Annotated in this window: 52 protein-coding genes and 1 riboswitch (2 of these 53 running past the window's edge); of the genes, 28 read left to right on the plus strand and 24 right to left on the minus strand. The window is 51.4% G+C overall.

What is annotated here, in order from left to right; all coding sequences use genetic code 11:
* The 10 genes from ABFZ84_RS01635 to ABFZ84_RS01680 form a co-directional block, all read left to right on the plus strand.
* Positions 1 to 66 carry the 3' portion of a VOC family protein gene (locus ABFZ84_RS01635; protein ID WP_369312117.1) on the plus strand. It extends 336 nt beyond the left edge of the window, so 66 of the gene's 402 nt are visible here — the last part of the coding sequence; the start codon falls outside the window, past its left edge; its stop codon occupies positions 64 to 66.
* Positions 67 to 83: 17 nt separating this feature from the next.
* A complete protein-coding gene (locus ABFZ84_RS01640) occupies positions 84 to 557 on the plus strand; it encodes an SRPBCC family protein (RefSeq protein WP_369312119.1) in 474 nt (157 codons plus the stop codon).
* Positions 557 to 1,033 carry an SRPBCC family protein gene (locus tag ABFZ84_RS01645; RefSeq protein WP_369312121.1) on the plus strand — a complete coding sequence of 159 codons (477 nt, stop codon included), beginning with the start codon at positions 557 to 559 and terminating at the stop codon, positions 1,031 to 1,033. Before ABFZ84_RS01640 ends, ABFZ84_RS01645 begins: the two co-directional genes overlap by 1 nt.
* A gap of 89 nt (positions 1,034 to 1,122) precedes the next feature.
* Positions 1,123 to 1,473, plus strand: coding sequence for a DUF1428 domain-containing protein (locus ABFZ84_RS01650; protein ID WP_369312123.1), 351 nt, complete (start codon positions 1,123 to 1,125; stop codon positions 1,471 to 1,473).
* Positions 1,474 to 1,802: 329 nt separating this feature from the next.
* A complete protein-coding gene (locus tag ABFZ84_RS01655; RefSeq protein WP_369312125.1) occupies positions 1,803 to 2,192 on the plus strand; it encodes an AtpZ/AtpI family protein in 390 nt (129 codons plus the stop codon).
* A gap of 24 nt (positions 2,193 to 2,216) precedes the next feature.
* Positions 2,217 to 3,008 carry a F0F1 ATP synthase subunit A gene (locus ABFZ84_RS01660; RefSeq protein ID WP_369312127.1) on the plus strand — a complete coding sequence of 264 codons (792 nt, stop codon included), beginning with the start codon at positions 2,217 to 2,219 and terminating at the stop codon, positions 3,006 to 3,008.
* Positions 3,009 to 3,089: 81 nt separating this feature from the next.
* Complete coding sequence (locus ABFZ84_RS01665) at positions 3,090 to 3,320, plus strand: F0F1 ATP synthase subunit C (RefSeq protein ID WP_369312129.1); 231 nt, start codon at positions 3,090 to 3,092, stop codon at positions 3,318 to 3,320.
* A 34-nt stretch (positions 3,321 to 3,354) separates the two neighbouring features.
* Positions 3,355 to 3,909: a F0F1 ATP synthase subunit B family protein gene (locus tag ABFZ84_RS01670; protein ID WP_369312131.1), complete on the plus strand. Its 555-nt coding sequence runs from the start codon at positions 3,355 to 3,357 to the stop codon at positions 3,907 to 3,909.
* Between the two features lie 34 nt (positions 3,910 to 3,943).
* The gene (gene atpF / locus ABFZ84_RS01675; protein WP_369312133.1) at positions 3,944 to 4,501 is read left to right on the plus strand and encodes a F0F1 ATP synthase subunit B; all 558 of its coding nucleotides are present in this window, start codon (positions 3,944 to 3,946) and stop codon (positions 4,499 to 4,501) included.
* Positions 4,501 to 5,097: a DUF924 family protein gene (locus tag ABFZ84_RS01680; RefSeq protein WP_369312135.1), complete on the plus strand. Its 597-nt coding sequence runs from the start codon at positions 4,501 to 4,503 to the stop codon at positions 5,095 to 5,097. Before atpF ends, ABFZ84_RS01680 begins: the two co-directional genes overlap by 1 nt.
* A 7-nt stretch (positions 5,098 to 5,104) precedes the next feature.
* Here the strand turns inward: ABFZ84_RS01680 and ABFZ84_RS01685 are convergent, their stop codons facing one another.
* From ABFZ84_RS01685 to ABFZ84_RS01710, 6 genes are all read right to left on the minus strand, one after another.
* Complete coding sequence (locus ABFZ84_RS01685) at positions 5,105 to 6,628, minus strand: FMN-binding glutamate synthase family protein (RefSeq protein ID WP_369312137.1); 1,524 nt, start codon at positions 6,626 to 6,628, stop codon at positions 5,105 to 5,107.
* Between the two features lie 81 nt (positions 6,629 to 6,709).
* A complete protein-coding gene (gene gcvPB / locus ABFZ84_RS01690) occupies positions 6,710 to 8,284 on the minus strand; it encodes an aminomethyl-transferring glycine dehydrogenase subunit GcvPB (protein WP_369312139.1) in 1,575 nt (524 codons plus the stop codon).
* Complete coding sequence (gcvPA, locus tag ABFZ84_RS01695) at positions 8,281 to 9,624, minus strand: aminomethyl-transferring glycine dehydrogenase subunit GcvPA (RefSeq protein ID WP_369312141.1); 1,344 nt, start codon at positions 9,622 to 9,624, stop codon at positions 8,281 to 8,283. The genes gcvPB and gcvPA overlap by 4 nt, the downstream gene beginning before the upstream one ends.
* A complete protein-coding gene (gcvH, locus tag ABFZ84_RS01700) occupies positions 9,624 to 9,995 on the minus strand; it encodes a glycine cleavage system protein GcvH (protein WP_369312143.1) in 372 nt (123 codons plus the stop codon). The genes gcvPA and gcvH overlap by 1 nt, the downstream gene beginning before the upstream one ends.
* A gap of 10 nt (positions 9,996 to 10,005) precedes the next feature.
* Positions 10,006 to 11,172 (minus strand): glycine cleavage system aminomethyltransferase GcvT, encoded by a 1,167-nt coding sequence (gene gcvT, locus ABFZ84_RS01705; RefSeq protein ID WP_369312145.1) that lies wholly within the window; start codon positions 11,170 to 11,172, stop codon positions 10,006 to 10,008.
* A 129-nt stretch (positions 11,173 to 11,301) separates the two neighbouring features.
* Positions 11,302 to 11,389, minus strand: a riboswitch (glycine riboswitch).
* 81 nt (positions 11,390 to 11,470) lie between these two features.
* On the minus strand, positions 11,471 to 11,917 hold the full coding sequence (locus ABFZ84_RS01710) for a Fur family transcriptional regulator (RefSeq protein ID WP_369312147.1): 447 nt from the start codon (positions 11,915 to 11,917) through the stop codon (positions 11,471 to 11,473).
* A gap of 129 nt (positions 11,918 to 12,046) precedes the next feature.
* On the opposite strand from ABFZ84_RS01710, the gene ABFZ84_RS01715 reads away from it, so the two are divergent.
* Positions 12,047 to 12,427, plus strand: coding sequence for a nuclear transport factor 2 family protein (locus ABFZ84_RS01715; protein WP_369312149.1), 381 nt, complete (start codon positions 12,047 to 12,049; stop codon positions 12,425 to 12,427).
* A 47-nt stretch (positions 12,428 to 12,474) separates the two neighbouring features.
* Here ABFZ84_RS01715 and ABFZ84_RS01720 read toward each other — a convergent pair whose 3' ends face one another.
* Positions 12,475 to 13,560, minus strand: coding sequence for a Fe(3+) ABC transporter substrate-binding protein (locus ABFZ84_RS01720; protein ID WP_369312152.1), 1,086 nt, complete (start codon positions 13,558 to 13,560; stop codon positions 12,475 to 12,477).
* A gap of 137 nt (positions 13,561 to 13,697) precedes the next feature.
* The gene (locus tag ABFZ84_RS01725) at positions 13,698 to 14,720 is read right to left on the minus strand and encodes an ABC transporter ATP-binding protein (protein ID WP_369312154.1); all 1,023 of its coding nucleotides are present in this window, start codon (positions 14,718 to 14,720) and stop codon (positions 13,698 to 13,700) included.
* A 160-nt stretch (positions 14,721 to 14,880) separates the two neighbouring features.
* Between ABFZ84_RS01725 and ABFZ84_RS01730 the strand changes: the two genes are divergently transcribed.
* Positions 14,881 to 16,497 (plus strand): ABC transporter permease, encoded by a 1,617-nt coding sequence (locus ABFZ84_RS01730; RefSeq protein ID WP_369312156.1) that lies wholly within the window; start codon positions 14,881 to 14,883, stop codon positions 16,495 to 16,497.
* Positions 16,498 to 16,528: 31 nt separating this feature from the next.
* On the opposite strand, the gene ABFZ84_RS01735 is transcribed toward ABFZ84_RS01730, so the two are convergent.
* A complete protein-coding gene (locus ABFZ84_RS01735; protein WP_369312158.1) occupies positions 16,529 to 17,818 on the minus strand; it encodes an amidohydrolase family protein in 1,290 nt (429 codons plus the stop codon).
* Complete coding sequence (locus tag ABFZ84_RS01740; protein WP_369312160.1) at positions 17,815 to 19,338, minus strand: amidohydrolase; 1,524 nt, start codon at positions 19,336 to 19,338, stop codon at positions 17,815 to 17,817. Before ABFZ84_RS01740 ends, ABFZ84_RS01735 begins: the two co-directional genes overlap by 4 nt.
* Positions 19,339 to 19,508: 170 nt before the next feature.
* Here ABFZ84_RS01740 and ABFZ84_RS01745 point away from each other — a divergent pair, with 170 nt between their 5' ends.
* The 3 genes from ABFZ84_RS01745 to ABFZ84_RS01755 are packed head-to-tail and all read left to right on the plus strand — an operon-like array spanning position 19,509 to position 22,800.
* Entirely contained in the window at positions 19,509 to 21,233 is a 1,725-nt protein-coding gene (locus ABFZ84_RS01745; protein ID WP_369312162.1) for an alkaline phosphatase D family protein, read from the plus strand.
* Positions 21,233 to 21,796, plus strand: coding sequence for a hypothetical protein (locus ABFZ84_RS01750; protein WP_369312164.1), 564 nt, complete (start codon positions 21,233 to 21,235; stop codon positions 21,794 to 21,796). The genes ABFZ84_RS01745 and ABFZ84_RS01750 overlap by 1 nt, the downstream gene beginning before the upstream one ends.
* Positions 21,793 to 22,800, plus strand: a complete 1,008-nt coding sequence (locus ABFZ84_RS01755; RefSeq protein ID WP_369312166.1) for an adenosine deaminase — start codon at positions 21,793 to 21,795, stop codon at positions 22,798 to 22,800. The genes ABFZ84_RS01750 and ABFZ84_RS01755 overlap by 4 nt, the downstream gene beginning before the upstream one ends.
* Before the next feature lie 9 nt (positions 22,801 to 22,809).
* On the opposite strand, the gene ABFZ84_RS01760 is transcribed toward ABFZ84_RS01755, so the two are convergent.
* Positions 22,810 to 23,355 (minus strand): lipid-binding SYLF domain-containing protein, encoded by a 546-nt coding sequence (locus ABFZ84_RS01760; protein WP_369312168.1) that lies wholly within the window; start codon positions 23,353 to 23,355, stop codon positions 22,810 to 22,812.
* 223 nt (positions 23,356 to 23,578) lie between these two features.
* On the opposite strand from ABFZ84_RS01760, the gene ABFZ84_RS01765 reads away from it, so the two are divergent.
* A complete protein-coding gene (locus ABFZ84_RS01765) occupies positions 23,579 to 23,947 on the plus strand; it encodes a DUF423 domain-containing protein (RefSeq protein ID WP_369312170.1) in 369 nt (122 codons plus the stop codon).
* A 224-nt stretch (positions 23,948 to 24,171) separates the two neighbouring features.
* Here ABFZ84_RS01765 and ABFZ84_RS01770 read toward each other — a convergent pair whose 3' ends face one another.
* From ABFZ84_RS01770 to ABFZ84_RS01780, 3 genes are all read right to left on the minus strand, one after another.
* Positions 24,172 to 24,555: a hypothetical protein gene (locus tag ABFZ84_RS01770; RefSeq protein ID WP_369312172.1), complete on the minus strand. Its 384-nt coding sequence runs from the start codon at positions 24,553 to 24,555 to the stop codon at positions 24,172 to 24,174.
* Positions 24,556 to 24,722: 167 nt separating this feature from the next.
* Positions 24,723 to 27,356, minus strand: a complete 2,634-nt coding sequence (locus ABFZ84_RS01775; protein WP_369312174.1) for a TonB-dependent receptor — start codon at positions 27,354 to 27,356, stop codon at positions 24,723 to 24,725.
* 419 nt (positions 27,357 to 27,775) lie between these two features.
* A complete protein-coding gene (locus tag ABFZ84_RS01780; protein ID WP_369312177.1) occupies positions 27,776 to 28,957 on the minus strand; it encodes an ATP-binding response regulator in 1,182 nt (393 codons plus the stop codon).
* Positions 28,958 to 29,157: 200 nt separating this feature from the next.
* Here ABFZ84_RS01780 and ABFZ84_RS01785 point away from each other — a divergent pair, with 200 nt between their 5' ends.
* Entirely contained in the window at positions 29,158 to 31,917 is a 2,760-nt protein-coding gene (locus ABFZ84_RS01785; RefSeq protein WP_369312179.1) for an ATP-binding protein, read from the plus strand.
* Positions 31,918 to 31,920: 3 nt separating this feature from the next.
* On the opposite strand, the gene ABFZ84_RS01790 is transcribed toward ABFZ84_RS01785, so the two are convergent.
* A complete protein-coding gene (locus tag ABFZ84_RS01790; protein ID WP_369312181.1) occupies positions 31,921 to 32,616 on the minus strand; it encodes a helix-turn-helix domain-containing protein in 696 nt (231 codons plus the stop codon).
* A 232-nt stretch (positions 32,617 to 32,848) separates the two neighbouring features.
* Between ABFZ84_RS01790 and ABFZ84_RS01795 the strand changes: the two genes are divergently transcribed.
* On the plus strand, positions 32,849 to 33,052 hold the full coding sequence (locus tag ABFZ84_RS01795; protein WP_369312183.1) for a phosphoglycolate phosphatase: 204 nt from the start codon (positions 32,849 to 32,851) through the stop codon (positions 33,050 to 33,052).
* On the opposite strand, the gene ABFZ84_RS01800 is transcribed toward ABFZ84_RS01795, so the two are convergent.
* Entirely contained in the window at positions 33,049 to 33,726 is a 678-nt protein-coding gene (locus tag ABFZ84_RS01800) for an HAD-IA family hydrolase (protein ID WP_369312185.1), read from the minus strand. The two genes, ABFZ84_RS01795 and ABFZ84_RS01800, sit on opposite strands and share 4 nt — an antisense overlap.
* A 146-nt stretch (positions 33,727 to 33,872) precedes the next feature.
* Here ABFZ84_RS01800 and glmU point away from each other — a divergent pair, with 146 nt between their 5' ends.
* The 5 genes from glmU to aceB all read left to right on the plus strand — a co-directional run bounded on the left by glmU (position 33,873) and on the right by aceB (position 39,727).
* Entirely contained in the window at positions 33,873 to 35,249 is a 1,377-nt protein-coding gene (glmU, locus tag ABFZ84_RS01805) for a bifunctional UDP-N-acetylglucosamine diphosphorylase/glucosamine-1-phosphate N-acetyltransferase GlmU (protein WP_369312187.1), read from the plus strand.
* Between the two features lie 9 nt (positions 35,250 to 35,258).
* The gene (gene rpiA, locus ABFZ84_RS01810) at positions 35,259 to 35,954 is read left to right on the plus strand and encodes a ribose-5-phosphate isomerase RpiA (protein WP_369312189.1); all 696 of its coding nucleotides are present in this window, start codon (positions 35,259 to 35,261) and stop codon (positions 35,952 to 35,954) included.
* Positions 35,955 to 36,075: 121 nt separating this feature from the next.
* A complete protein-coding gene (locus ABFZ84_RS01815; RefSeq protein WP_369312191.1) occupies positions 36,076 to 36,591 on the plus strand; it encodes a hypothetical protein in 516 nt (171 codons plus the stop codon).
* Between the two features lie 9 nt (positions 36,592 to 36,600).
* Positions 36,601 to 37,974 carry a glutathione-disulfide reductase gene (gene gor, locus ABFZ84_RS01820; protein WP_369312193.1) on the plus strand — a complete coding sequence of 458 codons (1,374 nt, stop codon included), beginning with the start codon at positions 36,601 to 36,603 and terminating at the stop codon, positions 37,972 to 37,974.
* A gap of 157 nt (positions 37,975 to 38,131) precedes the next feature.
* A complete protein-coding gene (aceB, locus tag ABFZ84_RS01825) occupies positions 38,132 to 39,727 on the plus strand; it encodes a malate synthase A (protein ID WP_369312195.1) in 1,596 nt (531 codons plus the stop codon).
* Between the two features lie 10 nt (positions 39,728 to 39,737).
* Here the strand turns inward: aceB and ABFZ84_RS01830 are convergent, their stop codons facing one another.
* Complete coding sequence (locus ABFZ84_RS01830; RefSeq protein ID WP_369312197.1) at positions 39,738 to 40,268, minus strand: invasion associated locus B family protein; 531 nt, start codon at positions 40,266 to 40,268, stop codon at positions 39,738 to 39,740.
* 274 nt (positions 40,269 to 40,542) lie between these two features.
* Between ABFZ84_RS01830 and acnA the strand changes: the two genes are divergently transcribed.
* From acnA to ABFZ84_RS01855, 5 genes are all read left to right on the plus strand, one after another.
* Positions 40,543 to 43,212 (plus strand): aconitate hydratase AcnA, encoded by a 2,670-nt coding sequence (acnA, locus tag ABFZ84_RS01835; protein WP_369312199.1) that lies wholly within the window; start codon positions 40,543 to 40,545, stop codon positions 43,210 to 43,212.
* A 131-nt stretch (positions 43,213 to 43,343) separates the two neighbouring features.
* Entirely contained in the window at positions 43,344 to 44,165 is an 822-nt protein-coding gene (locus tag ABFZ84_RS01840; RefSeq protein WP_369312201.1) for a hypothetical protein, read from the plus strand.
* Positions 44,162 to 45,685: a glycosyltransferase family 2 protein gene (locus ABFZ84_RS01845; RefSeq protein WP_369312203.1), complete on the plus strand. Its 1,524-nt coding sequence runs from the start codon at positions 44,162 to 44,164 to the stop codon at positions 45,683 to 45,685. The genes ABFZ84_RS01840 and ABFZ84_RS01845 overlap by 4 nt, the downstream gene beginning before the upstream one ends.
* 15 nt (positions 45,686 to 45,700) lie before the next feature.
* On the plus strand, positions 45,701 to 46,555 hold the full coding sequence (gene dapF / locus ABFZ84_RS01850) for a diaminopimelate epimerase (RefSeq protein WP_369312205.1): 855 nt from the start codon (positions 45,701 to 45,703) through the stop codon (positions 46,553 to 46,555).
* Between the two features lies 1 nt (position 46,556).
* Positions 46,557 to 47,135, plus strand: coding sequence for a thymidine kinase (locus ABFZ84_RS01855; RefSeq protein ID WP_369312207.1), 579 nt, complete (start codon positions 46,557 to 46,559; stop codon positions 47,133 to 47,135).
* 4 nt (positions 47,136 to 47,139) lie between these two features.
* Here ABFZ84_RS01855 and ABFZ84_RS01860 read toward each other — a convergent pair whose 3' ends face one another.
* The 7 genes from ABFZ84_RS01860 to ABFZ84_RS01890 form a co-directional block, all read right to left on the minus strand.
* Positions 47,140 to 49,950, minus strand: a complete 2,811-nt coding sequence (locus tag ABFZ84_RS01860; protein ID WP_369312209.1) for a phosphoenolpyruvate carboxylase — start codon at positions 49,948 to 49,950, stop codon at positions 47,140 to 47,142.
* A 229-nt stretch (positions 49,951 to 50,179) separates the two neighbouring features.
* A complete protein-coding gene (locus tag ABFZ84_RS01865; protein WP_369312210.1) occupies positions 50,180 to 50,950 on the minus strand; it encodes an IclR family transcriptional regulator domain-containing protein in 771 nt (256 codons plus the stop codon).
* Positions 50,951 to 51,277: 327 nt separating this feature from the next.
* Positions 51,278 to 52,624: a M24 family metallopeptidase gene (locus ABFZ84_RS01870; RefSeq protein WP_369312211.1), complete on the minus strand. Its 1,347-nt coding sequence runs from the start codon at positions 52,622 to 52,624 to the stop codon at positions 51,278 to 51,280.
* A gap of 63 nt (positions 52,625 to 52,687) precedes the next feature.
* A complete protein-coding gene (locus tag ABFZ84_RS01875) occupies positions 52,688 to 54,049 on the minus strand; it encodes a M24 family metallopeptidase (protein ID WP_369312212.1) in 1,362 nt (453 codons plus the stop codon).
* A gap of 20 nt (positions 54,050 to 54,069) precedes the next feature.
* Positions 54,070 to 55,344, minus strand: a complete 1,275-nt coding sequence (locus ABFZ84_RS01880) for a M24 family metallopeptidase (protein WP_369312213.1) — start codon at positions 55,342 to 55,344, stop codon at positions 54,070 to 54,072.
* Positions 55,344 to 56,783 carry a M20/M25/M40 family metallo-hydrolase gene (locus ABFZ84_RS01885; RefSeq protein WP_369312214.1) on the minus strand — a complete coding sequence of 480 codons (1,440 nt, stop codon included), beginning with the start codon at positions 56,781 to 56,783 and terminating at the stop codon, positions 55,344 to 55,346. The genes ABFZ84_RS01880 and ABFZ84_RS01885 overlap by 1 nt, the downstream gene beginning before the upstream one ends.
* An 89-nt stretch (positions 56,784 to 56,872) precedes the next feature.
* A protein-coding gene (locus ABFZ84_RS01890) for a TonB-dependent receptor domain-containing protein (protein WP_369312215.1) crosses the window boundary here: on the minus strand, positions 56,873 to 57,671 show its final stretch. Its footprint extends 2,234 nt past the window's final position; 799 of the gene's 3,033 nt are visible here — the last part of the coding sequence; the start codon falls outside the window, past its right edge; the stop codon is at positions 56,873 to 56,875.

Raw genomic sequence — 57,671 nt, forward strand, 5'->3', positions numbered from 1 at the left:
TTCGCCAAAGCATTCGCATCCTTCCACGACCGCTTTGGCGTTTTGTGGATGATTCACAGCATGTAAGTTGCAGGACACCTCTCATGAACGAACAAAACCATACAATCATCATTGAACGGACTTTTTCGCACCCTAAAGCTGCATTGTGGCGCGCCATCACCCAAGCGAACGCTATAAGCGCTTGGTTTGGACCAGCCGGGTTCTCGACCCGCATAGAAGAACATGACTTTAGGGCTGGCGGTGCCTATCACTATGTGATGATCGGCCCCGACGGAAAAGAATACCCATCGGTAGGGCGGTTTATAGAAATCATCGAAAACGAGAAACTGGTTGCTACCGACGAATTCGGCGAAGGCTTTGAGTATGACAAACCGCTGCCCAGCCAAATGGTGACCACCTATACTTTCAGTGACCACCCCAACGGTTCAACGCTCACGATTTCGGTTAGCCACCCAACCGAAGCCGACCGTCAAAAACATATAGATATGGGCGTTATCGACGGATGGAATTCGTCCCTTGATTGCCTGGAAGATCATCTCTCAAGAAAGGATGCGTGATGCCGCCTTTACCCAAGGAATTGATACTTTCACGAAAATATTCCGCCCCTCGCTCGCTGGTTTGGAAAATCTGGTCTGAGCCAGAACACGTAAAACAATGGTGGGGCCCGTGTGGCCCTGAGAACACCACATGCAAGATTGATTTTCGCGTAGGCGGTACCTTCGACATCGAGATGAAAACACCCGAAGGCGATATCATGCGGGCGATTGGTAAATATCTCGAAATTATATCGCCAGAGCGCATCGTATATCTTGGGCCATCGGATGCCGCGACCGCATGTGGTTGTGGCGCACCACCAAAAGCCCGGGTCACGGTGAGCTTTGATGAAATCGCCACAAACCAAACCCATTTAACCGTGCACACCCTATTTGACCGACCAGAAGATCTGATCGCCGCGAATGAACATGGCTACACGTCTGGCTGGACGAATACGCTTATCGCGTTGGATGACATTCTTCAAAAATCTGGGGGCTAAATGCCGACACCCAGCGCAAAAGTTCGAACGTGTCCTTGGTTTAAGGGTAGTGTTCGAAAATCAGCATTTAATCAGCAACAGGAGTATATATGACATACATTGATGGATTTGTTGTCGCAGTCGAAACCAAAAACCGCGAAGCCTATAAAACAGTCGCCACGACCGCCGCCGCAATTTTCAAGGATAATGGCGCGTTGAGCGTGGTTGAGGGATGGGGCGATGATGTGCCCGACGGCGAAGTCACCTCATTTCCAATGGCCGTCAAAGCCAAGGAAGGCGAGAGCGTGGTTTTTTCTTGGATCATCTGGCCGAATAAACAAGTGCGCGACATCGGCATGAAAAAAGCGATGGAGGACCCACGGTTAGGCAAACCAGAAGATATGCCCTTTGACGGGAAGAGAATGATCTTCGGCGGGTTCGAGACCATCGTCGAAGCCTGAACTAGACGACCGCGTTACAGAGCACCAAATTGCGGAGCACCGAGGTCTAGGCCTGAAGGTGCTCCGCGATGAAACGTTTCCGTGATTCTGCTCCTGCACATCCACTCACGGGGCAACCGATTCGCCCAGCCCTTCCGAAATACGCTCAAAACCGCCCAATACCACGGCGAATCCCACTGATTTTCATCATTCTACGCACTTGTTTTTTTCCATTCCGCAGTGATGGCGTCAGGTTCTTAGCGCGGCAGGACGCCGCGGTACATTTTCCCCAATAAAATCAGACATTTAGCATTTTTTTCCATCGCTTGACGCTGCGTTGCAGCGCCTATATGGTCCGCCGCGATTTCCAAAGGTACGAGCGTCCGTTCGTACCTGTTTTTTCGGGCAAGCTCATGGGCGATGACACCGGCAGAGAAGAGGCCAAAGGCGACCGGCCACCCTCGCTGGATGAATTTTCCGAGCGGTTGGACCGGATGCGCGGTTCGGGCAATGTGCCCGAAACTGATGCAGCGGCACCGGCCTGGGGGCGAGCCTTGCGGGTTTCCTCTGACCTTTTAGCGGGTCTGATCGTTGGGGGCTTGTTGGGTTGGGGTCTGGATTTCTGGTTAGGGACAAGCCCTTGGCTTCTCTTACTGGGGTTGGGACTAGGTTTTGCGGCGGGTTTGCGCAATATGATGCGCACCCTACAAAATGATACGGAGCAATCGTCAGGCGACTGATGAGACGCTGGGAAGAATAACGAGATGATAGACTTTCACGCTGCCGGACCAATGGAACAATTCGAGATATTGCCGATTGTTCCGGTGCATCTAGGCTCGATTGATATTTCGCTGACAAACTCAGCGCTTTGGATGATCATCGCAACGGCTGCGATTTGCGCATTCTTCTTTTTCGCAACGCGCCGCGCCAGCCTGATCCCCAGCCGCATTCAATCCACAGCAGAGGTTCTTTATGAATTTGTCGCCGATCTCGTGCGTGACACCATCGGCAGCGAAGGCCGCAAATTCTTCCCTTATGTTTTTACACTGTTCACCTTCATTCTGATCGTCAATCTTTTCGGCCTACTCCCCTCAATTCCAGGCACACCGGCCGAAATGCACACATTCACGCCGACCAGCCACCTCATCGTGACGCTGGCGCTGGCAATGGTCACGATCACCATCGTGGTTGTTTACGGTTTCATGAAGAACGGCCTTGGTTTCTTGCGCCTGTTCGCCCCGTCGGGGCAGCCTTTGCCGATGTATCTAATCCTTGTGCCGGTTGAAGTGATTTCATTCCTTTCTCGCCCGCTTTCGCTGGCCATTCGACTATTTGCGAATATGTTTGCGGGCCACATCATCCTCAAAGTGTTTGCGGGCTTTATCGTATCGCTCGTGGGCGCAGGCAGCGGTTGGTTCTTGCTTGGCCTTGCGCCATTCTTTGGGATCATTGCTGTGACCATGCTCGAAGTGCTGGTTGCAGGGCTTCAAGCCTATGTGTTTGCGATTCTGACTTGTATATATCTCAGCGATGCGGCACACGCGGCAGACCACTAACAACAAATTCCCGCGCGGCGCGAAGAGCCAGCCGCGATTATGGGATCACCGGCTCAACGATAACCTCACTAGGAGTAAAAAATGGACGCTGAAGCAGCAAAACTGATCGGGGCGGGCATTGCATCAATTCCGCTCGCTGGCGCAGCCATCGGCCTTGGCCTTATCTTTTCTAGCTTTCTTTCGGGCGCATTCCGCAACCCGTCAGCATCAGCACAAAACCAGCCAACAATGCTTCTCGCATTCGCGCTGACAGAATTCACGGGTCTTCTTGGCTTCGTTATCGCGATCCTGATTCTTTTGAACGTTCTTTAAGTCTTAACGCCATCAAAGCAGAAAGAGGCATACTTTGTCTTTTACTTCGATAATGGTAGCCGCTGCCGCAGGCGCTGTGGAATCCCACGGGGAATCCGCCGGCCTGCCGCAGTTGGATCCCACATGGTGGCCCAGTCAGCTAGTTTGGCTTGCCATCACTTTTGGTATTCTTTTTGCGCTGATGTCGAGCCGGTTTTTGCCGGCGCTAGGCGGTGCGATTGAGGAACGTCGCGATCGCATTGCGGATGACCTCGACCAAGCGGCTGAGTTCAAACGTCAAGCCGAAGACGCTGAGGATGCGTATAACCAGTCCCTCGCCGATGCACGTGCGAAAGCGCAAGGCATTGCAGGGGACACACGCGCCGAAGTTGATACGGAAATTGCAAAAGAGCAGGCAGAAACAGACGCCGCGCTCGAAAAGCAATTAGAAGCTGCCGAGGCACGCATCACCGAGATGAAAGTCAATGCAGCCGCCAAAGTTCGTGAAGCCGCAGCCGAGACGACCCGCGCTGTTGTCGAAACCTTAATCGACGAGGCCCCCACGGATGAAGCCGTTTCCAAAGCCATCGACGGCCTCTCTCGCGCCTAATCTCGCTCGCGCAGAAATTTGAAAGACTATGACGATGATCGCATATGCAACCCTTGCCGCCGCCGCTGCCGCTGAAGTCGCCGACGCGGGACATGCAGCTCCGGGCCTGTTTCAGGACACATCGCTTTATGTGTTGTTGGCATTCATCGTTGTCGTCGCGATCTTTGCCCGTGCGGGTGTCCACAAAACAATGCTTGGCGGTCTCGACAAGCGCGCCCAAAAGATCTCTGACGAGATCAATGAAGCGCGTAAAATGCGCGAAGAAGCACAAGAGTTGCTAGCCAGCTACCAGCGTCGGCAACGCGAAGCCGAAGAAGAAGCAGCCGCTATTATCGAGCAAGCCAAAAAAGATGCTCAACGTCTCGCTACTGAAGCGCGTGAAAAGATCGCCGAACAAACTGAACGCCGCACAAAAGCCGCCGAAGAAAAAATTGCGCGCGCCGAAGCCCAGGCCGTTTCAGAAGTTCGTGGACAAACTGCGGACCTCGCGATCGAGGCGGCACGCACCATTATCCGTGATCGGATGGACGGTGGCGCACAAGGGCCGTTCATCGACAAAGCAATCTCTGGCCTTCGCGACAAGCTAAATTAATGGGCGAGCCTTCTAGGCTCCCCTCGTCTCGCCGGTCTATCCGGCCCACGGCGGCTGCCGCCGAATCAATCCTGACATTCTGGTTCAAAGAGACGAAGCCCTATTTATGGTTTCGTCGCAATGATGCATTTGATGCGCAGATCAATGACCGTTTCGCGGATCACGTCGCCGCGGCCAAAGCCGGTCATCTCGATGTTTGGCGCGCACATCCGCGTTATTCATTAGCATTGATTATTTTGCTCGATCAGTTCTCGCGCAACCTTTTCCGCGATACGCCCCGCGCCTTTGCCCAAGACGAACAAGCCTTAGATATTGCACGCGACGCAATTACTCGGCACCATGGCAAAATCGCTGACGACAAGGCCAAGTCTTTCTATTATATGCCGTTCATGCACGCCGAAGACCTAAGCGTGCAAATCGAATCAGTAAACCTATTCAAAGCGCAACTGCCTGGCACCATGAACCTGCCATTTGCGATTGAACATTATGAGATCGTTCGTGATTTCGGCCGTTTCCCGCATCGGAATAAAATTCTCGGCCGCGAATCGACGCCCGCAGAAATCGCTTTCCTTAAGGCCGGTGGCTTTAACCCGTAAGCCAACCTCAATCTTGTTTGGTGTATTCATGCGGTGCCAGTGGCCTGGCTCGCGCCAAAAGCTGATCCAAGGGCACGGATGTTCCGTCAGCTTGTTGAATGCGCACATGCATCCGTCGCAATCCTCGCGCATGGGGCGCACCACAAGAATGGGCAATCATCGCTACATCCTTGCGCATTTTATTAACATAGTTCGCGACCCGCGGGCCTTTCGCTTTGGGGTCCAAGCCGCCCTGTAGGTGTTTTTTGTGAGTCGTTACACCCGTTGGGCAATTATTGGTGTGACATTTCATGGCTTGGATACAGCCAATCGAAAACATAAAGCCGCGTGCGGTATTGACCATATCGGCCCCGGCGCAATAAGCCCACGCGACCTCAGCCGGTGTGACAAGCTTTCCTGATGCAATCACTTTGATCCGGTCACGCAACCCGCGACGTTCGAGGATGTCAATCAGCATAGGAAGCGATTGCTTCAATGGAAGCCCGACATTATCCATAAGCGACATAGGGGCGGCCCCTGTTCCGCCATCGCCGCCATCAAGCGTGATAAAATCGGGTGCGGATTCCATACCACGCCGTTCTATTTCGTCACACAAATCATCAATCCAGCCATAAGCGCCGATTACTGTTTTAACCCCGGTTGGAAGCCGCGAGACATCCCGCACATGGCCGACAAAATCGAGAAGCTCAGCAATATTATCGACCTCTGGGTGGCGGTTCGGCGAGATTGAGGCAGTATGAACGGGAATATGCCGGATCGAAGCGATCTCTGGCGTCACCTTTGCCGCCGGTAAAATACCGCCCTTACCGGGTTTGGCCCCTTGGGCGAGTTTCACCTCGATCATTTTCACTTGCTGATGCATCGCGATGTTCCGCAGCTTTTCATCATCAAGCCCGCCATCATCATCGCGACAACCATATTTCGCTGTGCCCATCTGAAAGACGACATCACAGCCCCCTTCAAGATGATAAGGCGCGAGACCGCCCTCTCCGGTGTTGAGGTAACAACCCGCGAGCTTTGCACCATGTGAAAGCGCCTGAACAGCCGGTTTTGACAACGCGCCATAACTCATTGCCGACACATTGATGATCGACGACAAGCGGTAAGGGTTAGGCGTATAGGGGCCAAACTCTACGGGTGGCGGGTCTGACGCTTCTTCGTCAAGGCGCGGGAAAGCCACGTTCACGAAAATTGGTGTACCGACCAAGTTTAGGTTCCGCGTAGAACCAAAGGGCATTGTGTTATTGCTACCTTTAGCGGATTTATAAATCCAATCTCGCTCGGCGCGGTTAAACGGCATTTCTTCGCGATCTAGCGCAAAGAAATATTGCCGAAAAAACTCGCCTAGATGCGTAAAGAGGTCGCGAAACCGCCCAATAACCGGATAGTTGTGACGGATTGCGTCTTTCGACTGCGTCGCATCAAGAATAAACATCACGATGACAGCGAGTATGATCAACCCGATGGCGAAAATAAAAACCGTCGCCAAAAGGTCGAACCCTCTAACTGTCAAATTAGTCAGAAAATCCATGCTTTGTGCCTTCGTTGCTTGTTGCTTGTTGCTGCAACCATAGGCTGAGTTACGCCCCCGCGTGAAGCCGGGGCGTAAAACTTACTCGGCGGCTTTCGCTGGCTCTTCCGGCGTCCAGCGCAGAACCGGCTTACGCGCTGCCGCTGTTTCATCGAGACGGCGACGCGGCGCATAAACAGGTGCCGCTTTGAACGATGCGACATCACCGGATTTTGCCCGTTTGGCCAAAGAAAGAAGCGCATCACAGAATTGATCCAGCTCGCGCTTGGATTCTGATTCCGTTGGCTCGATCAACATTGCCCCATGCACCACTAATGGGAAATACATGGTCATTGGGTGGTAACCTTCGTCGATCATTGCTTTGGCGAAATCAATTGTCTCAACGCCCGTGTCTTTCAAGAACCGGTCATCGAACAACGCTTCGTGCATGCAATAGCCCTCAAACGCCGGGGTCATTTCTGACTTGAGACGCGCAAGCACATAGTTCGCATTCAGCACCGCATCTTCCGCAGCCTGACGAACGCCGTCTTTGCCGTGGCTCAACATATAAGCAAGCGCCCGCACAAACATGCCCATTTGCCCATGGAACGCTGTCAAGCGGCCAAGGCTTTCGTGGCCATCGCCCTCATCCTTTGCGGCGCGGCGTGATTCAACAAGACTGTATTTTCCGTCCTCTTGGACAACATATGGAACCGGCGCAAATGGCGCGAGCGCATCAGATAGAACCGTCGGTCCCGAACCCGGACCACCGCCACCATGGGGTGTTGAAAACGTCTTGTGCAAATTAATATGCATGGCATCAACGCCCAAATCACCGGGACGGACCTTGCCCGCGATGGCATTGAAATTTGCACCGTCGCAATAAAAATACCCACCCGCTTCGTGCACCGCGTCGGCAATGGCGCGTATGTCACGCTCGAACAATCCACAAGTGTTAGGATTGGTGACCATGATCCCCGCCACATCAGGACCGAGCTTTTCTTTAAGCGCCGCTAAATCAACCCGGCCCGTGGCGTCGGCGGGGATCGTTTCAACCTTGAAACCACACTGAACGGCTGTCGCCGGGTTTGTGCCGTGTGACGATTCCGGCGCGAGCACGCGAACGCGCGTTTTGTCTTCGCCCCGCGCCTCTAACGCTGCCTTAATCGCCATCATTCCGCAAAGTTCACCATGAGCACCGGCCTTGGGCGACATGGCAACCGCCGGCATGCCCGTCAGCTCTTTGAGCCAAAAGGCGAGTTGGTCGATCAATTCTAACGCGCCCTGTACGGCCGATTCCGGCGCAAGCGGATGAAGGTCTGCAAAGCCCGGCAGCCGCGCCACTTTTTCATTCAGACGCGGATTATGCTTCATGGTGCAAGAGCCGAGCGGGAATGGCCCCATGTCAATCGCGTAGTTTTTCTGCGACAGGCGCACGAAGTGGCGCATGGTTTCAGGCTCCGAGAGGCCCGGCAATCCAATATCACTATTGCGATTTAATCCGCCGAGGCGATCAACGTCGCCTATTGGTGCCGGCATATCGACACCGGTTCCCGCAAAGTCACCAAACTCAAACGACAAAGCTTCTTCGATCTGTAGGGCTTTGTTGCCGGTGAATGTAGGTGCGTCGCTCGCGGAATTTGTTTCTGCGCGTGTTGCGCGGCCTTGATTATTCATGACAGTGCTCCACGCAGGCTGGTCGCAAAACTATTGATATCTTCGTCCGTGACACATTCCGTTGCAGCCACTAGCAAAAGATTGTCCGCTGACCGATCAAATGGCCAAAGCCGATCACCCGGTACGCCAGCCAATATGCCATCTTCGGCCAAGCGCTCGACAATATCGCTCGCCTTTACTGGAAGGCGCAAAGTGAACTCGTTGAAATAGCTTTTGTTGACCACTTCAACACCATCAATGGCCCCTAATGCGTCGGCGGTTTTGCACGCAGCTTCGTGATTAAGCATTGCCAAACGGCGTAAACCGGCCTCACCCAACAGCGTCATGTGGGCGGTGAACGCCAGCGTACAAAGACCAGAATTTGTGCAAATGTTCGACGTCGCTTTGTCGCGCCGGATATGTTGCTCACGGGTTGAAAGGGTCAACACGAAACCACGCTTGCCTTCGGCGTCGGCAGTCTCGCCACACAATCGTCCCGGCATTTGGCGGATATATTTCTGACGGGTCGCAAACAGCCCCACATATGGGCCACCGAAATTGAGGCCGTTACCGATAGATTGGCCCTCGCCAACCACGATATCAGCGCCCATCTCGCCGGGGCTTTTCAATGCGCCTAGCGAAACCGCTTCCGTCACAACCGCCACCAACAGCGCACCTTTTTCATGAGCGGCCTCGGCGATTGGCGTCAGGTCGCGAATGTTACCGAACACATCCGGGTTCTGAACAATTACACAAGCCGTATCATCATCGATCTGGCTGATCAAATCTTCGGACGCGTCGACGTCAATCGGCGATAACTCGACAGTGGCATTGACTAGCTCAAGATTAGTGCGGGTCACCGCGCCATATTGCGGGTGCAATCCACCAGAAACCAAGATCTTGTTCCGCTTGGTCACACGCCGCGCCATTAAAGCCGCCTCGCCACACCCGGTCGAGCCATCATACATAGAGGCATTGGCCACTTCCATGCCCGTCAGCGCTGCCACTTGTGTTTGAAATTCAAACAAATATTGCAACGTACCTTGGGCAATTTCTGGCTGATATGGGGTGTAGGCCGTCAAAAATTCCGACCGCTGAATAATATGATCGACCGTGGCGGGTATGTGGTGCTTATAGGCACCAGCCCCGATAAAGAACGGCCCCGCGCTCGCCGCACGGTTTTTCGCTGCCATCGCACCCATGGCCCGCTCGACCTGCATTTCGCTTTGGTGGTTCGGCAAATCGAAATCAGTATTGAGCGCATTCGCCGGCACGTCGGAAAACAGCTCATCAACCACATCCGCACCGATGACTTTCATCATCGCACGGCGTTCTGTTTCATTCAGCGGTAGGTAACGCATTAGGAATTGCTTTCGGTGAATTCTTTGTAAGCAGCTTCGTCCATGAGCGCATCAAGTTCGCTCACATTGCCGGCTTTGATTTTCACAAACCATGCCGCATCATTCGCGGCCTCATTGATTTTAGCGGGCTCATCGACAATCGCTTGATTGACCTCTACGATTTCCCCGGAAATTGGTGCGTATACGTCAGACGCCGCTTTGACCGACTCGACAACGGCCATATCGTCGCCTTTCGAAACGCTTTTTCCAATTTCGGGAAGCTCGACAAAAACCACATCGCCTAATTGTTCAGCGGCGTGTGCGCTAATGCCGATAACGTAGTGGTCGCCTTCTGCGCGGACCCATTCGTGATCTTCGGTGTATTTTGTCATGACTCTCTCCTCAACCTCGGTAATAACGCTGGGGTACAAACGGCATGTCAGCGATTTTTGCCGGCAAGGCCTTGCCCCGAACAATCAAATTAATTTCAGTGCCTGTTTTTGAAAAATTAGCTTCGACAAAACCCATGGCAATCGGGCCACCGAATGTTGGGCCAAACCCGCCAGAGGTGACGGTGCCGATGGTTTTTCCGTCTTTGGACTGAATTTCTGCGCCTTCGCGTGCTGGCGCGCGACCTTCGGGCAATATCCCTACGCGCAAACGCTTTGGTCCCTCTTCACGCTCACGCAAAATGCGCTCTGCACCGGGAAAGCCGCCCTCTTCGCGGCGGCGTTTGCCGATCGCAAATCCAATATTACCTTCTATGGGTGATGTTTCAGGCGTCAAATCATGGCCATAAAGGCAAAGACCAGCTTCTAGCCGCAGTGAATCCCGCGCCCCAAGCCCAATGGGTTCAACTTCTGGTTCTGCCAATAACACTTTAGCCAATTGCTCAGCAAAACCTACTGGAACAGAAATTTCAAAACCGTCTTCGCCGGTATAACCACAACGGCTCACAAGAACTTTCATGCCATCAGCATTGTTCAGCGGCCAAGGATAAGGCCGCATAGTCATGAAGGTTTGAGTACCCGCGCCGGGAATGATCCGCTCGACCACATCGGCGGCTTTAGGCCCCTGAATTGCCAACAACGCGCGGCGTTCGGCGCGCTCCAGCTTGGCCTTACCGTCAAGTTTTTGCTCGATCAGAGCAAAGTCCTGCTCCTTCATGGCCGCATTCACCACAAGATAGAGCGTGCCTTGATTTTCATCGCGGATCGGACGCGTGATCATCAAATCATCAAGGATGCCACCATCATCGTTGAGCAAAACGCTATAGCGCATGCCACCTTGTTTTAACTTTTTGATTTCACCGGGCACCAGCGTTTCGATCGCAGCGGCTATTTTTTCATGCGCTTCCGGGGTGCCAATTTTCGTCTCAAGGGTCGTCAAAAATGCCTGCCCCATGTGGGAGACATCGAAAAGGCCTGCATTTTCGCGCGTGTGTTGGTGCTCTTTCAAGACACCCATGGGATATTGCACAGGCATATCATAGCCCGCGAATTCAACCATTTTACCGCCAAGCGAGCGGTGCAATTCATTTAGTGGTGTAGTTTTTAAGCTCTCAGACATTAATCCGCCCCATGACTAAAATCGCCGCAACATTGCGGCGACCCCGGCTGTCACGGGAACCTGAGAGATTTCACGGATAAAACCGCTTACTCCGTCGGTGGGGCGAACTTGCCCACTTTCCAGCCTTTAGCGCTTCATGCGGTCCTTTTGCCTGAGAGTTTCCGGGGCGGTTGCTCCTTCGGCGCCATGTCACCATGGTCTCTCCCGCATGGGAGCTTGCTCACGCTTGAGCATTGGATCGGACAATAGGCGGGCGGCTTTAGGAGTCAATGATTCTCAACGGTGTGACCACACAAAACTAAGCGGCCGCACAGACATTGCAGTTACCTTTGATTTCCAGTCGGGCCGTGTGCATGTCAAAATCCGCAGCGCGTACGGCGGGCGCAATATCCGCCTCAACGGCGACAACTTCCAGCTCTTTGACCGTCGAACAGTTTTCGCAAACAAGGAAAGTCTGGACCACATGCGGACCCTCGTGATTGCAAAGAACAAACGCGTTGAGGCCATCTAGTTTGTGGATATGCCCTTTTGTCTCAAGCCCATCGAGGGCACGATAAACCGTCATCGGCGCACGAACACCAAGCTCTTTTAGTTTGTCGAGGATTTCATAAGCTTTGAGTGGCTCTTCGTTTTCTGCGAGCACATTCCAGACCAGCTTTTCATTTTTCAAAAGGCCCGGCGGGCGATGTATGCCCTGATGATCTCCGCTCGGCTTGTCACTCGCTTTGGTTGTTTCGTCAGTCATAAACTCCCTCCCGAGGATATATGGCTGTTATATCTTTGTTATATCATATAACCAAGCAAAAAGCACCCCTATGGTTAAGAAATCGACGGGCCGCTTGTTTGCCCGGACCACCACCCTAGGGAGGCGTACATGTCTGAAAACATTGACCTCGTGAAAAGCGTTCTGCGGGCATATGTGAATGATGATCGCGATGAAATTGAAAGACGAATTGCCGATCAATTCAGCTTCACCAGCCCCTACGACAATCAGATCGACCGCACGTCCTATATGGAGCGATGTTGGCCCAATCACGAAGCGACCAAAGCAATCGACTTTATTCGCTTTTTCGAAAATGGCGATGATGTCGTGACGTCGTATGAGGTCACGCTGTTATCAGGACGAAAATTCCGAAACACCGAAATTCTCTCGGTACAGAACGGGAAAATCAGCGCAATTGAAGTCTTTTTTGGATGGGATCTTCCCCACCCCGCCACAAACGGAAAGTCTATTGATATCGCCGCTGAGGAATAAAAAAAGCCCGCCATAATGGCGGGCTTTCGTAAAAAGTTAGTGCAGAGTTATTGCCAACCGACCCGATCAAAAATACGAACCGCCTCGGCTTGTTTCTCTCCCAACGCTGAAACCGGCAGAGCATCGGGTTTAAAATCGGAATAGGCCGCAATGGGGCCGGCGGCCTCGACACCCGGCACCACGGGATATTCGTTATTACCACTGGCGAAAGCTTTTTGCGTTTCATCACGCAATAAGAATTCAAGCAGCTTCTCTGCATTTTCGGGGTTTGGCGCATATTTCGTAACACCCGCCCCAGAAATATTCACATGGGCACCATTGCCATCTTGATCCGGAAAGAACAGATCAAATTTTTCACCGATTGCGGCATTCTTTGCATCATCCGAACCGATGAAACGCGCCGTATAATATGAATTGACGATTCCCAATCGGCATATACCCGCAGCCACCGCTTCGATTTGGGAAGTGTCATTGCCTTGGGGCTTGCGGGCAAAATTCGCGACAACGCCCCGCGCCCACTCTTCGGCAGCTTCAGCACCGAAATGCGCGATACGCGACGCCAAAAGCGATTGGTTATAGATGTTCGATGACGACCGTACACAGATCATCCCCTCATAAGCAGGGTCCGCAAGGTCAGCATATGTCTCTAAGCCATCAGGCAATCCCATTTCTTTGTTGTAAATCACAATTCGAGCGCGTTTCGACAGGCCAAACCATTTATCATCCGGGTGCCGATATTGTGACGGCACGCGTGCTTCGAGCGCGGCGCTATCGGTACTGCGAAAAATACCGCGCTCATCAGCCCGCCAGAGAATACCTGCGTCGGCAGTGATGAAAATATCAGCGGGGCTTGCTTCGCCTTCTTGACTGATGCGTTCGATCAAGGCGTCACCACCAGCCTCAATAGTATTTACCTTGATGCCGGTCTCTTTGGTGAAGGCGTCAAAAATCGCCGCGTCTGATTCATAATGCCGACCGGAATATACATTGACCTCGCCGGCGTCGGGTTTCGGCTCTGCGCTCTTTGCGTCTGTCGCCGCGTCATCACCACAGGCAACAAGCGCGAGCGCACCAAGACTGATTGCCAACGCCGTGCCGAAACGAGGGAGTTGAGTAGAAATGATCTGCGCCATAAAAACCGCCATTCAATTAGTTGAGAATAATTCTTAATAGCGGATTTATAGGGTGCACTCAGAAATTGCAACAGCAATACCAAAGTAAATAGTAAGTCTGATGGCCTTAACTGTAGCCAATTCAGCCCCTCTCGAGCCTATCGGCCAAAGATAAAAGCTCGCTCCCAATCAACTGTCACATTCATTCGGGTGCCGTAATCCGGTGCTGCATCCATCAAGGCTGACAAATCCGCACCTTCGTCTGTTTCTAATCGCGCTAGCCAACCCGGCCCCGCAAAACGTGAATCTGCTACGTGAAAAGCACCGGCAGGATCCGGGATTGCCACCAATGTATCAGGGCGCACCACCGCAACCGCAGCACCATTATCCAATAAGCGCGATGCCCCATTAAGCGGCACCGGGCCTAAAAACGAATGAAATGCGCCATCTTTGATGTGTCCGGAAATTTTCTGGCTTCCCGGAAACAGCGACGCGCCCTCCGTGGTTTTTGGTGCTGCATACAATGTCTCTGGTGTCGCGACTTCGATAATCTCTCCCGCGCGCATTAGTGCGACCCGGTCACCCAAGGCCAATGCCTCTTCGGCATCATGGGTCACGAGCAATACGGCTGCATTTTGTTCTTTCAGCATACGGCGTAACCGCTCGCGCAGACTGCGGCGCAATGCGACATCAATACTGGCGAAAGGTTCGTCCAACAACAATGCCTTGGGTTGCCGGATCATCGCGCGCGCTAATGCAACCCGTTGTTGCTGACCACCCGATAGCTCGTGGGGATAACGGCGCGCGAGCTCCTTAATGCCAAAATGTTCTAGCTGTTCGGTCACCCGCGCTTTGACATCGGTCTGACCAACCAAACCGAACGCAATGTTTTTTGCCACCGTTAAATGCGGAAACAAAACATAGTCCTGAAACACCAACCCGATGGGTCTTTTTTCTGGTGGGGTCTCTTTTCCTGGCTCAGCAATCAGCCCGCCATCAAGCTCGACGGTCCCGGACTGTAGCGGCTCTAGCCCACCCGCGATCCGTAACAAGGTCGTCTTGCCGCAGCCTGAATGCCCAAACAGACAGACAATTTCGCCGGGCCTGACCTCTAGTGTGGCTCCGCGCACGGCCTTTACATCACCATAGCGATGCGAAATGTCCTGCAAGATCAGCGTCATGGCCGGTGTGTGCAATCCTTTTAACTGAATGCGGCCTCACCAAAAGCCGCCCACCGAAAACCGATACAAAACCGATTTTGCCGACGCCCTCAACGAGAAGGCTTGGGAAATGCCGCATTTTCGCATAGATGTCACGTGTTGAGAACGAGAATTAAGAACAATGGCGACCATATCAAGCAAAGATGCTCCTGTAAGCGCGGAAATTCGGCGGGTTAACCGCTTTTCGCCCGGCGTCGCGGCAATCATTCTGATCGCGCTTCTCGCCGCCGCACCGATCATCGCAATTGTTCTCGGCGCTGTTCATGCTGGGCTTGGCGAGGCACAGGCGCATATGTTCTCGGTTACGGGTGCCCGATATTTGCGAACGACATTGTTGCTTTGCTTTTTTGCAGGCACAGGTGCCGCAATTATCGGTGCCGGTGCGGCTTTGTTGATTTCACTCACAGAGTTTCCGGGACGGCGGATCTTGGCCGTCGCGTTGGCTCTTCCCTTTGCCATTCCCGCCTATGTGGGGGCTTATGCGTATGGTGATCTGTTTGGGCCATTCGGCCTTATTGCGAGCATCGTTGGCGCAAGTGATCTGCCGGAGATCAGATCACTGCCGGGTGCCGCCTTTATCCTGATGCTGACGACCTATCCCTATATATACCTCGCGATGAATGCGGCCCTCGCATCGAGATCATCATCATTGATGGAGGCCGCCCGGGCCCTAGGCGTAAGCCCCGCCCGTGCGGCCATTGATGTTTTGTTCAAAATTAGCCGCCCTGCTTTTATTGGCGGGCTGGCGCTGGCGCTCATGGAAATTGCGGCCGATTACGGCGTCGCAGATTATTTTGGCGTGCCAACACTAAGTGTCGGGATTTTTCGCACGTGGTACGGGATGGGTGATCTTGCGGCCGCGATGCAACTCGCTGCGGGATTATTTTTCCTGGCTCTGCTACTCGCAATTCTGGAAAGCGCTGGTCGTCGCGGCCGCGCCACCGACGACACCCGCGCCCTTCGCGCAAATCACCGTCTAAAACTTTCTGCACCCCACGCAACACTCGCCGTCTTTGCCTGCGCGCTGCCGGTTTTGTTTGGCTTCATCGCACCGAGCGCGGTGCTGCTATCGTTGATGAACCTCAACCAAAGCGGACACGCGGTCACTGCACTCACGAAAGCGGGTGTCAACACCGCTCTCATCGCGGCTATCGGTGCCGCTGTGGCAATAACAATCGCATTGATATTGGCATATGGCACACGCAGAGCCCGTGGCCGTATTGCGCAATTCTTTTTACGCTTGGCCACCCTCGGTTATGCGGTCCCTGGCGCAGTAATGGCGATTGGCATATTGGCGCTTACGGCCAATTTGGGGCGCATATCCGGGCTTGCCGCAGCCGGCGGCATCGCTGCTCTTCTCTACGCATATGTGGCGCGGTTTTTGACCGCCGGATATAACGCCACAACCGGTGGTCTCGAACAGATTAGCCCGCAGATGGACGCCGCTGCAAAAATGCTTGGGGCTGGTCCAACCCGAATATTGCGCGACCTTCACTTGCCGCTGGCACACCGTTCAATTCTGGCGGGTAGTGCGATCATTGCTATCGATATCGCCAAAGAGCTTCCGGCCACGCTGATTCTGCGACCATTTAATTTTGAAACGCTCAGTACACATATCTATAGACTTGCAGCCGATGAGCGTCTCGCGGACGCCGCACCGGCTGCACTAATCTTGATTGTGCTTGGGTTAATTCCAACCTTGGCCCTGAGCCGTCTCAACCGCCAAACGATCGGTTAAATCGTCACCGGTTGAGACTGTTGACCAACAGCTATTCGTCACCGCGATAAGCAAAGGGTAAATCACTGCGGGTTAGGTCGCGATATCGCTCCATCAGCATTTTCTGACGCGTATTGAGGTCTTGCGCACGCCCGGCAATAAACACGGCTTCAGGCCGGGTCGTTAGCTCAAGCGGATCACCATCCCACACAACGACATCAGCCATTTTGCCTACTTCAAGCGAACCAAGCTGATTACCAACACCATAGATTTCGGCTGGGGTTAGTGTAATCGCCCGAAGCGCGGCCGCAGCCGGCAGCCCCTCAGTCACTGCGTTGCCAGCATGTTGACGGATGAGATGGGCATTATGAGTATCGGCGAAGAAAGCAATCTTCACACCCGCACGCTGTAACCGCGCAGCGTTTTTAAGCGTCGAGTCGATATCCTCAAATTGATACGGCAAATTGGCCAGACCCGAAATGATGACCGGAATATTCGCCGACACCAATTCATCCGCCACACGCCATGCCTCAGTCCCGCCGACAATGATAACGTTTAGACGATAGGTATTCTTCAATCGAATGACCGAGCGAATACCGTTTGCACTATTGACTTGAACGATCAATGGTTGCGTGCCACTGACCACCGACCCAAGCGCTTTGAGGTCTGCCAAGGCAAATCGATCATTACGCGGACGACGCATATATTCATTCGGATTGGCCTGATACGCTCTCGCTTCATCGAGATACTCGCGAAGCACGGCCCATGCGCCCATTCGGGTGTCGCCAGCGCGCGCAGCACCGCTATAGCCCATGACCGCGACCTGCGCTGCCTCAGCTTTGGTGACAGAATTCGTCCGCCCCGAGAGGTCGATCACCGCCGCACGACCACCAAATAGCTTATCGCCCGCAGATGGCGCAGACAGCGCCCGCGTCACGCCCTCGGCACGATTAACCGGGATCAATACTGATGACGGATTATATGCATCAATTGAATTTAATGCAGCGCTCAACGGAAACCCCTCAGACGGGCTGGAATCATTGGCCTCTTTATCCAAGCCAATTTCGACGAGGCCGATCTGGGTATAGGGTGCGAACAAACCGGGGGTGACAATTTTACCGGTCGCGTCAATGACCGTCGCGCCCGCTGGGGCAGTCAAATCAGCACCAATTTCCGCAATCCGTCCATCGTGAATGATAACGTCACCGTTTTCAATCACATCGCCGGAAACAGTGTGAACCTGACCATCCATGATCGCTGTGGTTTGGGCGGTCGCAACAGAGAGTACAGCGATACCCGATGCCAAGAGGCTACTGAGTGTTTTTTTCATCATCTTGTTCATTGTCCTGCACCGCCTGTGAAGCTGTTGTCATGTTGACCAATTTCAAAATCCATCCTCGGAGAGAGTGAAGGATCAGCACGATCAAACATCAGTGCACCATCAATATATACTTTCTCTGCCCGGGCGTAGACAGAGAACGGGTTACGGTTCCACACAACCACATCGGCCATTTTTCCAGTTTCTAATGTGCCGGTCTGGTCAAGAATACCCATCGCTTTTGCCGGATTTGCGGTAATCCATCCGATCGCATCTTTGGGTTGAATGTCGAACCCAATGCGACGCCCATCCGCCATTGCTTTTGCGGCCTCTTGATTAAGGCGCTGAATGCCGTTTTCGTCATCCGAGTGGATAATCGCACAACCATTCGGTTGGGCATCAACTAATGCCGCATTTTCACCGACCGTATCAAAAGCCTCTAGCTTAAAGCCCCACCAGTCAGCCCAAACCGCTGCACAAACATTATTCTTAGCAAGGTAATCAGCAATTTTGTAAGCTTCGATTGCGTGGTGGAATGTGGTGACTTGGTAACCAAATTCCTTGGCAATATCCAAAATTTGAACCATTTCGTCCGCACGATAACAATGCATATTGACGACAACGTCACCTTCTAGCGCGCCCGCCAAGGTTTCTAGTTTTAGGTCGCGTGTTGGTGCGTTTGGTGCGTTGTCCGATTTATCTTTGCTGTCGTCATTTTGCCAATCGTCAAAATCGCGCCAATAGTCTTCCCATTTTTGTTGATACGCTTGGGCCTCGATCCACGCTGCGCGATAACCCGCAACATTGCCCATACGTGTACCGGGGCCACCGCGCTCGCCATAGACACGTTTTGGATTTTCACCGCAGGCCATTTTCAAACCATAAGGTGCATTCGGAAATTTCATTCCCTGTACAGAGCGTGATGGTACATTTTTAAGTACCACAGAGCGCCCACCAAAGAGATTAGCGGAGCCAGGTAAAATTTGAAGCGATGTCACACCACCAGCGAGCGCACGGGTAAACCCTGCATCTTGTGGCCAAACCGAATGCTCAGCCCATACATGGGCAGTGTTCGGGGATGTGATCTCGTTTCCATCTGATGTGGAAGCCGTCGATGGCACCGGATAATCACCAAGATGGGAATGAATATCGATCACACCTGGTGTAATCCATTTGCCCTCTGCATCGACGCTTTTTGTGCCTTCAGGAAGGGTCAACGTCCCCGCCTCGCCGACCGCCGTGATCTTACCGTCTTGTATCAACACAGCGCCATCATTAATGCGCTGGCCAGTACCCGTGAGCACTGTCGCCCCGGTCAATACAACGGTCTCGCCCGGATAAGGCTTATAGGTAGATGGGAACGGATCAGCCGGCGGCCGGACTGGCTCTTCGCTAGCTTTTTTTGCGGCAGCCGTCTCGGTCTTTTCGACCTTTGTGGCGGGCGTCGCGGCGTCACTTTCTGGTTCGTTGCTTGGCTGCGAACAAGCGCTTAGCATAAGCGCGGGCATCAGAACGGTGAGTGCCGTCCTTCCGATTTTTTGCATACTATCCCTCAACATGCTGCGTGACACACTTCGTAAGTGCTCAATGTTATGTCATAAGACTAGCGTAAAATATCCGTGCGACCACCCCGCACCAATATTTAAGGTGCGGTATATTTTCCTTGCCAGATGTTCAGCTGGGCAATGACAAACCGTCAAGAGGGGATTTCACCATGACCGCAATCACAAGGCGCCTTGCTTTAACGTCGGGCCTTGCGGCTGGCGCAGCATCTTGCGCAACCACACCAAAAATGACCCCTTATGACGCGGTCACAACCGCACCGTCTGGCGTTTTTGCACATGGCGTCGCGAGCGGCGACCCTGGTGCGACGGATGTGGTACTCTGGACGCGGTTAAGTCTTTCAACCACGGATGTCACAATCCGCACAGACGTGAAATGGCAAGTCGCCAATGACGAAAGCTTCTCAGATATTGTTGCAGACGGGAACGCCCAAACCAGCGCAGCGCAAGATTGGACAGTCAAAACATTAGCCGGTGGGTTAGAGCCCGGTGCGACGTATTTTTACCGCTTCAAAATCGGCGACATCACCTCACCCATTGGACGCACAAAAACGCTACCCACCGGATCGATTGATCAAGCGCGCTTTGCTGTCCTGTCATGCGCCAATGTGCCGTTCGGGTTTTTCAACGTATACGATCTAGTTGCACGACAAGATGACATCGATGCAGTACTGCATCTTGGGGATTATATCTATGAATATGGTCGCGACGGTTATGGCGGTGCGGCGGGCAAAGCATTAAACCGTGAGCATCAACCGGTGCATGATTGTGTATCCTTAAACGATTACCGAACACGCCACGCCCAATATAAAGCGGATCCCGCTAGCCAAGCGATGCATCAGCGTCACTCGATAATTCCCATCTGGGACGATCACGAGGTCGCGAATGACACATGGAAAGGCGGCGCAGAACACCATGACCCAGCACTCAATGGTGATTGGAATGCCCGCCGTCGCGCCGCACTACAGGCCTATTATGAATGGATGCCTGTGCGCGAGCCAGAGATGACGCCCACAGCGTTTTTCCGGTCATTTTCTTTCGGCGATCTGTTGACCATTGCCGCAATCGAAACGCGGCTCATGGCCCGCACGAAACAATTCGAATATTCCGAAATTATCCCGACCCTGCAAACGCCTGAGGACATAGAGCAGTTCAAAGAGACTGTATTATGGGACGAAACCCGTGAGATGTTGGGCGGCGCACAAATTGATTATCTTGATCGAACCTTCCGCAATTCTGTCGCCAGCGGGCAACCCTGGCGTCTGATCGCCAACCAAGTGACCATGGCGAAAGTAACCGCACCGGATTTGACCCCGCATGTCACCGAAGAAGATATCGCAGCGCTAGAAAAAGAATGGAAACCGGCTCGAGCTTTTATTCAATCATCAGCCCTCGAACTTCCATCAAATTTTGATGCGTGGGATGGCTATCCTGCGGCGCGTGAACGATTTTACGATTTGGCGCGAACAGCAGGTGATGATGGAATGATCGTTGTCACCGGCGACACCCACACATGGTGGGCCAATGATCTGGTTGATCGTGATGGTAATCAAATGGGTGTTGAGCTAGGCACCCATTCGGTTTCCTCTCCTTCCCCTTACAATAAAAATTTCCTCGGTGGAAAGGGTGCTGAATACGCCCTTTTAACAAATCAGAAAAACAAGGATGTTCGCTATATTTCGGGGGAACATCACGGCTTTATTCACCTGACCGTGAACCGCACAACAGCGCGTGCGGAATATCGCGCCGTCGACACGATTGAAACACCGTCATACAATGCGTTCACAAAAGTAGCCTTCGACATTAAGAAATCAAATGGTAGTGCAGCGTTTGACGGTACAGACGGCCTAACCTTTAAAGAGGGTTTCTTATTCTAGTGTCTTGGATCAACCGACGGATCGAAAAATCGACCTTCAGATCATTCTTGATCTGGTTTGCTCTCCTGTTCGGATATTCATATTGGGCATTCATGACACCCGGCCCGTGGCGTCGTGCGCTTGACGCCGCGGGCGGAAAACTGCCGGAGACGCAACCCGGTGTTCCAGCGATTGAGCCCATTCGCTCGCTTGAGGCATTAGGCCCCAACAATGCCGATTATCTTTTGTGGCAACTGTTGGACATTCCTTACATTGCATTTACTTTTCTTGCGACTGTTGCTGCGCTTTCAATTGGCCTCAAAGCGATCGGCAAAGAACATAGCCCATTGCGGTTTCTTCTTGTGCTGCCGGCAATCTATGTCATCGCTGAAATCGTCGAAAATAGTTTATTGGTTCTATTCGCGACCGGCATAGTCGGCACCAGCGAACCATTGGTGTTACTTCAACAATTCGCAACAACGATGAAATTTACGAGTGTCATGCCGGCAATGATATTGGTGCCGATTTCTGTCGTGATTGCGCTCGTTGCCCTTATCATTCGTATGACCCGAAAGAAATCATGAATAAAACTGAGCTGATGGCCTATGCCGCTGCCCTGCCGAAAGCGGAATTACACCTTCATATTGAAGGCAGTCTTGAACCAGAATTAATGTTCAAGCTCGCACAGCGAAACAAAATCGAACTTCCCTATAAGTCAGTCGAAGAAATTCGCAGCGCCTATCAGTTCTCGAACCTGCAGGATTTTCTGGATATCTACTATCAAGGCATGAGTGTTCTGCAAACGGAGGAAGATTTTTTCGACCTGACCATGGCCTATCTCAACCGCGTTCGTGCTGACAATGTTAGGCATGTGGAAATATTTTTTGACCCGCAGGGACATACGGCTCGCGGCGTTCCATTTGGTACCGCAATCGGTGGCATACTGACCGCGTTTAGTCTGGCGAAAATTCAGTTCGGGATGACCACCAAGCTCATCATGTGCTTCCTGCGACACCTCCCCGAAGAAGACGCCTTTGATACCCTAAAACAAGCAGAACCATGGCTAGACCAGATAAGCGGTGTCGGGCTTGATTCGTCAGAGGTTGGACATCCGCCCTCTAAGTTTGAACGCGTTTTCGCTAGAGCCAAAGAGCTGGGACTAAAGCTGGTTGCCCATGCGGGTGAAGAGGGCCCGCCAGAATATGTTTATGAGGCCCTTGACCAACTCACCATTGACCGATTGGATCACGGAAATAGATCGCTAGAAGACCAAGCATTAATCGAACGCCTCGTGCGCGAAGAAATGACGCTCACGGTCTGCCCGCTTTCCAACCTCAAGCTCTGCGTGGTTGATGATCTAACGTCCCATCCGATCAAACGAATGCTGGACCTTGGGCTGCGCGCGACAATCAATTCTGATGATCCGTCTTACTTTGGCGGTTATATGAACGAGAACTTCAAAGGCATCATCGACGCCCTTGATTTGTCCAAAGATGACGTCAGAACCCTTTGCGAAAACAGCTTTCGCGGGTCATTTTTATCGGACGGCGAAAAACGCGCCCAATTAGCAAAAATTGCGATGGTGTAGTCGCACGTTCTAATCGTTATGGATGCGCGAGATTTTCGATCCCTCAAGCGAGAGATTATACATCAACCCTTTGGAATCGAACACGAAGGCGACAATCGGCTGGCTGAGCTGTGTGGCATCAATCGCCCCACCCGCACCGACCGTGACTACAGTCACCGAAGCATCAACACCAATTTCCCACCCATTGCTCGCGCGAAATTTTTCCAATGCTTTAGGATCAAGAAATACGATCATCTGACGGCGCGCCTGTGCACCGAGCTGAAAACCAACGGAGGCCGATGCTGTCGAGTAATAGGACACAGTCTTACCGCCAACGCGCAACGCACCTTGTCCGTATTCACCGCCAATGCCGATCCCGGCTTTTTTGATTGAGGGAAAAACCAAAACGCCCTCCGCTTTGGCCAGAACGTCATCTGCGCCCGTAATATCTTCGCGGAATTCCGACAGTGCCTTGTCTGTACGCCGATCAATCTTTTCAGGCGATGCAGCACCTGCAATAGAAGGAATGCTCATCAACATGACGATTAGGGAAAGAACAGTCTTTTTTAACATCATAGCGCTCGCTTTCGATCATATAACGCAGCGGACAAACTCTTTTGGGTTTTGGCTCTTATAGCCTCTGGCCGGTTTCTCGCCAGATTTTGAGGCAATTTAGTGGCAGTTATCTTAAATTGATGCTTACAGTTTCTCCATCCGAACGGACCGCACCCGCCAAGCGGATAGAATTATAGCGAAAAACACTATAGTCACCGATTTCATTGAAAACGAGGACCATTCTATGAAACCACTTATATTGGCGGCTGGCGTTAGCGGCTTCATTGCTGTCGCCTTAGGGGCTTTTGGTGCGCACGGCCTCACGCTCTCATCCGAAGCGACGGGATGGTGGAACACCGCAAGTCATTATTTCCTTATTCACAGCGTTGCGGCGCTTTTTCTTTCTGGCCAACGCCGCCCTATAGCCGGTTGGGCATTTATCGCAGGATCAGTATTTTTCGCAGGTTCTCTTTACGTCATGGCGCTTGGCGGGCCACGCATACTCGGCGCACTCACCCCCATTGGCGGTCTGTGTTATTTGATTGGTTGGGCCATCATTGCTTTAAGCGGTATGCGGAACATCAACGCCGCCGACGCAGAATCGGTACAATAATCGACACACCAATCGCCGAATTAAGCGCAATAAACCCAATAATTGTAATCTCAATAATACCCATCGGTCTCTCTCCCCAAAGACAACAATGAACATGCGTCAGTTGGGCCAGTATTCGTGGTGGAAATAAGGCGATCCTGTGACAAGGCAAGGGGATTGGTTATTCACAGCCACTCACAAAAACGCGACCATTGGCATTTGCGAGACATGCTATGCGGCTCATTCTACGCGGAATTCATTGATTTTGCTGCGACCCGTAAAAAGTCTAGCCCGATCAAAATCACACCCGCCGCAACCCCGCGATGGATGGTGCCTGTCATTTCATATACGCCATAACCGAAATGAACTAACGCCCCTATAATCGCAAACCGTACGATCATGTTCGCAACAAAATTGAGTCTGTTCGACGCTAAGCGTTTCTGATGCTGCTCTGGTGTTTCGTCACGGCTGCGTGTTCTGATCCGAGAAAGGTCCGGCTGAACGCTAACCTGTCGCGCGGACGTTTGAACATCTGCAACTGCCGCGACGTTTGTTTCGCGACCAGCGAGACTCGCCAAGCGCGATGAACTGATCTGCGTCTCAAGACGCTGTTGGCTTCCGAATGCCATGCCTAAGAACTCCACCCGAACAATGGCGTTAAGATTGCCCTAGGCCGCATTGCGGTGTTCTAAAGAATTCAAATGCAATTTTAGCTATCTGGTATCGTCCGATATAAAAAAAGCGAGCGACCCGAAGGCCGCTCGCTCTTTCTCGTCCCCTCCCGACACGTCCGGTGCTAGAAGCTCTTGCGTACAGTCACACCATAAGTCCGAGGTGGATTGGTGTAACCTGAGGCACTACCCGACTGCACAACAGTTGGGAAACCTTGCAAGTAGTATTCGTCATCAGTGAGGTTGCGTCCCCAAACCATGACTTCGAAACCGCTTTCAGTTTCGATGCCAATGCTGGCATTCAGCACATTCACTTCACGTGTAAGGCTTGCAGGAACATTTTCAATCAACGACACATCTGATTCGTAGATATATTCGATACGACCATAACCACTCACCGTGTCACTAAAGTTATGTGAGTAGGTGGCTGACGTTGTCAGGCTGACTTCATGAACGCCCGCAACGCGTGTTCCAGAGAGGTCACGGAAATCTTCGCCAGCGCCACAGTTGACCACATCAAATGGCGTACAACCGGCACCAGTGAATGAGTCATACTCTGGATCAAGATAGGTCAGCGCGAATGTCAGTGTTAGCGGCTCGAAAACCTGATAGAGAGATTCGATTTCAAATCCGCGTACTGACTGTTCACCGGCATTGGCGAGATCGAAGCCGGTGCCGTTAAAGACGTTCGACTGGAAGCCTTCGATTTTCTGATCGAAAATCGCAAAGTTGATATAGCCGCCATTAAAGTTTGTCTTGACGCCAAGCTCCAAAAGACGAACGTCCTCTGGTTGCGCTGTCCGACCGAAGCCAGTCAAAGGATCGGGCGGACGTGAGTCAGATGATAGATTGAAAGCACCCGCCTTAAAGCCCGTCGCATAAGTGAAATATGCATTCAAGCTGTCAGTAAGGTCATAACCAAGGCGTGCTGTCCAGGCGATGTCGTCACTATCAAGCTTACCGTCATCCAGCGGATCAGCAGGATTCGGGAAATTGACTTGTGGCGCAAAGAACTGAGCCGCAGTCAAGGCAGCAAATGGGTTCAATGATGGATCAGCCGCAAGCGCCCCTTGCGCCCCCGCTAATGCACCGTCACGCGCCGCTGTAAAGGCTGTCGGATTGCTGCCTGCAAGCGTTTGCGCAGCAACAAAGAACGGCGTTGGGTTGGTTGGGTCGAACGGTGTACCAATCAGATTGCCCATAATCGTGGCAGCCACGAAAGAACCGCCTGCCGACATATCGAACAATGAGAATGAGTCAGTCAGATTGCTGACGCCCGTCGCTGATTTGCTGTCATTGATATAAGAAATACCACCGCTAAGCGTCAGGCGATCAGTGACATCGAAATCAAACTGGCCAAATAGCGAGTATGATTCGTTATCCATATTATAGGTACCAAAGACACCTGAACCAGGTACAAATGATGCCCCAAATGGGATTGGCGTTACTGGACCAAACTCAGGGAACAAGGCTGTCGGCCCTGTGGTCAGCGCGCCAATCAACTGAGAACCGCCTTCAACGGTAAGAAGGTCCGAACCAAGTGGTGACAGAAGAATGTTGACGAAGTCACGCTGCTGCGTGCCAAACACAACATCACGCTGCAAGAAGACGTCTTCGTTAAAGTAGAAACCACCAATCAACCAATCGAGACGATTGTCGCCGGTCGAAGCCAAACGAATTTCTTGTGTGAAGGTTTCGTATGAACGATCTTGTGGGTTTTGCGCGAGGTCAGCACCGGAGAAATCAACGTCGGTATTACCGAAGTCACTTTGCTCACGATAGGCTGTGATGGAGGTCAACTGTGCGCCGCCCAAATCCCAATCACCCTGAAGCGAAATACCTTTACCTTTAAGAACGTTGAACGTTTCTGCATCAACCGCAACATTACGCGAAAACGGATCTGTACCGTCAGTAATTTCTTCACCAAGACCGCCAAATGCAACCGGTGCGCCGATGGCTTGGGTCGCGGGACCATTAAGAATAGTCACAGCACCACAGCAGTTTTCGTCGATTTTGTTGTAGTCACCAATCATACGGAATGAGAGGTTTTCAGTCGGCTCCCAAAGAAGCTGACCGCGAACAGCCCAACGGTCGCGTTCGTTCTGGTCCGTTCCATCAACAATGTTTGTGTAATACCCTTTACGGTTATTGGTGCTGCCTGAAACCCGGAAGGCCAGCGTATCGGTCAACGGGCCAGTCAAGCTGCCCTTGAAAAGGACTTGATCATAGTTGCCATAGCTGGCTTCGACGCTACCGCCCCAGTCAAATTCTGGCATTTTGGTAGTGATCGAAATCGCACCCGCCGACACGTTTTTACCAAACAATGTGGACTGTGGACCACGAAGAACCTCAACCCGTTCCAATGTCGGAAGGTCAAGAACGGCGGCCGCTGAACGAGAGCGATAAACACCATCAATAAACACACCAACCGAGCTTTCAATGCCGGGGTTGTTCGCGCCGTTACCAAAGCCACGAATGGTGAAGTTTGTTTGTGAAGAGTTTTGTAGCTGCGTAATGCGTAACGACGGCACAACGGTTTGCAAATCAATGAGGTCATTGATTTGAGATTTTTCAATTGTTTCTGCGTCAACAACACTAACCGCAATAGGCACTTCCTGCAGTGTCTGTGCACGCTTGGTTGCCGTAACAACGATTTGATCAGATTGCGCCGACACTCCTGTCGTAGCAACTGCACCCAACGCAACGCCCATGAGGAGCCGCGTGGAGAACACTTTTAAACCGGAATCCTGTTTCATCATCTAACCTCTGTTTTGCCCCCTCCCTGAATGGGGCGTGCCTAACCCGACTGATTTGCGCCGCCGGGTCTTGAAAATACTATTCTCTTTTTGATCGGGCCTCGTCCAGTAATGGAATGAGTTTCAACTGCGGTCCGACCAATAGCGTTACAAAATTACAACAAACTACAAATGCCAAACATTGCTGCACCGCAACAGTTTACGCGACACGCACGCCCGCTAAGGCGCTTCACCCAACAGCGTCGTTTCAATAGTTCAAAATTTTGTTAACGAGCTATGAGGATGACTTCAAAGCACAATTTCAAATTGCTGCGATGCGAAATAACTTCTTTCAGTATACTACTTATACTGACCGGGCATAACCCGCGCATATTCATTCCAAGTAAAGCGAAATAATCGATCGAATTTTGCAAGTTGAATTTTTATGCGACTTCGCGCCCTTGCTCTTGTTTCGTTTGTTTGGGCATTGAGCCAGGCATTTCATGAACGCGCCGCGACGGAAGAACAATGATTGCGCGCGTCCCCTCGTTCACGACGGAATCGATACGGAACGAACCACCATGCGCCTTGGCGATTGCTTGGACCAATGGCAGGCCAAGCCCCAATCCTTCGCGCGAACGCTGAAATGACATGTCGATCTGCTCAAACGGTGCCGTCACCTTGTCAAGTAATTCAGGCTTCACGCCTGGGCCGTTATCTTTGACCACAATGGCCAAATCGCCGCCCCGGGTTAACGCAGCACCGATCACGACGGAAACACCCTTCGGCGAGAATTTCACCGAATTGTCTACAAGCTTGCGTACCGCCTTGGCCACAAGGCCGCGATCACAACAAATTTCAAGGTTCTCCGAGCAAAGACGCTGAACAGGCGTTACTTCTGCAAGACGCAGGGTTTTTTCGATACTACCAAGCGCCTCTTCCATTATGTCGCCGAGGAATACATCCGTTTCATTGATCCCAATGGGGCCAGAGCGCGCATCAGACGCTAACAACATGTCAGAGACGGAATTCAACAACCGCCGACCACCATCAATAATATACTCCGCATACTCATTGTGCATATTGTCTTGCTGTTGATCAAAGCGCTCAGCAAGAATTTGACCAAAACCGATAATCGCATTTAATGGTGTGCGCAGCTCATGACTCATGACGGACATTAAGCTGTCTTTAAATCGCGCGCCGGCTTCGGCTTGGTCTTTTGCGGTCTTCAATTCGCGCCGGTCATCACTGGCACGCAGAACGAACTTCACCGCGTGATGGAATAGCGACCAGTTCATGGGCTTTGCTAAAAATGACGTTGCCCCCGACGCAAATGCACGATCGACCGCATCACTTTGATCACTCGCGGTTATAACCATGACTGGAATTTCGCATAGCGTTTCATCTTTACGAATAGCCTCGGTTAGCTCGTAACCGTTCATGTTGGGCATATCGATGTCTGAGATTACAAGGTCTGCATCCATCTTTTTAAGACGCGCAAGCGCTTCCGCACCATCTTCTGCGGTCGTGACGCTATAACCAGCTTCTTTCAGCTTTGCCGACGCCAATTCCCGCATAACAGGATCGTCATCAGCTAGCAGCACCACTCTTGCGCTATCAGACAAAGTCTTTCCCCTCCAGAACAAAAAGTCGCAAATCGCTTAACGCCGGCGCATTTACGCAACTTTTTCTTAACAATCACTTTCCGCGAAATCACAGATATAGAAATTAAATTTCAAGTAATTGCCGCCACTATCCTCTTACTCCGCAATATCCGGGAAAGGTCGAGGATCGTTAACTGGTGATTAAGCGCCGCTCCAGATCCATGCGCAGTCGTCTGACCGCGCTTGTTATCGTAGCCATTTTTGGCGCGGTCGTCATCGCGACCGCGTCATCTGTATGGCGCGAAACCGCACAATATGGTGCCGGAAAGCGAGCAGAACTATTTGCATCAGCCAATGTCTTTGCCTCGGCCATTTCTGAACATGTGGATAATAAAGATAAATCGGCGACGCTCTATTCATTACGGGCGATCTCTTACATTCCAACAATCGAATATGTAAAAGTTCAAACCACCGACGGCAAAACATTCGTTGAATTGGGCAGCGCAACTCAGATCATCAACAAGTCGTCTTTTCAGTTTTTTCCCGAGAATTCACCGCTGTCTATGCTGACTTCTCGGTCAGCTGTTGCGACTGTGCCGGTGGTTCAAGGCGGCAGGACCATTGCCAAGCTGACAATTCACGCCAACACCGGCGAATTGTCGAGCCGTATCGGGGTTTTGCTTTACGATGCACTCGTCGCCGCGATTTTCGCTGGCGGTATCGGTGTATTAATCGCACTCAAAATGCAGCGATCCATCACGGATCCTATTCTTAACCTCGCGCGGGTCATGGGCCGCGTTCGGGAATCCGGTGATTTTTCGGTGCGTGCAGAAAAAGCAGCTGACGAAGAGACTGCGCAACTGGTTGATACATTTAATACCATGCTTGATCACATCCAGGATCGCGACGTGATTTTGAAAACTCACCAACGCACGCTGGAAAAAACCGTCGAACAACGAACAAGCCAGTTACGCACAGCAAAAGAATCCGCAGAAGCCGCCAATCACGCAAAATCTGATTTCCTCGCGACAATGAGCCACGAGATCCGTACACCAATGAATGGTATGCTCGCCATGGCAGACCTTCTCAGCAAGGCCCGCCTTGCGCCGCGCCACCATCGTTACGCCGAAGTTATTGCAAAATCCGGCCAAAGCTTGCTGGCCATCATCAATGATATTCTTGATTTTTCCAAAATCGAAGCTGGTCGGCTGGAACTTGAACAAATCGCAGTGCGCCCAGCCGATGTTATCGACGATGTTGTCGGTCTTTTTTGCGAACGGGCCGCCACTAAAAAAATTGACCTCGCAGCCTATGTTGCCCCTGACGTGCCCGAAGAAATTGAGGGCGATCCAGTGCGGATCTCTCAGGTCATTTCCAATCTCGTTAATAATGCGCTGAAATTCACCGAAGAAGGTCATGTACTTGTCGCGGTCGAGGTCAAAAAGGGCACGAACCCATCAAGTAACGACAACGTCACGATTGAGTTTTCAGTTTCGGATACCGGTGTTGGTATTGCGAAAGATAAACAAGCAGCGATTTTCGAAGCCTTCTCCCAGGCCGATCAAACCACAACTCGTCGCTTTGGCGGCACCGGGCTTGGTCTTGCGATTTGTCGCCGCCTTGTAGAGGCCATGAAAGGTGATATCGGCCTGACCAGTAAGCCGAATAAAGGCTCTCGCTTCTTTTTCAACATGCCAACCCAAGTATTGAGGGCACCGCCAGCGATCCGGCAAGCCGAGGGCGAAAAACGCGCGCTTGTTGCGATCGAAGGAAACGCAGCGCCAAAAATGTTGGCACGCTACCTCCGCGAGACCGGCGTCATTCCACATATTCTAGAAAGCGGAACAGACCTTGGGCCACATATCGCCTATGCGGATATGATCTTTGCATCACCTGAGTTTTTCCATGGGTATCAGCGGTCAATCATGACCGGCAAAGCGCAATGGATACCTGCCCGAATTTGTGTCTGTGAACTTGGCGATACCGCACCTGACCAACTCCTTGAAAGTGGCATTGTCGAAGATATCTTGCTGGCACCCTTGTCCCGCCGCGAAGTTATGGATCAGATTGGCAGGATCTTTGATGACCGGCTTCGCGGAAAGGCAGCACTGAGCCACGCCGAGACCAACACACAATCGCATCTATATTTCAGTGGACAGAGGATTCTTGCGGCTGACGATAGCGCGGTCAATCGCGAAGTCGTGCATGAAGCATTGTCACGCCTCAATCTTAGCGTCACCCTCGCATCTGATGGACGCGAAGCGGTACATCGCGCCCAAAAAGAAGATTTTGATTTGATCTTGATGGATTGCTCAATGCCGGAGATGGACGGCTTTGAAGCAACCCAAGCGATCCGCGCACTTGAAAAACGGTCGAACCGAAAAGCGGTTCCTATTGTTGCCCTTACCGCTCATGTGGCCGGGAAAAGTGATGCCTGGCGTGATGCGGGCATGAATGATTACCTCACAAAGCCATTCACCCTCGATACGTTGGGTGGAGTTTTGACAAAATATCTCACGGTTGACGAAAATTATGTTCCGCAACCGGACGAGGATGACGTCGCGCCAACCCAACCCGTTGCGCCCCCACCGGCAACCGATGACGAAGAGCCAAACCCCGTATTCGACCGGACCGTATTGGACCAGATCGCCGCCATGCAAGCCGGCGGTGTGGACCTTCCCGTTCGGGCGCTCACTTTGTTTGAAGAACACTCTCGCAAAGCCATGAAAAACCTTGCGGACGCATTAAAGTCCGGCGACCACGAAGCCATTGCCAAGGCCGCTCATGCACTAAAATCCATGAGTGTAAATGTCGGCGCAAAAGCGCTTGGTTCGTCCTGCGGTGAAATTGAAGCGCAAGCTCGATCAGGCGCGACACTAAAAGCGATATCCGCACTATGCAAAATTACAGTTATGGAATTTCGAACCGCCCACAAAGCATTGCCAGACCTTATCGGCGAATTGCAACGATCCGTCGCTTAATGATTAGTGGATTTTAATCGACACGCGAACACTGCCAATTATTGATATTGCGCGCGTCACAGCGATTGTCGGATGACCTTTATCACTTGAATGTGGCTCAAGACGCGCCGAACCATTTTGATCCGCTGGCTGACCATCATCCCGACCAAGGCCGCTTCGCCACCGCCTGACAATCAGCGTTTCATTTACGTGTGCCAAACAAAAATCACCATTCTCTGGTAAGCGGTCATCATAATCGATGACCAACACAGTATCTGGTAGAAATGCTAAATTGACCGCCGGGTCGTTGATGAACACGGCGAAAAGTTTCGGTGCGCCCAACGTCACGGGAATATAATCTTCAGCCATCATATGCGGATCAGCTTTGGCATCCTGCACAAACAGCGCTGCCCCACGCAGTGAAATCACCGGCACATGACGCACGGGACGGCGGATATAGGCGGCCGCCGCATGTTTATCACTCTCCGCAGACGAACGATCACCCGCAGCAAGCCAATCAAGCGGCGCACCAAGCGCATCGGCAAGCTTTGCCAATGTTAAACGACGAGGGTCATGGACGCCACTTTCCCAATTCGCAATCGCGGGCTGACTAACCCCAACCCGATGCGCCAAATCTGATTGACTATAACCTTGGGCCTTTCGCGCCTGTCTTATGCGCTCGCCGATTGATCGGGCGATTACTTTTTGTGTGAATTCCATAATCCCCTCCATGGAAATATAAGATATACTTATAATATAAGTATGGGGCACGCTATAAAATTGTGCAGTTGGCACTGCGAAAACAAGATCATATGCTTATCTCATTGTTTTTGAAGGTTTTTACAAGTACACCGACAAGTATATTATTTTTCAAAAAGTGACTTGAAAAAATTAGGTTGTCTTATATCCTAATGCTCGTGGAAACGTTCAACTGCATAGATCGGGGTAAAATATGACTGACCTGTGTGACCGAGACGGAGCTAACCGTCTCGCGACAAAAATTCAGGATTTCTGGAAAAAACGTGGCTTTGACGTCAGCATTGAAGTGACGGACGAAGGCTTTGTGTCGACCATGCGATCTGCACGAAGTGACGTGCGGAGCAACATGATCAACGGCATGCCGACTAAATTTTTTGGTGAAGCTGCGGCCAGCTAAGCCAACAGAAGATTCTCAATCACCGACGCGGCTTCTCGATAATTCGCGAAGACGGCGGTTGCCTCCCCGGCCAGTTCCAATGGGCCGTAACCAAAATCGGCAATGGCACAGGGCAACCCAGTCGCCATTGCCGCTTTGATGTCTGTGTCACTATCACCGATAAACACAGCCTTTTTTGCGCCTGTCCGCTTTAGACATAAACTAACCGGTGCTGGGTCCGGCTTCGCGGCGACCGTTGTATCCGCCCCAACAATCGTTTCAAACAAATGATCGAGATTCAGCGTGGTCATAAGCTGAACGGCCATCCCTTCGCGCTTATTCGTACAAATGGCGCAAACCGCGCCGCGCGCGCGAAAGCCCTCAATCATCTCGATCACATATTCAAATGGGCGGGAATGATCGGCAATATTTTCCTGATAATATTTCAAGAATCGTTCAAGCGCTTCATCAAGTTCCGATTCGCTTGCGTCACGGTTGGCCGAGATTTCGAACCCACGCATCAACATACGTCGAGCACCATGCCCGACTAAATGGCGCACCTCGTTCGGGGCCACTGCGTCAAACCCCATATCGCCAAGCGCATGGTTCATGGACGCCGCCAGATCTTCGGCGGTATCCACAAGCGTTCCATCGAGATCGAAAATCAAAGCTGTACCGACAAGATCTTTGGTCATTGTTGCGCCTGTTTTCTGTTATTCCATCAATTATACCAACGCCGCCTTAAGGGATCGTCGATACGGTTCGCGATTCGTAGGACTCGCGAATCGGGTCAACTCCGCCCATAAGGCACGAAAAGGCCATAGGCCATTTTGCGTCTTTTATGATAGACGAATTCGAGGAATTGAAAGGCGCAGGGATGAAAGACGTCAAAACCGCAACAGTCATTCTAGCCGCGGGACACGGGACGCGCATGAAATCAGCATTACCCAAGGTGATGCACGAGATTGGCGGTCGCGCGATGATCGCTCATGTCATTGATTCAAGTGTCGCCCTTGCGCCCGAACGCGTCGCGGTCGTTATTGGCGACCACGCTCCCGAAATTGGTGATTTTGCGCAATCCATTCACCCGGCAATTTCGATTGCCGTTCAATCACCGCCACAAGGGACCGGCCATGCAGTGATGCAGGCAATGCCGGCACTTGACGGGTTTTCGGGCGCGGTTCTAGTGCTTTACGCAGATACGCCCTTGGTAACGCCACCTACCTTACGCGCCCTCGCCAGCGAGATAGCCAATGGTGCGACTGTTGCTGTTTTGGGATTCACACCGCCCGTTCCCGGCGCATACGGACGATTAAAGCGCGACGCCAATGGCGCTTTGATCTCTATTGTCGAGGCAAAAGACGCAACCGAAAACGAGCTTGAAATTACTTTGTGCAATTCCGGGGTTATGGCCATTGACAGTGCGTTCTTAAACAAACGCCTAAAAGATATCGACGCCAACAATGCCAAAGGCGAATACTACCTGACGGACCTTGTGGAGCTTGCCCGCAAAGATGATCTGCGTTGCGCCGTTATCGAGGCAGAGATAGAAGAAGTCATTGGCGTAAACTCCCGGGTCGAACTTGCAGAAGCGGAAGCAATTTTCCAAAACTGGAAGCGCAAAACCGTCATGGAAAATGGCGCGACCTTAGCCGACCCACAAAGCGTTTATTTTTCCTTTGATACAGTGGTCGGTCAAGACGTCACCATCGGCCAGAATGTTGTTTTTGGCCGCGGCGTCACCATTGGCGACAACGCAGAAATCAAACCATTTTCCCATATCGAAGGTGCGCAGATCGGCGAGGCCGCCACCGTCGGGCCATTTGCTAGGCTTCGCCCAGGGGCAGATCTAGGCCGCGAGACCAAAGTCGGGAACTTCGTCGAAATCAAAAAAGCAACGCTTGGTGAAGGCGCGAAAGTTAGCCACCTTTCTTATATCGGTGATGCTGATGTGGGCGCAGAGGCAAATATCGGTGCCGGTACGATCACATGCAATTATGACGGATACGGAAAGCATAAAACCGTAATCGGCAAAGCTGCGTTTATTGGGTCAAATTCTTCGCTTGTTGCGCCGGTCAACATTGGCGATGGCGCATATGTCGGGTCGGGTTCCGTCATAACCAAAAATGTAGCCCCAGACGACCTAGCCGTTTCGCGCAGTCGCCAATCCGCCATCACAGGTTGGGCCGCACGGTTCAGAAAATCGAAACAACAATAGGAAGACCACATGGACAAAGAAGCGGGCAAGCGCCTCGCCGCCGAAGAAGCCGCGAAACACGTCACCACTGACATGACGCTAGGCCTCGGCACCGGTTCAACCGCCCGTTATTTTGTCGATATTATGGGCGAGCGCGTCAAACAAGGCTGGACGCTTAGAGGTATTCCCACTTCCGAAGAGACCCGACGCCAAGCCCAAAGCCTTGGCATTGAGATAATTGAGCCGGATGAAACCACGATCATCGACGTCGCGATTGATGGCACTGATGAAGCAGATCCAAGTTTTAACCTCATCAAAGGTGGCGGTGCCGCACTCCTACGCGAGAAAATAGTCGCGAAGGCCGCGCGCAAATTCATCGTCATCGCAGATAAGTCAAAGCGCGTTGTCGCGCTCGGTGCTTTCCCTCTGCCGATTGAGATTTCACCATTTAGCTGGGCACTTACAGTCAGCGCCATTCGCGCGGCGCTAACCGCTAATGGATTTACGGCACCAAGATTATCGCTACGCGCCACAGATGGCACGCCCGTTAAAACCGACGGCGGCAATCTGATTATTGACGCCGAATTGGGCCGCATCGACGCACCTATCGAATTAGAACGCGCCTTAGCGGCCATTCCCGGCGTACTGGAAAGTGGTCTTTTTTGCGGCATGACAGACATGATTATTTATGGCGATACCGATGGCGTCAGCGTCGTCAAACCATAACACGCCCATTTGATCGCCAAACCTTTGCGCTTCGTGTGATCGCGGGGTAGCGTGCACCCAAAGTTCAAAACCAATCGTTGAGGGTCCTATATGGTGGGCTCTAAGTACAGAAGATGAGTCCATGACGCAGTCGCGATTTGAAAAACTACAAGATGCCATCCGCACCTATGGTGCTGCCGCGTTTGAAAACCTGTTACGATGCAAAGGTCTTGGCGAGACTATATTGGCTGAATTTCCTAACTATTTGGAATGCGACCCTAAGTGCATAACTGCCGTTCCCGCACAGGGAAAATTCGACCCACGCAAAGACTATGGCGAAGATGCGTTTAGCTATCGCCAGAAACAGGTCGTAGTTCTTGAACCAATCCAGTTTGGCATTGCCTTGACCGTAAAAAACTTTGAGGATTCGGGTTCATTGTGGTTACGGACCGCGCTTTCCATCGAAGTTACCGGCGATACATTCGATGTTTTCGTCGCTCAACAGCCCATAATCCGTATACCACTAGAATATACCGGCAAGCTCGAGCCCGTGTTTGACGCGATATATCGCGAATTTTTGAATACTTTTCAACTCGAAGTGCTTGAATTTAATGATAAGCGTTTTGAAACCCGCATCGGATTCGTTCCAGAAGAATAAGTGATTGCTATGACAAAATATGATTATGACCTGTTTACCATCGGCGCCGGTTCTGGTGGCGTGCGCGCATCGCGACTGGCCTCAACCTATGGCGCAAAAGTCGGCATCGCTGAGGAATTTCGCGTTGGCGGCACTTGCGTAATTCGCGGATGCGTTCCGAAAAAATATCTCGTTTACGCCAGCGAGTATGGACATTCATTTGAACACGCAAAAGGATATGGTTGGTCGGCGGACAATGTGTCTTTTGACTGGTCCACGTTGATTGCAAATAAAGATAATGAGATTGACCGGCTAAACGGCATTTATATTCGCAACCTAAAAAATGCTGGCACGGAAATTTTTCAGTCCCGCGCAACCATCAAGGATGCGCATACCGTTCACCTGGAAGCCGAGGGTCGCGACGTAACAGCCGAACGCATTCTGATCGCCACAGGCGGCACCCCTTGGATTGATGAATCCGTGCCCGGACACGAACTTGGCGTCACATCGAACGAGGTTTTTCACCTTGAAAACCTGCCGAAACATGTTGTCGTCGCAGGCGGCGGGTATATCGCAATCGAGTTTGCTTGCATCTTTAAGGGCCTCGGGTGTGACGTATGTCTCGTCTATCGCGGAGAAGATGTCTTACGATATTTTGATGCAGATATTTCCGTGCAGGTACACAACGAACTCCAACGCCAGGGAATTCGCGTCATTACTCAATCGGTTTTTGAAAAAATTGAAAAACGCGACGGCGAAGAGAAACGCGTATACCTTGATAACGGCACGCATATCGACACCGATTTGGTGTTCTGGGCAATCGGTCGTAAACCAGCGACAAATGGAATGGGCCTTGAAAATGCAGGCGTTGAACTGGCGAAAAATGGCTCCATCAAAGTTGATGATCAATCCCGCTCATCCGTAGACAGTATTTTTGCGGTTGGTGATGTTACCGACCGAGTCAACTTGACTCCTGTTGCAATCCGCGAGGGCGCGGCTTTTGCGGAAACATTTTATAACGAAAACCCAACTGAGACTGACTATCGCTTCATTCCGAAAGCCGTTTTCTCTCAACCGCCTGTTGGCTCTGTCGGCTATGCTGAACATGAAGCCCGCAAAGAATTCAAAAATGTCGATATCTACAAAACCAACTTCCGCTCCATGAAACACATTTTGACCGGGTCGGAAGAGCGGGTGTTGATGAAGCTGGTGGTCGATGGCGACACAGATCGCGTCTTGGGTTGCCATATTGTCGGTGATGAAGCGGCGGAAATGATCCAATGCGTGGCAATCGCAGTCAAAGCTGGTCTCAAGAAAAAAGACTTTGACGACACCGTCGCGCTTCACCCGACCATCGCCGAAGAGCTGGTGACTATGAAAGAAAAATTCGTTCCTGACGTATAATTCTACGGTTATCTTTGGTTGTGGTGTTTTCGGCCACCACAACCAAGCGTCCCCTCCACTATCTGCGCGAAAATGTTGCGGCGCACAAAGCTGTCGGTTATCAATCCCTGAGATTAGGAAAAAAGTGGCACCAGTCACTTGAGGAAGGGAATGAGCTATGGCGACGAATATCGGCGGATTGGAGATTCTTGGAGAATTAACGGCTGAAGACCGGGAAATTCTAACCGAAAAGAATGCAGTATTTCTCGCAGGGCTCGTGGATGAGTTCGCCGGACGTCGTGACGACCTCCTAAAAGCGCGCGCCGAATGGCAATCGAAAATTGATGGCGGTGCCCTCCCCGAATTTCGCGCCGATTCAAAATCAGTGCGCGATGGTAACTGGCGCGTAGGCGATCTGCCCCAAGACCTGCTTGACCGCCGTGTAGAAATCACCGGACCGGTTGAGCGCAAGATGATTATCAACGCACTCAATGCCGATGTAAAAGTTTTCATGGCCGATTTCGAAGACGCGCTCGCCCCCACATGGCGTAACGTCATCGAAGGCCAAATCAATCTGCGTGATGCGGTCAACCGCACGATCAGTTTTGACGACCCGAAAAGCGGTAAGTCCTATCGTCTGAATGACGACCCAGCGACATTGATTGCGCGCGTCCGCGGCATTCATCTCGACGAAAAACACGTCTTGCGCAACGGCAAGCCAATCCCCGGTTGCTTGATGGATTTCGCGCTTTACTTCCTGACCAATCAAGAACGCCTGCGCGAAAACAACTCCGGCCCCTACTTCTATGTACCAAAGCTAGAGCACTTCGAAGAAGCGCGTTGGTGGAATGAAATTTTCGTTCGTGCACAGAATCATGTTGGCCTTCCTGTAGGCACAATCAAGGCAACAATGTTGATTGAAACACTGCCCGCAGTGTTTGAAATGGACGAGATCTTATATGAACTAAAAGACCACGCAGCTGCGTTAAATTGCGGCCGCTGGGATTATATCTTTAGCTATATCAAAACCTTGAAAAACCACGGTGATCGGATGTTGCCGGATCGTCACGCCGTCGGCATGGATAAGCCATTTCTTGATGCCTATTCACGGCTTTTGATCCGCACATGTCACATGCGCGGTGCCCTGGCCATGGGCGGGATGTCAGCATTCCTACCGGCCAAAACGCCCGACGAAGACGCGGCGAACAAAGAAAAAGTCCGCGCTGACAAACAACGCGAAGCCGACAACGGTCATGATGGCTCTTGGGTTGCACACCCGGCCCTGGCAGAGGTCGTCAACAAAGTCTATTCCGACGCATTTGAGGCGGGGAAAACCAATCAGCTAGACGTTAGCCGTGACGGCGACACCGACGTCACCGCAGAAAACCTTGTGGAAACACCCGAAGGTCCGTTTACGGAAGATGGCCTTCGCAACAACATTCGTGTTGCCGTTCAATATATCGAAGCCTGGCTCGGGGGTCTTGGTGCTGTTGCGATCTATGGCTTGATGGAAGACGCAGCAACCGCCGAAATCTCGCGGGCGTCGATCTGGCAATGGATCAAAAATGGCGCGAAACTTTCAAACGGCGAGACCATGACCGCAGAGTATTTCCGCAAAATCATGGCCGAAGAACTTGAAGTCGTAAAATCAGAGGTTGGCGACGAACGCTGGGCAAATGGCCACTTTAAAGAAGCGATTGCCCTGCTTGATAGTCTTTGTGTGTCAGAAAAGTTCGACACTTTTCTAACTTTAGGTGCATATCGCGCGCTTTAGGCACAAACCACTACCGGCACTCGGCGGCCGCCCGGTCGAGTGCCGCAGACACACCGCGAAGAGAAATTACATAGCTCGTCGCTGTCCCGCGTTGAGAAACCGCACTGATCCGCATGTCGGATCCACGACGCATCGCACGAATTAGGCGGTCTTCCTCGGCCGAAGCCTCTATAAACGCTTCATTTTCCGAGACATACATATCCCATTTGTCAGAACCGATCCGTAATGTCGGTTCCGGCTTCGCGTTGAGCGCATACCCCGTCATCAGACTGGGTTGCTCTTTTGCCACGCCGGACTTCCAACTCGCAATCAGGAAGAAAACGTCGCCATGATTGACCGATTTTGGTGATTTATCAGTGGCTTCCGTCGCTGCGAAACAGATTTTTTCGCCATCCACCTCGCGCACGAAAACGCTCCAGTCCCGGAAATTTGCTTTTGCCTCAGGCTGTTGGGCGCTGGCCGCCGGTATAGCCGCTACGCTGGCCAATGCTGTGAGGCCGGTAATTAGAGCGAAAACTGTGGAAAATTGTTTGCGAGACATGGAAACGAGGCTCCCTCGATGCGAACGGATAAGGCGAATTGATCGAATTTATTCGCCACATATCATAGTTCGAAATTTGTCGCGACTGTGACGTATAGAAGAATTGCAAGCGAAGCGCCCTTGGGCCATAACGGCGCTGAATTTCATACATTTTTTAGCGCCGTATCGACATTCGACATCCACAGAGGCGGCGCTGGATTTTTGTTTTACCGCGCTCCTGAAGGTACAGACCTCCATCTGAATTACCTGACGGCGCACCAACCGGAGGGAATTGATGATACCCGGACGCGACTCACTTAAGACGAAAAAAACGCTAACTGTTGGCAGCTCTAAATATGCTTATTACAGCCTCAAAGAAGCAGCAAAACAAATTGGCGATATTTCACGTTTGCCATTTTCACTAAAAGTTCTTCTCGAGAACCTTCTCCGGTTCGAAGACGATCGCTCAGTCACCATCGATGACATTAAGGCATTTGCCGATTGGCTCGGCAAAGGTAAATCAACACGCGAAATCGCTTACCGCCCCGCGCGCGTTTTGATGCAAGACTTCACCGGCGTCCCTGCCGTGGTCGATCTCGCTGCCATGCGCGATGCGATGAAAACACTTGGCGAAGACCCTGAAAAAATTAATCCGCTTGCGCCAGTTGATCTTGTAATCGATCACTCAGTGATGGTTGATTATTTCGGCGGCGAGAACGCGTTTAAGAAAAACGTTGATCGCGAATATGAACGCAATGGCGAGCGCTACAAATTCCTGAAATGGGGCCAAGGCGCATTTGACAATTTCCGCGTTGTACCGCCCGGCACCGGTATCTGCCATCAGGTCAATCTTGAATATCTCGCGCAGACTGTTTGGACAGCAGACGTCAAAGGCGAAACATTTGCCTACCCTGACACGCTTGTCGGCACAGACAGTCACACAACCATGGTCAATGGTTTATCCGTACTCGGATGGGGTGTTGGTGGCATCGAAGCCGAAGCAGCGATGCTTGGTCAACCTGTCTCTATGCTGATCCCAGAAGTCATCGGTTTCAAACTTACCGGCAAATTACCAGAAGGCGCGACCGCGACTGACCTTGTTTTGGTTATCGTTGAAATGCTCCGCAAAAAAGGCGTTGTCGGCAAGTTTGTCGAATTCTACGGCCCTGGCCTCGATCACCTTGCACTCGAAGATCAGGCGACCATCGCCAATATGGCACCGGAATATGGCGCGACCTGTGGCTTCTTCCCGGTTGATGACGAAACGTTGCGCTATCTAAAAGCTACTGGCCGCGACGACGATCGCGTGGCCCTTGTTGAAGCCTATGCAAAAGAGCAAGGCATGTGGCGCGAAAAAGATACGCCAGATCCGGTCTTTACCGACACGCTCGAGCTTGAGCTGTCGTCTGTCGTACCATCACTCGCTGGTCCGAAACGCCCACAAGACCGTATTGCTCTTGATCGTGCGCCACAGGGTTTTGCGGAATCGCTTAACACTGAATACGGCAAAATCGACGAAGCTGGCACACGCTTCCCCGTAAAAGGTGAAGATTTTGACCTCGGTCATGGTGATGTAACGATCGCTGCGATTACATCGTGTACGAATACATCCAACCCTTCTGTTCTGATCGCAGCGGGTCTTGTCGCCCGTAACGCTCGCGCAAAAGGTCTGGCCGTTAAACCATGGGTCAAAACATCGCTCGCACCGGGCAGCCAAGTCGTGACCGATTATCTCGACGCAGCGGGTCTTAGCGATGATCTCGACTCCCTTGGGTTTAATCTCGTCGGTTATGGTTGCACGACATGTATCGGTAACTCTGGCCCACTTCCTGAGCCTATCTCTAATGCGGTTCAAGAAAACGACCTTGCTGTTGCGTCAGTACTTTCGGGCAACCGCAACTTTGAAGGCCGGATTTCCCAAGATGTCCGCGCCAATTATCTCGCCTCACCGCCATTGGTTGTTGCCTACGCGATTGCCGGTTCAATGAATGTGAACCTGACAACAGACTCCCTTGGCAAAGATGCCGATGGCAATGATGTTTATCTAAAAGACATCTGGCCAAGCAACAAAGAGATCGCCGATGTTGTTCGCGAACACGTCACGGCGCAAATGTTTGCGTCCCGCTATGCCGACGTATTCAAAGGCGACGAAAAATGGCAGGCAATCGACGCAGGTGACGGCCAGACATATCAGTGGCCAGCCTCAACATATGTTGCCAACCCGCCCTATTTTGACGGCATGACCAAAGAGCCAAAAGCCGTTGAGCCTATTGATGGCGCACGCGTTCTGGCGCTGTTTGGCGACTCGATCACGACCGACCACATCTCTCCGGCCGGTTCGATCAAAGAAGACGGCCCGGCGGGCGAGTTCCTGAAATCACATCAGGTTCCCGTTGCTGAGTTTAATTCTTATGGGTCACGTCGCGGTAATCACGACGTTATGATGCGCGGCACATTCGCAAATATCCGTATCAAGAACCAAATGCTTCCGGGCACCGAGGGCGGCGTTACTAAGTATAACGGCGAAGAAATGCCGATTTATGATGCGGCGATGAAGTACAAAAAAGACGGCGCACCTTTGGTCGTCTTTGCTGGTGATCAATATGGCACCGGCTCTTCGCGTGACTGGGCGGCCAAAGGCACAATCCTTCTAGGTGTGCGCGCGGTTGTTGCTGGCAGCTTTGAACGTATTCACCGTTCAAATTTGATCGGCATGGGCGTGTTGCCACTTCAGTTCAAAGAAGGGGAATCTTGGGCAGCGCTCGGCCTAACGGGTGATGAAGAAATTGATATTCCAAACATCGACAAAATCGAGCCACGGTCAAACGTCACCATGACTGTTAAGTTCGCAAATGGCGATGTTAAAAATATTGAAGTGCTTGTACGCATCGATACGGCTGATGAACTTGATTACTATCGTCACGGCGGCATCCTTCATTACGTCATTCGGAACCTTGCGGCGTAAACTACCGTAACAAACGACAAATACAGAAGCCTGCAACTTTATGTTGCAGGCTTTTTTTATTTTGAAAAATGTTTCCAGTGCCGTTACTTATCTATCAATATAAGTAAAACCAACAACCAGAAAGGTGGTCGGTGGGGGACTCAATAAAGTACGATTTCGCGCGCAGCGTTATATTGCCTGCGCTTTTGTTTTTTTCATTAAGTATAATTCCAACATTTAGTAGCGCGTCACCTTGGGCGCGAACCGACGGCGAAGTTTTAGTCATCTCGCGCGCCGAATATTTCTCGACTGACCTAACACCCGCGAATGTGGGCGAACCGATCGGGCAATTTCAACGCTTAGAGTCGAATACCTATTTTGAATATGGGCTAACGAAGTCCATCACCATCGGCGGCAAGGCGATATACGGCACCACTTGGCTAAACAATGCAGCGGTGTCGCAAAGCCAATCTGGGTTTTCCGAACTTGAAGGCTTTGGTCAGTATCAAATTTTGCGCTCAAACAAACACGCGGCATCAATTCGGGTAGCAGCCGCAACACCGGTTCAACTGCAATCGGGCGCGCGCACAAGCCTAATGGGCAAAGGGGTCGATCTTGATTTTTCCGCACTATACGGACGAGACCTCTTATTCAAACCCGTTAAGATTTTTACAGCAGCCGAGTTTGGCTACCGAAAAAACATCGGAGAGAATGCCGACCAGATACGCACGCAAGTCACATTCGGAATAGAACCGCACCGACGCATTTTAGTGTTAGTCGAAGCCTTTGGCACTATCTCGATGCAGAATCATGAAAAGCACGGAGCAGACTTTGATGTCGTAAAACTTCAGCCTTCTCTCGTCATCAAAGCCACCGAACGTTGGTCAATTCAAGCCGGGGTGAACCGCGAAATTGCGGGCCGAAACCTTGAACTGGGACGCACATTTTTTATCGGCTTATGGAGCCGTTTTTGACACTCGACCCGGAGTCACTATTGCCGGATTGCATTGACAAAAATCATGTCGATGCTCGGCTGAATGATGGCCATTTTTCAACGCACGATCTCGACTATGCAGCGATATCCGGGCTTCGCGCTACGCACCCTAATGAATCTGCTTATCGACTATTGACCGTCACGCAGTTGGTCTTCGCGTTGGCATGCGCAACAGTGATCTGCGCTTGTCTATTTTTATGGCCTGTCGGAACATTGATCGCCATTAATGCCGGTACAACTTTCTATTTTATTAGCGCCATTGCGTTCAGGCTCTATCTTTTAATCTTGGGACGGAGCGACAAAGTTGCCGCTACGTCGTCCCCGAACTTATCGCCCGATGCACTCCCCACCATTACAATATTGTTGCCGCTTTATCATGACGCAGAAGCCCTGCCGACATTAGCTGGCGCAATTGACCGCCTAGATTACCCCACCGCTAAAAAAGATGTAAAACTCATTCTAGAGGCTGACGACCCGGAAACCATCCGCGAGGCAAAGCGGCTTGGTTTGGACCATCGTTTTGATATGATCCTCGTTCCGTCCCTCGCGCCGCGTACGAAACCAAAAGCCTGCAATTACGGCCTATACCGCGCACATGGCGAGCTAATCGTAATTTATGATGCAGAAGATCTGCCCGAACGCGATCAACTGTTAAAAGCTGCGGCCGCATTTCAGAACAGAGATAAAAAACTTGCCTGCGTTCAGGCCCGCCTCAATTATTACAACCCTGACGACAACTGGATTACGCGATTATTTACGCTCGAATATTCTCTCTGGTTCGACTGGCTACTACCCGCGCTTTCGCGCCTCGGTGCACCAATCCCATTGGGCGGTACGTCTAATTTTTTCCGTACACAAACACTTATTGAGGTTGGTGGCTGGGACCCCTACAATGTTACCGAGGATGCCGATCTCGGCCTTCGTCTGGCGCGCTTGGGATACCGCGTTGATTTAATCGATTCGACAACATTTGAAGAAGCGAATTGCCAAACGAACAACTGGATCAGACAACGCTCGCGTTGGATGAAGGGATATTTACAAACTTGGCTGGTGCATATGCGTCGTCCGGACCGCATTGTGGCGACGACCGGTTGGCGCGGCTTTTGCGCCGTTCAGCTTTTTGTGGCCGGTAATATTTTTAGCGCTTTGATCAATCCTATCATGTGGTCACTTTCGTTATTTTGGCTGTTGGCGGACCCACCATTGTTGTCACGCTTATTTCCTGAACCGATTTTGCAATTCAACCTCTTTGCATTGATATTTGGAAACCTGTTTTTCATCCTGATGATGGTAATGGCCCCCCTAAAACGCGGTCTGGGCAAGCTCTCACTCTATGGGCTTACCGCACCAGCATATTGGTTGCTAACGTCGATTGCCGCCTATAAAGCTCTCTGGCAGGCCATGACACGTCTTCATTATTGGGAAAAAACCGACCATATTATCAGCCATGCGGCGCGTCAAAAGCGCGACGATGCATTAAACGATCATTTCGAACCCTAGAAACGGCCATTACCGATGTCATCATTATCCGGACACCCCTATTTGATCATGAACGGTCTCGGCAACCGATTTGTCGTGATTGATCTACGTGAAAACCCGATCATCATCGATGGCGATACAGCACGAAAAATTGCGGACCCGAAAACGGGCCCCGGTTGCGATCAAGTTATCACGCTCGAACACCGAAAAGACTATGACGGCATTTTCATGGGGATATGGAATGCTGATGGCGATGAAGTCGGTGCCTGCGGCAATGCTTCTCGCTGTGTGGGTTGGCTCTTGATGGAAGAGTTAAAATTAAACGACGTGACATTCGCAACAGCCAGTGGCCCACTTCACGCTTCGAGAATTGGCGATAAGCGCATTGCTGTCGATATGGGTGAGCCCAAATTTCATTGGCGAGATATTCCGCTTGCCGAACAAATGGACGACACACGTTTTGTCGATATCAAGCTTGGCCCGATTGACAACCCGGTTCTGTGGGGACCGTCAACGGTGAATGTCGGCAATCCTCATTGCGTATTCTTTGTTGATGACGTTGCTGCTCATGCCATTGAAAAATTTGGTCCAATGATTGAGCATCACCCCCTGTTCCCGGAACGGGCGAATGTTTCTATCGCGCAAGTGACCAGCAAACACGCAATCCGTTTGCGTGTGTGGGAACGCGGCGCAGGCATCACCATGGCATGTGGCACCGCCGCCTGCGCTGCGCTGGTCTGCGCTTATCGGCGACGGCTGACCGCACGCAAGGCGACGATCACCCTTGATGGTGGCGATCTAGCGATTGAGTGGCGCGAAGAAGACAATCATATCATCATGACCGGACCAATTTCATTGGATGCCGAAGGTCAATTCGGAAACGATTTCTGAGATGGCAAAGCTTTATTTCAATTACGCTGCGATGAATGCCGGTAAATCGACGATGCTTTTGCAGGCAAGCTTTAATTATCGCGAACGCGGTATGGAGACGATAGAATTCACCGCGAAAATTGATGATCGCGTTGAAACCGGCGTTATTGCTTCGCGTATCGGGCTGCGTAAAGATGCCCATCTTTTTGATGCGCATACCAATTTATTTGATGTCGTGCAAAAAGAGAGCGCGGCCATGAAGGCGGCTTGTGTGTTTCTTGACGAGGCACAATTTTTGACAGCTACGCAAGTGATGCAACTTGCGCAAATTGTTGACGAACTGAAAATTCCAGTGATGTGCTATGGCTTGCGTACAGATTTCAGCGGTGATTTGTTTGAGGGCAGCGCACGTCTTTTGGCGATTGCCGACGAAATTCGAGAGTTAAAAACAATTTGCCGCTGCGGCAGCAAAGCAACCATGAATTTACGAATTGACGCCGCCGGTAACGCAGTCACCAGCGGCGCAAAAATCGAAATTGGCGGAAATGACCGCTATGTCCCACTTTGCCGAAAGCATTTCTACGAAGCGTTCAGCAAATAGGGTTTTATCCGAACGCACCATAATGATTAGCGATGGCTTCGCTAAGCGTTCTTGAAGCCACGGAAATTTCGCGCAAGGGCCAGATAATTTCCCGATGGATTTCCGGATACGCCCCGCCCTCGGCATCTACATCCTCAACTTTTTCGTCCAGACCCGAGAACATAGTGCCACCCTTGCTATTCGCCGGGAAGATACGTCCCAAAAGATCTGCTGTTTCATCGATCCGTAGGTTCAACGTCATCTCGATCAGGTCGCGATGCTCCACATCATGCCGGCTAGAGAATGGTGGCGCGCTTGCGACCAACGACACGGCTTTTGCCATCAATGCCTGACGAACAGCGTGCAAAACACAAAGGCGATCTCGGTTTACCGGCTCGTCCCGAACACCCTTAAAATCAATGGCACTGATCATTGCATCAAAATGACGAAGATCACTAGCGACAAAATCTGCCAGATGATGGAATGCCCCCGATGTGCCACTATCTTCGAGCGCCATTTGCGTTGCCTCATAGGCATCCGCCGCTTTTCCAGCCCCGACACTAACGGCCATGGCAGACCAATAGCCCGGCGCATAAAGATCCGCATACGCACGTAATACCGAAAGATCAGTGAGGTCGCGCGCATGAGTGGCCATAGCCACCAAATCACGCATCCGAGGGGATCCATTTATCTGCTCAACAAATCGATCTGTCTCACGGCCAGCTGCTTTTCCGAATCCGCCTGATACATTCACCGGCGCACCGAGCTGTTGGAGTATTGCATTGTGGGGAATTGCACGCAGCGCACTGAGATCAAACCCACCGCTCTGTGAACGTTTCGTTTGTCTCGACCCGGTTTTAAACAACAACCGAATTGCGAAGCCCGACAAGATTTTACGATAGTCTTCGCGCTCAAACAGACCCTCTTGCCACGTCTTTAGCCCGCGATAGACATCCCACGAATAATTAATGTCACTATAAAATCGGTCTTCGTGATCGCATACCAAAGGCGACATCGCATGCGCCCAAATCATAGACAGTGTTTGGGTCGCCAGTTCAGGCGTTTGAAAATGCGTATAGCCCTCACCGCCCTGAAAACTACACTCCGTACGAAGACGTGTTTTTGCTTTCGCAAAGCGAGATCGAACCCACGGTGTCGTCAGATGATCAAGTCGGTTTTTGAATGAGCCCGGATGCGCGCCGCGCCCCATGGATTCTCCATGCGTATTGAAAACAAGCGCTTCAATGTTAGGAAGACCCGCCTCACCGAGCGCCCGCGCGAATAAAACCTGAAGGCGCTCAATAGCAAGATCGGCGGCACACTGGCCCATAAACCGACCTGAATCGGAAAACCCGAGCTGAATACTCATCACACTGCGGCCCGAAACGTAATCTCTATATTCCGGCTCATGCAACAGGCGTTCAATGAAACGCCCCCCACTTTCGAGTGCTTGAGGCGTTTCAAAAAGCGGAGAAATATCGAGCTTTTTCTCAACCCCATAAAGGCGCGCAAGATAAACAGCACCCATGATTGTTGCTGGCGCTTCGCATTCCGCAATCAAAAAGCGAATGGGCGTATCTGCATCAATGTGCTTGAGTATTTGAGCACACAACATGAATTGCCGACGCGCCGTCATTTTCTCCAGGAAGACTGAGCCAAAATTTACCGCACGGCGCTGAGCCGCCATAGATTTTTTTGCGGCTACGCCGAGTGCAGAACGCCCCAGAAACCCAGTATCTGGATCAAGCCCTAAATCCGCGCGAAGTGCCGACCGAACCTGAGCCGAGTTCACCCGTAAATGAATGCGCGCAAGGCCCAAACCATAGGCCTCCATCTCGCCACGCAACAAAATAAGGTCGGCTTTGCGTTCATCCGTTTCGCTGGCATCAATTTCTTTGGTCAACGCCTCGATTGCAGGCGTAAGCGATATCAACCGGGCTGGGTTCTCATCCGTCAAAAGGTTTGCGGCTTGAACGACAACGTCGGGATCTTCAAGATTTCCGGAAAATGCTTCGGCCTGCTTTTCCGCCAACGTCGCCGCTGCCTTAAACTGGCTGAGTAGCTCACCTAAAGATTGAGATGGCGCATCACCTTGAATTTTTTGGAGTACAGTTACGTAACGCTGAAGTTGTTTTGCCTTCTCATCAACACGTATACGGATTGATTCGCCCCAGTGAATATCGGTGCGACCATCAAGATCATACCCAACCCAGCTTGCAAGGCTTAATGGCTCGAGATGTAAAGTTGTCCATTGCTCGGGAAAATATTGTCGCGCAGCATCAAGAATAGCTTTGTTGATCCGCGTTACAGCCTCTTGTGCGTGAGCAACCGCCTTGCGGACTTCATCATGCTCATAACGCAGGGTGATTTTATCATCGCTGCTTTCCAACTGCGCGAGCGTCTGTCGCCAGCTCGCTTTTTCAGCTTCACCACCTTTAACGGGATAAGCCGCAAGAACATCACGTTTCGCAGCATTAAGCGCAAACGTAGGGTGTGCAGTAAAAACAATTCCTTCGGGGGCCCCTTCGACCGCACCTCGGAAGGTCTCAAACCCTTCTTTTGCGAGTCGCGTGAGCGTTTCATCTAGCGTGATGTCACTGCCGTCGCGGCGCGCATGAAATGCCTCTGCGCGGTCTTCAAAGGATCGATCATTTAACTCGCTCACAATCGCAGCCAAGCTTCCAATCGATACTTCCGTGGACTCAAGCCCTAAGAAAAGGGACGATGCAAGGCGCGAGACAGGGTTTAAATGTGGGTCATGCTCGCTTTCACCGGAGAAACGGCGAAACTCAGACAGCAGGCGGTCAACATTTTTAGCAACTGGTTGGTCGTTCATTCATCTTCCCTTGGCAGGCCGAATTGTGTGGCGCAACATAAACACACTGCTTGGCGCAAGCCACTGGCCACGGGGAAGAATTTTAATTCAGGGCTATTTTCTAGCGCTAACCAGCGCGCACAAATGATTGCACGCGACTTTATGCTACTGCGCTAGCCTAATTTTACTACAAGTTGATTAGCAACGGCTAGAGAACGGTTTTCGGTCTGAAACCGTCACCCAAGAGAGATTAAAGACAGGACGAAATTTGTTTCGAGGTCCTTTGCAATACGCCTAGAATTTCTTTTTCCATGAAGTCTAAAGAAATTCGCGAAGCCGGACAGCACACATTCAAAGCGGCAATAACTTTACTTCCACCTCGGCAGATCGGCACAGAAATAGAGCGCAGCCCCGGCTCCATTTCCTGATCGACCATGCTGTAACCGTCGCTTCTTACCTTTTTAACCGCGTCACGTAGCTTCTCTTTGGACGTAATCGTCGTTGGGGTATGCAGTTCCATCTGAACTTCATTGAGATATTGCTCAAAGGCTTTGTCACTCTCGCCCGCCAAAAGCACCCTGCCCGTCGAGGTACCGTAAGCCGGGCCACGATTACCGACCGTAATCCCGACACTGATGCGGCGATCTACTGTCGCACGCGCAATATAGATAACGTCATGGCCGGTCAAAACCGCTACAAAAACGGACTCGTTCAGCTCTTTGGACATATCATTGATAATCGGCTGAATAACTTCGAGCATGTTCATTGATGACAAAGCTGAATAACCGAGTTCAAGAATTTTGGGTTTGAGATTAAAGAAATTGCCTTCTTTCTCTGCGTACCCTTCGTGAACCAGCGTCAATAAAAAGCGTCGCGCAGACGCACGGGTCATACCCGTTGCCTCAGCAATGTTGGTTAGAGTCATCTGCGGGCGATCCCGTTTGAATGCCCGTATAACCTCTAGCCCTCGCGCCAACGAATTTACGTAGTCACGCTCGTTAATCTCTATATCTTCTTTCACGCGCCCGGTCCCCGCATCGGTTCAACATCCAGACAATCCACCCGGTTCATTTATCACCGTGCTGCTGTCCATTTTGGGTTCACTATAAAAACCATCGCCGCCCATGCCAAGCGCTTGCACCCTATACGTTTAGCCCCATCAAGAACCCAATAGCGATAAACGTTCTCTAGCCTTATCAAGCGGCGTAGAACTGGAAAAATCATCGACACGAGTGGACCCGGCAAGCACTTACCACAGACTAAGCCGAACCCGCCCATGAAATCGATGGAGCATTGAGGTTATCGTTACTCTTTTTCACCCTATTTCTATTTTTACTTCGTTTACAGATTATGGACGGCGAGGAATCAGATGTAGCTCGGTTTGGCGCCCATCAATATAGCTGAAATTCGCGCCGTCATAAAAGCCATCAACTTCTAGCATGAACCGAACCTCCTGATTGTTCCACTCAGGAACTTTCGAGATCGCATTCAGCTCAATCGAATAGGCTGTATTCGGCCGCATCAAATAATCGCCATTTACCGGCGAACCGTTTTGTTGCTCCCAAGACCCAATCGTCGGTCCCGCACCATGGCCGTGATAACCAATCGGATGGGTATAGATCGTTGGGTTAAGGCCGCGTCTGATCGCTTTTTTACGCGCGGCAAAGAGAATGTTGTTTCCGCTTACGCCGGTTTTAAATTCTGACGTCAATGCATCCTGCACGCCATTCGCATCGCTGAGACCGTTGCGAAGGCCCTTGGGCGCGGCAGTTTCGCCGGGCTTTAATACATAAGCCATTTGCTGCGTGTCAGTTTTCAGCCCCATATAACTCATACAGAAATCTACATGAAGCAAATCGCCAGGCATGATCGTTTGACCATTTTCGAGGACCATACTGTCAATTGCGAAAGTATCCATATCATTACGCTGCACACTGACACTTGGTTGGCACCATGGTTCAACGTCAAGTTCGGCCAAGCGCTCCCGATACCACCAGACGACTTGTGATGTCGTGGTCACACCCGGCGTAATAACCGCCTCAGACAGCCCCTCTTCAACAATTGAGTGCGCGACACGCATAATGGTCTGGTAGGTGTTCATCTCGGATTGTATACGCGTCTCCAACCAGCCAACCGCAAGCGCGTCATGGCTGACGATTCGCTCTGAAAGTTCAGGGCCTATAGCTTTTCGAAATTGGCGATCTTGACTAACAGAAAGCCCATCCGCCAACGCAAAATAGTCTGATATATTCAAGGCAATATTTTTTGGGTTCCGCTCACGGATAATTTCTTCAACGCGCGCCCATTGATCAGGCTGTTCATCTGGGTTCCAAGCTGACGGGAAAACATCCCCAACAGGATAGCGAGCAACAGCAAGACGTTCGACAGTTTGACCATTGTCAGAGAAAATCAGCACCATTCGACGACGCGCGGACATCCACGTGGCTGGCAGCATCGTTTTAAGAACAGGGTCTTCGTTATATTCTCGAGCGATTAACACCCACATATCGACGCCGTTTTCGCGCATTAACGCTGGAACCACAGTATCAAGACGTTCTTTTAACCACCGGTCCTGAATTTCTGCCCGTTGTTGCAACGACACCATACCCGGTGTTGGCAGTTCATTTTGTTGCGCAATAGCGAGCGATGATGACGCAACAACCGCAGCCAAAAACGACGAAACGACTTTTTTCATTTTGTTCCTATTCCTTATTCGAACCGCGATATCCAACGGAAGTTGGCGAAGGTAGTTTTTCCATTACTCAGCTTTGATCAAGTGAAACTTCGTCTGGCGACCGTCCACATAACGTACTTTTTTACCGTCAAAAAAGGCGTCTTCTTCCGACTTGAAATCGACATCCTGATTATTCCATTCAGGAACTTTTTTCGTCGCTTTCAGCTCGATTGACCAAGCGGTGTTTGCATATACCGGATACTCGCCGCGCGGCACCATGGTTTGATTTTCGGAAAGACCGATGGAGCTACCGGCACCATGACCGTGATAACCAATCGGATGGGTGTAAATTGTCGGACGAAGGCCCTGCGCAATAGCTTTTTCACGCGCGAGGCGAAGAATTTCATTCCCCGTGCGGCCATCTTTGTATGACGACGTCAATGCATCCTGAACTGCATTATTTTCTGCCAGACCTGCCTTCAATCCTTCGGGAGCATCGGTTTCACCGTCGCGCAGAACATAGGCAACATGCTGTGTGTCAGTGCTATAGCCGTTATAGACGATACCAAAGTCTACCCGCAGCATATCGCCTTTTTCGATCACTGCTGGTTTCCCGCGCATGACACCTTCGACACCCTTGCGGGTAACCTCAACCGAAGGATGGAACCACGACCCCAAACCGAGATCATTGACCCGTTGACGATACCACCAGACCAGATCTTCATTCGTCGTGATACCGGGCTTCACGACTTTTCCGGAAAATCCTTCGCCAATGATAGCATGGGCAACACGGACCATTTCCTGATAGCGCTCCATCTCTGATGGGGTGCGTGTCTCAAGCCACCCAACGGCCAGTGGATAAGCAGAAACCACACGACTATCCATGCCCGACGGTAGTGATGACATAAACCCAATATACTGGGAGTGGGTCAGGCCATCAGCAAAGGCCGTTAATTCTGACGTATTGATCGCGATTTTGTTCGGATCACGCTCAGCAATAATTTCCGTAAGTTGGTCCCACTGGTTTGGATATTTATCCATATCCCAGGCCGCTTCAAACATGCCATTCATGCCATGCTTGCTCACCACCAAACGCTCAATCGGTTTGCCTTTACCCGGATCAAACAGCACCAGAATCGTCCGGCGGCGGGCGCGCATATTCTTTGCGTCGAGCATTGTCGTGATGACAGGGTCTTCGTTATATTCACGCGCAATAATGACCCACATATCGATGCCATTGTCGCGCATCAATTTCGGCAAAACGGTTTCAAATCGCTCAATCAGCGCTTCATCGTGGATTTTTGCCTGTTCTCGCAATGATAGAATCTCGGGTAGTGCCGGGCTCATGGATTCTTCTGATTGCAGTGGCTCGGCAGCAATAACAGGTGACACCGCAACTGACATGAATAGGCATGCGAGAACGCTATTTTTAAAACGGGCTGACATGTAAACCTCTTTCGCTGAAATTAATCAAATGGGCGATGGATAGATGCGGGTGGCGTGGAAAACCACTTAGGGCCGGCATCGGTCATGTAAATACAATCTTCGATACGCACACCATATTTACCCGGCATATAAATGCCTGGCTCGTTCGACAAACACATGCCCGGTGCCAAAGGCATGGTTTCATTAGAAACGAAATTAATCGGTTCGTGAACATCAAGACCGATACCGTGGCCGGTGCGATGTGACAGCCCGGGCAATTGATAGCCGGGACCATAACCGAGCGATTCGTAATATCGTCTAACCGCTTTATCGACCTGCCCTGCCGGGGTTCCGACCTGCGCCATTTCAAAGGCAATATCTTGTCCGCGCCGGACTTGGTTCCAGACGCGGATTTGTTCCGTATTCGGCTCACCAAATACGAATGTACGAGAAATGTCGGAGCGATACCCGTGAATATTGCAGCCAAAGTCCAATAGAATTACCGAACCTTCTTCGATATATTCGGGGATCGTTGATCCGTGTGGTAACGCACTCCCCTTACCGACTTGCGCGCCGCCAGAGGGCCCACTGCCGCCGAATTTGGCTTGGGTCTGATACATCAGATTTTGTAAATCTTCCCGGCCCATACCTTTTTCGATACGCGGATATACGTCACGATAAGCGGCAATCGTCACATCTGACGCAATTTGCATCAGCTCTAGCTCTGCCGGTGATTTTATCAACCGGCAACCATTTACCACGTCCCGCGCCGTTACCAGTTTCGCGCGCGGCGCTTCACGATTAATGCCATCAACAATAAAGTGTCGAACCGCTTCATCAATCGCGATTTTTTTGGTGTGAATGCGCTTTTCTTTCATCCATTGCGCAACCAACGCAAACGGATCCTCATGCTCTTCCCATGTGCGCACGTCGCCCGAGACCTTCATGACTTCACGAAGGCGGCTTTCTTCAAAGCCCGGGGTTACAAAAAAGATTTCGCCCTCGGCGGGAATGATCGCCGCCGTCAAACGCTCGCTAAGCCACCAATGAACACCCGTAAAATAGATCAGGCTGGACCCCGGCTCGATCAGGGTCGCTGCAATTCCCTGATCGCGCATTATGCGTTGTGCTTTTTCAATTCGCGCATTGCGCTCAGCTTCGCTAATCGGTGCCGCATTGCGAGCGCGCGTGATTACCGGATGCGATGGCTCAGCTTTTTGCGCATTCGCATTCTTTTTCATGCCAGCGATAAGCCCAGCCCCGATTGCGATCATGCCACCCGTACGAAGAAACTTCCGTCTATCCGCACGCAACATTAGTCTGTGCCCTGTGCCAGATCACGGATCAACGTATCCCAGTAGGTCAGCTCCTTATCGTATGAATCAAGGCGGATACGCTCGTTGATACCATGCGCACGACTGTCTTCGGGCCGTACAAGACCCAAACTCCCGGCACCATAGGTTGGAATACCAACGCTCCGATATTCACGACCTTCAGTACCACCTGATGACATCACCGGCTGGAGCTTCACGCCGGGATAGTTGACAGCGACAGCGCGCTGCAATGCGCCCATAATATCTTCACGGATTGGCGATGCAGGGCTTTCAACAGAACCGCGCTGCAATGTCACAACCAGCTCATCATTCTTCATCGTATCGATCAGTACCCCGCGTACTTCTTCTGCGCTCGTTCCGGGCATAATCCGGCAATTGACCGTAGCATTTGCACTTTGAGGAAGCGCATTTTCCGCATTCCCGGCACGAAGCATTGTCGCAACGCAAGTCGTCCACAGCATATGCGAATATTGCGGATAAGCCTTAATCACTTCAATCGCTTCGCGATTAGCAGGGTCACTCATTAATGTGTTTAGCGCTTCGGCCAATTCACCACCTTCACGAGCAGCAACACTCTTCGCCATAGCGCGTGTAATCTCGTTGAACTCTACAGGAAATTCATGAGATTCTATTTTTGTCAACGCGTGCGCAAGATCATAAATAGCATTATCCAACCCCGGTGCAGAGCTATGTCCGCCAGCGCTCTTTGCTGTAATGATATAGGTTGCGAATGTTTTTTCAGCAGCCTGCATTGTAAATGAAACAGGTTTGCCATCCTTCGTGATCGTACCGCCGCCCGCATCTGAGTTGAGCGCGAATTCGACCGATTTAATTTCTGGTGTTTTCAGAATTTCACGGGTTGTCAGCATGCCAGTTTCTTCATCACCGGAAAATGCCAGATAAAGATCGCGATTCGGTTTGAACCCTTCTTCTTTAAGATTGGCAAATGTTGTGACGAGCAGCGCGACACCAAATTTATTATCTTGCGATCCGCGACCATAAAGATAGCCGTCTTTCTCAACTGGCGTATATGGATCCGTATCCCAATTTTCAGGCAGTGCGTCGACAACATCCATATGTGCGAGAAACGCAATCGCAGATTTGTCGCTATTCTCTTCACCAGAATACCGAACAATAAGTCCTTCGACCTCCTCACCGTCAATCGTCAGAGGTACTTTTATAATATCTTCATTCGAAAAACCCGCAGTTTTGAGGCGTTCTTCGAGAACATTGACCATCGCCGGGACTTGGCCAAAACCTTTTACGGTTCTGAATGTAATTAATTCTTCGAGCAACTCACGCGCTTCAGCTTTGCGCTCCTGTTCGACACCAGTGGTTTGCTTGCTCTCCGCGCAGGCTTGCGTAGAGATCGCTAAGGCAACAAGGGCAACAGTCTGGCAAAGTCTTTTAATCAGCATCATGAATTCTCGCATTGTTAGAAGATTTGGAAAATGAAGCGGGATATCGCCTGATATCCCGCTTCACTCGGAGCACTTCTTGAACTGTCGACTTAGAAGTCGAGTGTGACGCCCAGGAAGAGGTTGCGACCAACAGCATCATAGAACTGCGGATAAGTATTTCCGTTTCCGCCATCTTCAATTGCTGCTGTTGTCGTCAACGGAGGGTCGGTGTCGAAAACATTGTTTACGCCGAGGCGGAAACGAGCCATCTCCGAAAGTGTGTAGCCGAGTGATAAATCAAAGTAGTTCCGTGAACCAAGTGTTTTATTCACCTCGGCAAAGCTGCCAGAAAGCGCTGGCTGCGTGCTTGTTTGTGCAACGTCCACTGATGAAATGTAACGCCATGTAACAGACACAGAAAGATCAGATGGAGTGTACCATGTTGTCAGGAACTTATGACGCCATTCGGGACGCGGGCGACCACAAAGGCCACCATAGAGACCTTTACAGTCAAAGATATCGTTCGCTGGGGAATTCTGGAGTGGCTTAGATTCATACTCAGCCAGATATGTTCCGACGAAGTTGAACTTAAGATCGCCCATCTTCGCTAGATCGTAGCTGTAGTTGATATTTAAATCGACACCAGACGTTGATAGCGAACCTGTGTTGATGTTGAAACGTTCAAAGTAACCGTCTTCGAACAGGAAGAGTGAACCGCCCTGACCGCGATTAATTTTATCGCAGAAGAATGCATCCCCAGTTGCAAGACAATTGCTCATGGAAAGATTCGGGTTCACACTGCCGACCAACTTGTCAACTTTGATATCAAAGTAGTCGATCGATACATTGAGCCCAGGCACGAATGCTGGCGTGATGATGGCACCAAGCGAAAGCGTATTCGCGACTTCT

This window comes from Hyphococcus lacteus (assembly GCF_041058985.1).
Classification (GTDB): Bacteria; Pseudomonadota; Alphaproteobacteria; order Caulobacterales; family Parvularculaceae; genus Hyphococcus; species Hyphococcus lacteus.

Bases quoted from the DNA above. Each gene is read 5' to 3' on its own strand.
- acnA (WP_369312199.1), top strand. From the start codon at position 40,543: ATGATACCCGGACGCGACTCACTTAAGACGAAAAAAACGCTAACTGTT.
- ABFZ84_RS01655 (WP_369312125.1), top strand. From the start codon at position 1,803: ATGGTCCGCCGCGATTTCCAAAGGTACGAGCGTCCGTTCGTACCTGTT.
- ABFZ84_RS01770 (WP_369312172.1), bottom strand. From the start codon at position 24,555: ATGGCATTCGGAAGCCAACAGCGTCTTGAGACGCAGATCAGTTCATCG.
- glmU (WP_369312187.1), top strand. From the start codon at position 33,873: ATGATAGACGAATTCGAGGAATTGAAAGGCGCAGGGATGAAAGACGTC.
- ABFZ84_RS01795 (WP_369312183.1), top strand. From the start codon at position 32,849: ATGACTGACCTGTGTGACCGAGACGGAGCTAACCGTCTCGCGACAAAA.
- ABFZ84_RS01885 (WP_369312214.1), bottom strand. From the start codon at position 56,783: ATGATGCTGATTAAAAGACTTTGCCAGACTGTTGCCCTTGTTGCCTTA.
- ABFZ84_RS01880 (WP_369312213.1), bottom strand. From the start codon at position 55,344: ATGTTGCGTGCGGATAGACGGAAGTTTCTTCGTACGGGTGGCATGATC.
- ABFZ84_RS01640 (WP_369312119.1), top strand. From the start codon at position 84: ATGAACGAACAAAACCATACAATCATCATTGAACGGACTTTTTCGCAC.
- ABFZ84_RS01720 (WP_369312152.1), bottom strand. From the start codon at position 13,560: ATGGCGCAGATCATTTCTACTCAACTCCCTCGTTTCGGCACGGCGTTG.
- dapF (WP_369312205.1), top strand. From the start codon at position 45,701: ATGTCATCATTATCCGGACACCCCTATTTGATCATGAACGGTCTCGGC.
- ABFZ84_RS01815 (WP_369312191.1), top strand. From the start codon at position 36,076: ATGACGCAGTCGCGATTTGAAAAACTACAAGATGCCATCCGCACCTAT.
- ABFZ84_RS01685 (WP_369312137.1), bottom strand. From the start codon at position 6,628: ATGGATTTTCTGACTAATTTGACAGTTAGAGGGTTCGACCTTTTGGCG.
- ABFZ84_RS01860 (WP_369312209.1), bottom strand. From the start codon at position 49,950: ATGAACGACCAACCAGTTGCTAAAAATGTTGACCGCCTGCTGTCTGAG.
- ABFZ84_RS01740 (WP_369312160.1), bottom strand. From the start codon at position 19,338: ATGCAAAAAATCGGAAGGACGGCACTCACCGTTCTGATGCCCGCGCTT.
- ABFZ84_RS01745 (WP_369312162.1), top strand. From the start codon at position 19,509: ATGACCGCAATCACAAGGCGCCTTGCTTTAACGTCGGGCCTTGCGGCT.
- gor (WP_369312193.1), top strand. From the start codon at position 36,601: ATGACAAAATATGATTATGACCTGTTTACCATCGGCGCCGGTTCTGGT.
- ABFZ84_RS01760 (WP_369312168.1), bottom strand. From the start codon at position 23,355: ATGATGTTAAAAAAGACTGTTCTTTCCCTAATCGTCATGTTGATGAGC.
- gcvPA (WP_369312141.1), bottom strand. From the start codon at position 9,624: ATGCGTTACCTACCGCTGAATGAAACAGAACGCCGTGCGATGATGAAA.
- ABFZ84_RS01650 (WP_369312123.1), top strand. From the start codon at position 1,123: ATGACATACATTGATGGATTTGTTGTCGCAGTCGAAACCAAAAACCGC.
- ABFZ84_RS01855 (WP_369312207.1), top strand. From the start codon at position 46,557: ATGGCAAAGCTTTATTTCAATTACGCTGCGATGAATGCCGGTAAATCG.
- rpiA (WP_369312189.1), top strand. From the start codon at position 35,259: ATGGACAAAGAAGCGGGCAAGCGCCTCGCCGCCGAAGAAGCCGCGAAA.
- ABFZ84_RS01775 (WP_369312174.1), bottom strand. From the start codon at position 27,356: ATGATGAAACAGGATTCCGGTTTAAAAGTGTTCTCCACGCGGCTCCTC.
- ABFZ84_RS01790 (WP_369312181.1), bottom strand. From the start codon at position 32,616: ATGGAATTCACACAAAAAGTAATCGCCCGATCAATCGGCGAGCGCATA.
- ABFZ84_RS01755 (WP_369312166.1), top strand. From the start codon at position 21,793: ATGAATAAAACTGAGCTGATGGCCTATGCCGCTGCCCTGCCGAAAGCG.
- ABFZ84_RS01680 (WP_369312135.1), top strand. From the start codon at position 4,501: ATGGGCGAGCCTTCTAGGCTCCCCTCGTCTCGCCGGTCTATCCGGCCC.
- ABFZ84_RS01735 (WP_369312158.1), bottom strand. From the start codon at position 17,818: ATGAACAAGATGATGAAAAAAACACTCAGTAGCCTCTTGGCATCGGGT.
- ABFZ84_RS01710 (WP_369312147.1), bottom strand. From the start codon at position 11,917: ATGACTGACGAAACAACCAAAGCGAGTGACAAGCCGAGCGGAGATCAT.
- ABFZ84_RS01870 (WP_369312211.1), bottom strand. From the start codon at position 52,624: ATGAAAAAAGTCGTTTCGTCGTTTTTGGCTGCGGTTGTTGCGTCATCA.
- ABFZ84_RS01830 (WP_369312197.1), bottom strand. From the start codon at position 40,268: ATGTCTCGCAAACAATTTTCCACAGTTTTCGCTCTAATTACCGGCCTC.
- gcvH (WP_369312143.1), bottom strand. From the start codon at position 9,995: ATGACAAAATACACCGAAGATCACGAATGGGTCCGCGCAGAAGGCGAC.
- ABFZ84_RS01725 (WP_369312154.1), bottom strand. From the start codon at position 14,720: ATGACGCTGATCTTGCAGGACATTTCGCATCGCTATGGTGATGTAAAG.
- ABFZ84_RS01660 (WP_369312127.1), top strand. From the start codon at position 2,217: ATGATAGACTTTCACGCTGCCGGACCAATGGAACAATTCGAGATATTG.
- ABFZ84_RS01645 (WP_369312121.1), top strand. From the start codon at position 557: ATGCCGCCTTTACCCAAGGAATTGATACTTTCACGAAAATATTCCGCC.
- gcvPB (WP_369312139.1), bottom strand. From the start codon at position 8,284: ATGAATAATCAAGGCCGCGCAACACGCGCAGAAACAAATTCCGCGAGC.
- atpF (WP_369312133.1), top strand. From the start codon at position 3,944: ATGATCGCATATGCAACCCTTGCCGCCGCCGCTGCCGCTGAAGTCGCC.
- ABFZ84_RS01800 (WP_369312185.1), bottom strand. From the start codon at position 33,726: ATGACCAAAGATCTTGTCGGTACAGCTTTGATTTTCGATCTCGATGGA.
- ABFZ84_RS01765 (WP_369312170.1), top strand. From the start codon at position 23,579: ATGAAACCACTTATATTGGCGGCTGGCGTTAGCGGCTTCATTGCTGTC.
- aceB (WP_369312195.1), top strand. From the start codon at position 38,132: ATGGCGACGAATATCGGCGGATTGGAGATTCTTGGAGAATTAACGGCT.
- ABFZ84_RS01875 (WP_369312212.1), bottom strand. From the start codon at position 54,049: ATGTCAGCCCGTTTTAAAAATAGCGTTCTCGCATGCCTATTCATGTCA.
- gcvT (WP_369312145.1), bottom strand. From the start codon at position 11,172: ATGTCTGAGAGCTTAAAAACTACACCACTAAATGAATTGCACCGCTCG.
- ABFZ84_RS01785 (WP_369312179.1), top strand. From the start codon at position 29,158: ATGCGCAGTCGTCTGACCGCGCTTGTTATCGTAGCCATTTTTGGCGCG.
- ABFZ84_RS01730 (WP_369312156.1), top strand. From the start codon at position 14,881: ATGGCGACCATATCAAGCAAAGATGCTCCTGTAAGCGCGGAAATTCGG.
- ABFZ84_RS01715 (WP_369312149.1), top strand. From the start codon at position 12,047: ATGTCTGAAAACATTGACCTCGTGAAAAGCGTTCTGCGGGCATATGTG.
- ABFZ84_RS01665 (WP_369312129.1), top strand. From the start codon at position 3,090: ATGGACGCTGAAGCAGCAAAACTGATCGGGGCGGGCATTGCATCAATT.